We start from the raw sequence: 55,031 nt of genomic DNA, 5'->3' as shown, positions 1-55,031 counted from the left end.
ATTGGCTGGGTCATTCTTCGGTTTGCAGACAACTACCTCAGCCAGGACCCTGGCCGTGACCGTTTTCTTCCCTGGTTTCTGGTGACGGTTGCCTCTGTTCTGGTACTGGTGTTTACCAACCATCTGCTGATTCTGGCAGGCGCCTGGATTGGTGTCAGTCTGGCCCTGCATCATTTGCTCACCCTCTATCAGGACCGGCCCCAGGCGCGAATGGCGGCGGTGCAGAAGTTCATCGTCAGCCGGGTTGGAGATGCGCTGGTGGTCTCGGGTGTGGTGGCGCTCTACCTGCACTACGGCACCTTTTACCTGCCAGACATGATCCAGAATGAGGGCGCCCAAGCCGGTGGCTCAACAGCGCTGACAGTTGCCTCGGTGGTTCTGGCTCTGGCGGCGGTTCTCAAGTGCGCCCAGATTCCCTTTCACGGCTGGCTCATCCGCGTTATGGAGGCTCCCACGCCCGTGTCTGCGCTGCTCCATGCCGGGGTTATCAATCTTGGCGGTTTCCTCTGGCTTCGTTTATTCCCGGTGTTCGACGGCTTTACGGCCGGCCACATGATTCTGCTCGTGATCGGCGGCATGACGGCGGTCGTTGCGGTTCTCACCATGATGACCCAGTACTCGGTCAAACATGCCCTTGCCTGGTCAACCTGTGCTCAGATGGGCTTTATGCTGTTCGAAATCGGCATGGGGGCCTACACACTGGCACTGCTGCATCTACTGGCCCATTCGCTGTACAAGGCGCATTCGTTCCTGGCTTCCGGTCGCACGGTGGCCGTGTCGGCAGCAACGCGTTTTCCCGAATCTCCCTCTGCCAACCGGCTCTCCTGGGCCGGGCTTACCGGCCTGTTGGCGGCGGCGATCCTGGTTCAGTTCCCGTGGATCGTGGAAAACAATCCGGTTTTCGGAGCATTGCTGGTGCTGGCGGTATCAGCAGCCTCCATGGGCATCCCGGCCGGAGCAACCAAAGCGGTGAAGCTGAAGCTTGCAGGACTGGCAGTGCTCCTGGTTCCGCTGTACTCATTGTTGCATCTTCTCATCGGCCCGGCCGTTCCCGAGCAGGAAGGGTTTGCCATCCCCGGCATTGCTCTGGGAACGGGCGCCACTCTGGTTACGCTGCTCGCCGTGTGCTCTTTGATGATTGTATTCGGTGCTCGCTTCCCGGCCACCCGTGCTCTGAGCGTTCATTTTCGTCAGGGGCTTTACCTGGAACTGCCCTTTGATCGGTTGACCCGCTTCCTGGCGGCGGAGGCTTTGAAGGTGCCGGCCATGTTCCGCAGGGTTCCGCATCATCCGTTCAGACTGGAGGAGAGATCATGAGCGATGTAAGCGCCCCGTTACCGGAACTGCAGTGGCTGAGCGATGACTGGCGTAAACCGGTTAAACAGGCCTGCGACCTGATCGCTCCTGTTTGGCCTCTCGATCAGTGGATAGCGGTGAATCCGTTCTGGGGGCTGAGACATTTTCCGGCCCCGCGGGTTGATCAGGTGCTCAACGAGCGCGCGGGTTTCAGTATGCTTATGCCGACCGAGTTTTACCGGGAAGCCTGGGAAGGTGGACGGATTCGGGAAGACGATCTGAGGGCAAGTATTGCGGAGCGCGGCGATGAGCGGAATACCGCCTGGTACCTTGATTGGCTGGGTCGAAAGGGGGCCATAACTGCGCCACTGCGCGGTTCCATTCTGGATACCTTTACGGTTGCGAATGCCCACGAGGAGGCCGGTGTTCTGACTGACATCGTTTGCGACCAGGTTTCTCGCGTTTGCGGCGCCTTTTTCGATCAGCGCCAGAGCCGATGGTCCGTTTCGGGCAACCAGGCCAATGGGGGGGTGTTCGGTTTTTGGCTTGAATCAGTCAGGCAGGATCTGGCGCTTGATTTTACGACCGGGTTGAAAGGGGGCCGTGCGTTCTTCAAGACGGTTCCGGACGGCAGGGATCAGGCAGTACAGGAGGCGCTGAGTCGGATCGGCGCTCGTGGAGATGAGTTGGAAGCGCTGTGCCATAGCCTGTTGTTGAGAGTGAACGGCTGGGCCTCCTGGTGTCGCGGAGAAGACTGGCGGGCAGGCCTTGAGGGGCGTTCATCCGATCGGTGTGAGGACATTCTGGCGATCATGCTGGTCTGGGAGTCCGCAGGGGTAGCCTTCGCCTCGACGGCACAGAAAGCAGAGTGGCAGAGGCAGAGAGCCCGCGCGAGTCGCAGGGGCGACTACGATGACCGCAGCAGGCTGTGGGTGTGGCAGCGTGCCTTCGAGATTGGTTACCAGCGCACCTTGTGGCAGGCACTTGAATCTGCGCCGCTCAAGCAGGCGTTGCCAGACTCCGGGCGTGGCATTCCCGCAGCCCAGGCGGTTTTCTGTATCGATGTTCGCTCCGAAGTGATGCGACGCCACCTTGAAGCAGTGTGCCCCGACGTGCAGACACTCGGATTCGCCGGTTTTTTCGGAATGCCAATCGATCATCAGCAACACGGACCGCTTGCCCCGGCCCGCCGACTGCCGGGCCTGTTGCCCGCGTCTTTCCGGTTGATTGATACCAAGGGCAGCCTGCGAGAGGATCTGGCAGTGAATCGCTCTCTCGATCAGAGAGAGATCGCCCGTGAATCAGTCAGAAAGGCGAAGTACACCAGCTTGTCGACGTTCACACTGGTTGAGACCACCGGTTTGGCCTGGGCCTGGAAACTGGTGAAAGATACTTTGAAAAAGGGCCACAAAACCCGCCCTGACCAAAGTGTAGAGGGGCGCCTGGTCCACAGCCACGGAGGCGATCCGCTCTCTGATGCAGAGAGGGTTGCGCTGGCGGCCAATATGCTCCGGGGGATGTCTCTGACCAGTGGTTTCGCCCCTTTGCTGGTACTGGTTGGCCATGGCAGTCATACCGATAACAACCCGAACCAGGCTGGTCTCGACTGTGGTGCATGTGGCGGCCAGAGCGGCGGCGTGAACGCCCGGCTTGCAGCAAGCCTGGTCAATGATCCACAGGTCAGGGCGGGGCTTGCCGACGAAGGTATCAGAATTCCGGACTTCACCTGGGCGGTCGCTGCCGAGCACTGCACAGCGACGGACACGGTAACGATTGCTGATCGCCATCTTATCCCGGATTCGCACATGCAGCACCTGGCAGATTTGGAAGCCGGATTCGAAACAGCCGGCATCCGGGCTCGAAAAGAGCGGGCAACGCCGCTGAAATTGAACGGGTTGGACGACGATAACCTCAAGCAGGCCATGGAAACCCGGACCCGGGACTGGTCAGAGGTTCGTCCGGAGTGGGGGCTGGCCAATAACGCGGCAATCATCTTCGCGAAGCGCAGCAAGACCCGGGGCTGCAACCTGTCCGGCCGCGTATTCCTGCACGATTACGATCCGACTCTGGACGAAGATGGCGATCTTCTGGAGGCTTTGCTGGCGGCACCGATGATCGTCGCCAACTGGATCAACCTTCAGTACTTTGCTTCGGTAACGGTTCCCGAAGTGTATGGCTCGGGTAACAAGCTCCTGCACTCCGTGGTTGGCGGCAACGTCGGCGTTGTCGAAGGTAATAACCCACGTTTGAGAATTGGCCTGCCGCTGCAGTCCGTTCACGATGGCACGCATTGGCGCCACGAACCGGTTCGTCTTACTGTTCTGATTGATGCGCCGGAAGATCGGATTGAATCCGTGTTACGTCGCCAGCCAGATGTGGCGGCTCTGGTGGAGAACCAGTGGGTCAGTTTGCATCGGATGTCTGGTCAGGGCGTAGCGCGTTACGACAATGGCAGCTGGGTAGCCGTGGCATGAGAGGAGGGCGGCCGCGCCGCCCCTGTCCTGCTATTCCTGTTCTGCGTTCAGCAGCTCGGGCTTCTTGAGAGCTTTCTGGAACAGGTCTTTGTCCTCCGCTATCGCCATGGCACAGCGTTCGGCCAGGTCGTCGCCCAGGCCTTCAACCTTGCGGCCAAGGAATACCTGAATTTCCTCCGCCAGTTCGAGCACTTTGTCCCGGGCGTCGGCTTCGGCTTTTGAAGTGAACAGCATCGTCTCAGGATTTTTCAGTGCCATATCCAGGCCGTCCCTATCAGAAAAGTAGACTGCTTGTACTGCCATGGTTATTCCTCGCAGTGAGCGTTATTGGTACTGTATAAAAATACAGTCTATCTGACAGGGTGCGGTAAACACAATGAAAAAACGGGCTTCAACAAAAGCTGAGGCCCGTCTCTGGTTCAATGCGAGTGGCGATCGGAAAGCTGGCCGATCAGTAACGGAGCAGTGCAGAGCCCCAGGTGAATCCGCCACCAAATGCCTCAAGGAGAAGCACCTCGTTGCGTTTGATCCGCCCATCTCGCACAGCTACATCAAGGGCGAGGGGGATAGATGCAGCGGACGTGTTGCCGTGCTCATTAACCGTTACGACAACCTGATCCATGGACATGTTCAGTTTCTTTGCCGTGGCCGAGATGATTCTAAGGTTGGCCTGGTGCGGAACCAGCCAGTCGATCTCGGATTTCTGCATCTGGTTGGCTGCCAGGGTTTCATCAACGATCTTGCCCAAGGTGTTGACCGCTACCTTGAACACTTCGTTGCCTTTCATTTCCACAAATGCTCGCCCGGCCTTGACCTGGTCGTAGCCATCGGCAATACCGCAGGGAACGTGCAGCAAATCGGCATACTGGCCATCGGCATGGATATGGGTGGAAAGGATGCCGGTTTCTTCGTCGGCCTCCAGGATCACCGCGCCGGCACCATCGCCGAACAAGACACACGTACCACGGTCTTCCCAGTTAATGATGCGGGAGAACACCTCGGCGCCGATAACCAGGGCCTTCTTGCTGCTTCCGGTCTTGATGAACTTTTCGGCTGTTGCGAGGGCGTATACAAATCCGCTGCATACCGCCTGTATGTCGAACGCGGGGCAGCCATGGATGCCAAGACGCGCCTGCAGGATGCATGCGGAACTCGGAAAAATCTTGTCCGGGGTGGAGGTGGCAAACACGATCAGATCGATGTCCTGTGCATTGATGCCCGCGGCATCAATGGCATTCCTTGCAGCCTGCTCAGCAAGATCCACTGTGGTCTGGCCTTCGACGGCAATGTGACGTCTTTCGATTCCCGTGCGCTCGCGAATCCACTGGTCGGTGGTGTCGACCATTTTCTCGAGGTCTTTGTTGGTAACGATGTTTTCAGGCAGGTAGGAACCGGTGCCGGTAATTCGTGCAAAGGTCATTCGCAAGTGTCCCGAGGCGTAACTGGATAACGTACTACCATGCTATACCCATGCAACGTCGTGCGTAATTAGCGATTTGTCAAAGACGCCCAGAAACTGGCACGCTCGTCTATGCTGAAGGTGATCAGCCTTGATCAACACTCTGCAAAGAAGAGGAGAGGAATACGATGGGCATTTCCAGCCATGAGCTTCACGTAGAATTCCCGCAGTACCGAGAACTGATTCAGGAACTCAAGAACAATGATCTCAAGTTCAACGAAAAGCTTCAGGAGTACACGCATCTCGACCACGAAATTGAAGGGCTGGAAAAGAGGGATTCTCCCATCGGTGATGACAAACTCCACCGCATGAAGCAGAAACGCGCACAGCTGAAAGATGACCTTTACCAAGTGTTACTTTCAAACGCCAAGGCGTCATAAGACTGCCATCAAAAGTACACAATTCTGACACCCAATAATGCTTGGAGCCCCTGTTTATAGGGGTTTCCAAGTATTCAGAAAGCTCCTCGTCAAGCTTAGAATAGGACCCTAATTAAACAAGGTCCCGGTTTTCGGAGACCAATATTCTGGGTTGACCAAGGAGTAATGAAATGAAAAGAGCTGCTTCGCTTTACAAAGGCTGGCGGATGAAGCGCAACTTTATCCATCTTGTGATGACTATGGATCGTCGGTTGCTGAACGATGTGGGATTTTCCCCTGAACTGGTTGAACAGAAACTGAGCACTCCGTTCTGGAAATTCTGATCCTCGTGACTGATCGACTCTGCTTTCGGTAACCTTCTGAACTGGTTGAAAAATAATCAGCCCAGAAGGTTACAGACTGTCACAAGAATGAAATATCCCATTGTTCTTAAAGCCCTTTTATCTCGAAAAAATCTAAGAAAATTGATCTGAATCTGTATTCTCTTCTAGCGGATCGTCCTATAGTTACGCTACCTCCAGAACCACACCGGTTCACCCTGAAAGGAGAGCTTGACGATGATCCAGGAATTCCTTCAAAGCAATTTGCCCTTAGACTCCTCAGTAAGCCTCAAGCGTTCAGATACCGAGCCTGATAAAGACATTGCCAATGCCCGCAGCGAAGCCTTTGAGATCGTCTCAGACTCCGGTGAAACCGTAGGCTTTGTGAAGGCCTGGGAAGATGACCCGAGCTTCCGCGGATACGTCCACTTCGATTCCGACGGCAACGTGATTGACTGGAAAGTCTTTAAAGACCGGTTGCAGAGCTGACGTTCACACCAGCCAGCCAAAAAAGAAATCGAATAAGACGCTGAAAAACCCGCCGCCGGTGCTATGGGAATTATCGGCAACCGCGGAATTTGTCGATGCAGTGGTTTCTCCCTCGATTGGCTGGGCTTTCTTCGTATCCGCTGCTTTCGGCTCGGCAGGTCCCGCACTGGTGGGCTCTGCAGGGAGCTGGGCCAGCACCGGGTCTGGTTCTTTGGTGGCTTCTGGTGTTGTTTCCTCGGCGACCGCAGGTTCCGGTGCGGGAGCTGGAGCTGAAGTTGGAGCTGAAGTTGGAGCAGGGGGCTCTGAAGCCACCGGTTCGGGTGTTTTCGGGGCTGCTTCCGCCACTTTTTCTTGTGGCTTAACTTCATTACCTTTCGAAGTTCCCTCAGTAACTATCTGGTTTTTAACAGGTTCGGCATCGAGCGAAGTTGTTGGCTCGCCCTGTTCGGAAGATTTTTGAATGGGGTCCGGGGTAGGTTCTGGCGCAGGCTTTGGTTCAGCCCTGGCAATGGTCGGGGTATTGGGAGCTGGCTCGGGGAGGGACAAACCGAGCTGTGCCACTGACGCCTTTCGACTGCCGACTGAATTTGCAGTGATGGTTGCGCTGGATGTTTTGGTCACGCCGAGCGCTTTCAGTGTTGCCGTATCCAGGTTGCCGTTGGTTTGCAGCCCATTTTGAGCTTGATAGGCGCGTATGGCAGCTCGGAGTTGCTCATCAATCCAGCCATCCGCGCGTCCGATATCATGACCGGCACCGTAAAGTGCATTTTCGGCGGCGAAAATGACTTTTTCGGGTTCGGCGGCTTGAGCAGTGCCGAGGCAGGCAGCCGCTGTCAGCATGGCAATGACAGGGCCGCGAACGCCTTGCCTCCTGGGTGATTGAGAGCGCGTCATGGCGGGATACCTCCGGGCAGTCCGTTTCCGGTTACATTGTGTAACTTGAAACCCAAAGGTATCAGGTAATCATCTGCGCTCTCGTGAATTGGTTAACATCTGCAACCATTGTGTGTTCAGGATTCACTGGCCCTGAAGCGTCGCACGAGCGTATTCAATTCATCAGCCATGTTCGCCAGAGAGCGGCTTGACTGATTCACCTGGGAAATGTCTCCGGCCAGTTCCTCAATTGCGCCACTGCTTATTTCCACATTCTGGGTCATCTCCGCGGCGGTCGCTCGCTGTTGCTCGGTCGCGCTTGCAATCTGGGTGGTCATTTCAACGATGCTGTTAACCGCCGCGAGAATATCCGTCAAGGCTTCGCCCGACTTGCTTGCCTCCTCGCTGGCCTCTTCGGCCATCTGCTTGGCCTTGCTCATGTCCACTACTGCGCCGGCCGCGCCACTCTGGAGCTGGGACACAATCCGCTCGATATCGACGGTTGATTCCTGAACGCGCTTGGCCAGTCCTCGAACTTCATCGGCAACCACGGCAAATCCCCGCCCGGCGTCACCGGCTCGAGCCGCCTCAATGGCGGCATTGAGCGCAAGGAGATTCGTTTGCTCAGCAATGCTCTGGATAACAGCCAGCACATTGCCGATTTCGGCCGATTCGTTCTCCAGTTGTTGGATCCGGGTAGACCCCTTCTCAACCTGATTGGCGAGGTTGGTAACCGCCCGAATGGCAGAGCCAACGGTTTCTTGTCCGGAATCCGCAAGCGATGAGGCCTTACGGGCCGATTCGTCAGTTTCGCTGGTGTTTGAGGCGATCTCTTCGGAGGTGGACACCATTTCCTGCATGGCGGCAGACACCTGCGTGATCTGGTCGCGCTGTTGCTCCGAATTGGCGGTTGTACGCTCTGTGATACCGGAAAGTGATTCGGACTCGCCGGTCAGTTGGCGAGACGCCGTCACAATTCGGGAAATCGTTTCCTCGAGCGTTTGCAGGAAGGTGTTGACTGCGTCGATGAAGTCACCGATCTCATCGGGACGGCCCGGAGTGAGTCGGGTGGAGAGGTTGCCGTTGTTATTGGCGATGTCATCGAGGTAACCGAGAATTTCAGTCTTGGCGCGTTTCACGCTGTTGCCCATCAAACGGCTCATCACAATGGCAACAATCAATCCGAGTACCGCAGAGATCAGGAAAGCTGCCAGGGTAAATGTCAAAGCAAGCTCCGTTTCGGCGGTTGCCTCATCGGCCTCTTTGTCCAGGGAGGCAAATATACTTGCTTCAAGCTCTCTGGACATGCTCGCGATTTTCGGTCCAAGAACGTCCAATTTTTTGGATTTCACGTCCACAAGAATACTCTGTTGCTGGAGCATCTCCTGAACAGCGGACCGATAGGCTTCGAGTTCCTCAACGACGGTATTCAGGTACACCTGAACAAATTCGGGACCATTCTCGGCATCAATCAGTTCGAGGGCGTCAGACAGATCTTCAATGGCCCAACCGAGGGCTTTTTGCGAATCCTCGTCGCCAGTTGCCAGGTACCGCTCGGCAGTCATCCGCATGATCAACGCATCGTTAAGGAGTTGCTCCAGACCGGCTCTCAGTTCGCTGTCTGGCTCACGGTTGGCAACACCATTTAATGCAAGCCTGAGGGCTTTTGTTGCGTTAGGTCCGTGCACATCCAGCTGTTCAGAGATAATGCTGAGTACCTGACGTTTTGCCGGAACCAATTCGCTCCTGAAAGCATCAATGTACTGATTGGTTGTATCTTCAATCCGATCAACAAGGCTCGCTCGCTCGGGCTCCTGAATGTCCTCCTGAGCTTTGGCCATGACGGCTCTGAAATCCGTTTCCATCTCATCAAACCGTTCCAGCGTTTCCTCGTTGCCCGTGGAAAAGTAATCGAATACCCGAAGGCGCATTCGATAAACGCTGATGACCGACTCAGTTCCAATGGCCGTTTCTGGCGCAAGTTCTCGGGCAACAGTGTTCATCCGCTGATCCAACTGCTTAAATTCGTAGACACTGAAAAAGGTAACAGAGGCGAAGAGGAGAAGAACAAAAACGGGTGCTATCAATAGCTTGCCCGGGACACCTAATTTTCGTTCTACGGATTCGAGAAAAGAGGAAGCCAAAGCGTAGTCCTTCTATTAATTTGTTTTAACAGGTAACGGCACGGTTTCTCAAAACTGAAGCTGTGTTTTGCCTCAGGTAGAGGCATGCTCAGTCCTTGGATTACGCGGGTAGTAGCGTTCGGGAAGTCGCTCGATGTGAGGGAAGAACCGGGTGTCCTTGTAAGGCATCTTCATAAAGCCTGATACGCCGAGGCCGGTTATCTGTTCGACTGCCGAGAGAATTTCATCCAGCAACCGGCTGAACTCCGATTCTTGCTCAGGATCCAGTAGCCGATAGTGGCTATGGATTTTGAGATGGCGGGGCAGGGCTTCGAAGATGATCATGCCCGTGTGGTGAATACTGTTCAGTGCCTCCAGCGAACGGATGATGGTCTCAGGAAGAACGAGAAATTCCTCCGGATCCGGCCCGTCTTCGAAGTAGGAGTGAACGCGACTTTCGTCCTCCACCTCTGGTGCGGCACTGACCTCGTAATGCAGTTTCATGTCCGGCGACACCAGAAACGGCTGGTCGGGTTCTTCGCGATCAATGTGCAGAGTGTTCCGGGCGTTAAACAGACAGCTTTTGAAAATCCCCTTGCGATAAATCGCCTGGGCCAGGTAGACCATATTGTTGACGGCCTGCACAAACGCCGACTTCAATGCCGGATCGTGCAGATTCAGGGAAGTGTCGATGTAGATGCCATCGGTTTCCCAGCGCACCGCCAGTCCACCTTCTACCGGGTAGCGCCCGAGCCGGCTAACGGCGGCCAGAAACGCCTTTTCGGTTTCGCCCATGCCCTGCATGAAATTCTTGTAGTAGCGGTCTAGCTGCACATCGTTGACGTCGTTGAGGGTTTCCGGTGCGCCTTCCTCCCTGAGAAAGGATTTACGCGAGCTGTAAACCACGGTGTCAATTTCCTGGTCAGAGGCACGCACCCACACGGGTACCTGGGCCGCGACCGGTTTTTCCGGCAGATCGATCATCACCGTGCGGGCCATACGCGGCATCTCTGTCAGATAGTAATCGCCGGCCTTGCGGCGAGTGTCCGGATCCGGTGACAGCATGCCATCCAGCATGCGCGCGAATTCCATGGGCAGGCCCAGTGAGGTGGCCGGGATGGCCCGATGGCCAAAACGGCAGGATTGGGCTGACGCCAGGGCATAGAGCGTGCCGGCTGCTCCCTGTTCATCGAAACGGGGAGACGACAGCCCGCCGTTGAGCTGTTCCTCGCCGATAAAATACACATCCCCGAGCCGTGCGTTTGTTTGCTGGAGGTTGTCGGACATCAGCTCCATCACGTTGGCGGTGATGAATTGCTGGTTGGCGTCCAACTGAGCAAACACGGAGGAGCCCCAGTCAATCAGGGCAATGTTTTCAGTGCTGGCGTCGAAGACCAGATTGGAAGGTTTGATATCGCCATGAACGATTGGCCTGCCGGCCGGTCCATTTTCGCGCCGCAGATTACGCAGGATGTCGGCCAGCTGGTCCGCGATGCGCATGATGAGCCCTGGTTTCAGACGACCATCACGCAGGGAAACCTCTTCCAGATTTAATCCGGCAGCACGCTCCATCACCAGAATCGGCTGGTTATTGGCTCTTTGGTAGGAAATCAGCCGTGGCACCCTGGGGTGGCGGACCTGCTCCAGAATGTAGGCTTCATCTTCAAGCCGGTCCTGAAGATGCCGGGGCAGGTTGATACGGGTGAATTTGAAGACGTGTTCCGGGCCCCCGACTGCGGTGCCTGGCAGGCGGCCTGAGAATACAAAGCCGTACGCACCCTTGCCAATCAGCTCTATGTCCTGATAGCCGAGTTGGCGGAGCTGGGCGGCGCAGAGCGCCACCCAGTCTTTGAGCTTTTTGGCATCATCATGGCTGAGCAGGTAGATCGACTGCTCTTCGGGTATGTAGAACTGCTGCAGTTGCGTCTTCTGCGCCATGATGAAACGTCAGCCCATATGCAGGAGCATGGTTTGGGGCGATTCGAGGTAGCCCTTCCAGCGGTTGCAGAACCGGGCGATGGTACCGCCGTCGATAATGCGATGGTCGCCGGCCCAGCTCACGGTCATGATGGCGCGCTCCACCACCTGGCCGTTGGCGTCAAACCGGGGCAGTTTCTGGGTGCGCCCAAGGGCAACGATGGCCACTTCCGGCGCGTTGATAATGGGAGCGGTGTAAGTTCCGCCCAATGCGCCAATGTTGGAGATCGTAATGGTGCCGCCCTTTAGGTCTTCCTGGCTGACGCGGCCAGATCGGGCTGCTTCGGTCAGGCGCGCAACCTCGTCGGCAATGCCCAACAACGAGAGGCTTTCAACGCCTTTGATGTTCGGCACCGTCAGGCCGGCTTTGCCATCCACCGCCATACCGATATTGCACTGGGGCAGGTAGTGAATCTCCGTGACGTCATCGTTGAGCTGGCTGTTCAGAACCGGGAATTCCTGAACCGCCAAAGCCATGGCCTTCATGAAGAAGGGCATGAGCGTCAGTCTTGAGCCCCGCGCTTCTGCCTCCGGTTTCAGTTGTTCCCGCAGCTTGAGCAAATCGGTGACATCAATATCCTCGCTGTAGATAAAGTGAGGAATGGTGGTGGCCGATTTGACCATGCTTTTCGCCATCGCGGCTTTTATTCCGCGGATGGGTTCGACTCGTGCTTCCTGTTCGGCGGCAGGCGCCCTGCGGGCACTGCTGGTGGTGGCCGTTTGCGCATCGTCGGCGGGAGCCTGGTTCTGGGCCTGGACATGGGCCTGTTTCGGGCCTTCCTCGATATGAGCCAATACATCGGCTTTCAGCACACGGCCATCTTTGCCGGATCCCTGGATATCCACGAGGTTAAGTTCATGCTCCCGAACCAGGCGGCGAACGGCAGGGCTGGCCGGAATACGCTGTCGGCTGGCCGTAGCGACAGGCGAGGCTGTCGCGGTTGAGAGTTGAGCCGCGGGCTCCGGTTTGGTTCTAGCTTCCTCCGGCTCTTCACGATCCCGGGGAATGAACGCAAACAGCGGGGCATGAACCTTGGCCATGGCCTGCTGCTGGTGGTAAAGCTTGGTCACGCGCCCGGCTTTAGGGGCGGTAATCTCGACCATGGCCTTGTCGGTCATTACGTCCACAACAGGCTGGTCTTCTTCGATCTCATCACCTTCAGCAACGCGCCATTCCACCACTTCGCACTCGACGATGCCTTCGCCGATATCCGGCAGGATAAAGTCTTCGGTGGCGTTATCGTCCGACTCGGCGCCGGAGGCGGGCTGTTTTTCCGGCTCGGGGGCCGGCTTTGCTTCGGCAGGTTCCGGAGAACCGGCCGCCGGCGCCTGGCCACTGCTTTCGCTTTCATCCACCAGCTCGAAAAGCGGGGCATGGACTTTGGCGATGTCGCCTTCCTTGTAGTAGAGGCGTGTCACGCGGCCCTTGTAGGGTGCAGGAATCTCCACCAGGGCCTTGTCGGTCATTACCTCGGCGACCGGTTGATCTTCTTCAATCACATCGCCTTCGCTGACCAGCCATTTGACCAGTTCACATTCCACGATACCTTCGCCGATATCGGGCAGTATAAAATCACTCATAGTCGCTCTCCTGTCCTGATATCAGCCTAGAATTCAACGCTCGCCCTGATGGCCTCATAGACCTTCAGGTGGTTGGGCAGGTGCTCTTTTTCCAGCACCAGCGGGAAGGGGGTGTCCATCCCGGTTACCCGAGCGATCGGAGACTCCAGATACAGGAAGCAGCGCTCCTGGATCGTGGCGGCGATTTCACCGGCGAATCCGCCGGTCAGGGGAGCTTCGTGGGTGACAACCAGCCGTCCGGTCTTGAACACGGAATTGGCCACGGTTTCCACATCCCAGGGCAGAATCGTCCTGAGGTCGATGACTTCGCACGAAATGCCATCTTTCTCGGCCCGTTCCACGGCCTGATCAATCACTTCCATCTGGGCGCCCCAGCCCAGAACCGTCACGTCCGTGCCTTCCTTGGTGACTTCGGCTTCGCCCAGAGGCAGTCGATAGTCTTCATCCGGCACTTCACCCACCGAGGCGCGGTACAGGCGCTTGGGCTCGAAGAACAGGGTCGGGTTGGGATCGTGGATAGCGGCAAGCAGCAGCCCCTTGGCCTGATGCGGGTTGCGCGGTACCACGATCTTCAGGCCCGGGGTATGGGCAAAGTAGGCCTCCGGTGACTGGGAGTGGTAAAGGCCGCCGGCAATGCCGCCGCCGTAGGGCGCGCGAATGGTCAGGCCGCCCACGTTGAACAGGTTCCCTGAGCGATAGCGGAACTTGGCGGATTCGTTCACGATCTGATCGAAGGCCGGAAAAATGTAGTCGGCAAACTGGATCTCGGCCACCGGCACCGAACCCTGTGCGGCCAGGCCGTTGGCAAACCCGATGATGCCTTGCTCTACCAGAGGCGTGTTAAAGCAGCGGGCTTTGCCGTATTTCTGTTGCAGGTTACTGGTGGCACGGAATACGCCGCCAAAAACGCCCACATCCTCACCGAAACACAGAACCCGCTCGTCCTCCGCCATGGCGGTGTCGAGGGCATTGTTGATGGCCTGGAGCATATTCATCTTCGACATCTCAGGCTCCTCCCTTGGCGTGTTCGGCACTCTTCGGGTATTCGTCCGGGTGACGGCCGATGTGCGCTTTCAATTTTTCGAACTGCTCAGCCAGGGCAGGTGGCACTTCGTCGTAGACGTCGCTTACCAGGGATTCGAGCGGCGGTGGTGGACGCTTCTGGGCACGTTTCATTGTTTCCAGTACTTCGCGGCGCATGTTTTCCTGCAGCTGCTTTTCATCGTCCTCACTCCACCATTTCTTGCTTTCCAGCCAGAGGCGCATACGCAGGATAGGATCCTTCTCGCGCCAGACTGCTTCTTCATCCTTGCTGCGATAGCCGGAGGGGTCGTCCGAGGAGGAGTGGGCGGCCAGGCGATAGCTCATGGCTTCGATCAATACCGGACGGTTGTGTTCCACGGCCAGTTTGCGGGCTTCCTGAGTGGCCTGGTACATGGCAAGAATGTCGTTTCCATCCACGCGGATCACGTCCATCTTGTAGCCATAGGCCCGCGGTGCAACACCGTCGGCAGCAAACTGCTCGGCGGCCGGCGTAGAAATGGCGTACCCGTTGTTGCGGCACAGGAAAATCACCGGAACCCGATGAACTGCAGCCATGTTCAGGGCAGCGTGAAAGTCGCCTTCCGAGGCAGCGCCTTCACCAAAATAGGTAATGGTGCAGAGACCTTCGCCCCTGAGTTTCTGACCATAGGCATAGCCTGCGGCCTGGGGAATCTGGGTGGCCAGCGGCGAGGAAATGGTCATGTAGTTCAGCTTCTTCGAGCCATAGTGGACCGGCATCTGGCGGCCTTTGCCATAATCCATCTCGTTGCCGAACAACTGGTTCATGAATTCATCAATGGTAAAGCCGCGATAGGCCAGGGCACCTTGCTCCCGGTACTGCGCCATGATCATGTCGCCATCGTCCAGTGCTGCCGCACTGCCGATCACGGCAGCTTCTTCGCCGGTGCACTGCATGTAAAAGCTCAAGCGGCCCTGCCGTTGGGCAGCAAGCATTCGCTCGTCAAGAATTCGGGTAGTGACCATGGCCCGGTATATACGGAGGGCCTTGTCTTTGTCGAGATCAGGAGCTTTGGCGCTCTTGTAGAGCTTGCCGGTCTGTTTCAGGAGCTTGAAGGTGGGAATCCGGAATTCCGCACCGTCGGTAAACACTGGGGAATACACAACTTTGGACTTTGTTGTTGTCATAATCCTCTTCCTGGGGTAGTGGCCTGAGGAACAAACACTCCTTGTGGGAGTGTAGTTAATGTCATTGTAGACAGCCTGGCGAAATCTGGTGTGATTCCCGCCAGTTCATATTTACCTTAACGTAAACTGCGGAACAGGGGTAGACCCTTCTGTTCAGAATTTTCCTTTGTTAAAGAACGCTCGGCACGCGTTTTCCGTGTCTGCCGAAGCGTGCTACCGTCAATACACACACTTTTCCAACCTTGTTCAGACATTCGACTCACGCGGGTAGGTTTTAATGAACGTAATTATCATTGGCGCAGGGATCATGGGCACAACTTTCGCGACTCTAGCGAAAGAACTGGCACCGGAACTGGATATCACCATTCTCGAGAGACTGGATGGCCCCGGGGCAGGCAATTCCTGGGTGTTCAATAACGCCGGAACCGGGCATGAGGCGAATTGTGAGCTGAACTATACACCGGTGGACGAAGAGGTTATTTCAGTCGAAAAGGCGGTGAAGATTCACGCTCAGTTCAATGTGGCCAAGCAGTTCTGGGCGTACCTGATCCAGAAAGGGGCCATCAAAGACCCCAAATCGTTTATCAACCAGACCAAGCACTGCACCATCGTCTCCGAGCCGTCTATTCAGGAACTGAAGCTCCGGTTCAATGAGATGTCGTCCCACCATTTCTTCGAACAGATGCGTTACTCCGAGGATTTCGACGAGATCAAGAGCTGGATTCCATACACCATGGAGGAGCGGCCCAGACACGAGAAAATGGCGGCGACCGTTATCGAGACGGGCACGGACGTCAACTTTGGCGCCCTCACAGAGCAAATGGCCAAGCATGCTGTTGACGATCTTGGGGTGAAAATTGAATACGGGACGCACGTCAAGCGAGTGCATCGCAGCCCCGCCGGAAGTTGGCTTGTGGAAACCCAGAGCAGGGGCGTTGATCGCCGCTACAAGGCCGACGTTCTTTTCGTCGGTGCCGGCGGTGGTGCCTTCCCGATACTGAAAAAGAGCCACTTGCCTTTCGCGCGTCGCTTCACCGGTTTTCCCGTCGGCGGACGGTTCCTGCAGGCCGAGATAACCGCCGAGCAGGCCGAGCAGTACAGAGCGAAAACTTACGGAAAGGCGAAAGTGGGTGCACCTCCGATGTCCGTTCCCCATCTGGACCTCCGGGTTTCGGATGGAAGGTATTATCTTCTGTTTGGTCCTTTTGCCTCCTTTAAGCCGGTGCTGGAGCGGGGCCGGGGGTTCCTGGACTACCTCCGCTCCATGCGCCTCCACGATATCCCGAGCTTGCTGAATGTCGCCATTGAGCATTTCCCGTTGGTCAAATACCTGGTTTCAGAGACCTTCAAGGGTGAAAAGAGCATGTTCGAGGAGCTGGACAGTTTCGCACCGGGCATGAGCAAGAAGTTCAACTGGAAAGCGGTTGAGGCCGGGCAGCGGGTTCAGATCATCCGCGACGGAGATCTGCAAATGGGTACAGAGATCCTCGTCTCGAAAGACAAGACCTACGGCACGCTCCTGGGGGCATCGCCTGGTGCGTCGGTATCGCCGGAAGTCATGCTACGTTGCCTTGAACAGCTTTTGCCGTCTATTTTTACCAGTGAGGAAGCCGGCAAAAAGAAAAAAGAGATATTCCCCGAGGACAATCTGGATTTCCTGGCGAAAAATCCCGAGCGTTACCGGGAGATCCGGGATGCCGTCAATGAACGGCTAGGGATCAAGCAGTCGGCATCGCAGCAGGACTGACCAGGCCAACAAACAGCAGGGAGATTTTCATGGACAGTAGAATCAGTGTGACCTCGCCCCTTGTAATCCTTCACGGCGACGAGATGGCTCAGGTTGCGTTCGAACACATTCTCAAGAAGTTTGTGAACTCACGGCTTGATATTCAGCTTGAGGAAATCGATCTGTCTGCGGAAAACCGGCTGCTGACCAATGGCCAGGTGGTTATTGATGCCATCGATTCGCTCCAACGCCACGGAGTGGGTGTAAAGAACGCCGGCATGACGGTAAACCGCCAGCAGTTGGAGGACTTGCTCAGGAAACACCCGGATGTGGATGGCGAAAATCTGCACCCGCTGGCGACCAAGTCCCCCAATGGTGCGATCCGCAAGGGCATCAGTGGCAATATTACCCGCGAGGACATCCAGTTCCGCAACCTCAACATCCGCCGCCCCCAGTGGGTCGGGCGTGACATTGAGGTGGATACCATGGAATTCGGCGGCATCAAGGACAGCTTTAACCAGCTTTCCCTGGCAACCGGCGTGGTCAAGCTGATGTTTGTGGGCAGCAGCGGCGACCCGGTAGAGCTTCATCGGCGAGAGATTCGCAAAGGCGATCCGTGGCTGCTTGCGACGAATGACATCGAGGATGTGAAAGCCTGGGCGCATCGCTTTTTCCAGCGTGCAATCGCAGAAAAACGAGACGTATACCTCGGCCTCAAGGATACGGTGATCCCCGGCTACGATGGGGCCATGCGCTCGGTGATCGAGGACATCTATCACAGTGACTACAAGAAGCAGATTGAAGACCTGGGGCTGAATTACTACTACGAACTGATTGATGCCCAGGCAGCCCGCATTGTTTCCAATCCGCCGGAGCGTGCGCTCTGGGGTGTGCCGGATAACACCACCGGGCGCAAACTGCTCAAGCTGGTGAACCAACTCAAGGAATTTGGCATTCCGGGCCGAGGGGCCCATGTGTCCATCTCACGGATGAGCGCTGGTGGCGGCGACCAGTATGGTAGCTTCAACATGGCGGCCAAGGAGGATGGCATTCTCAAGGTGATCGTCGACGGTGACGAGAAGCATGCCCGCCGGGTTCGGAAAGGCGACCCAATGTTGCTTATGTCCAATGACCGTGAAGCCATCAAAGACTGGGTTCTGCAGGTCTTTCGGGATGCCTCGCGCAAGGACAAAGAGGTGTATTTCGGTCTCAAGCGCGAGTACATGGAGTACGACGAAGTCTACAGCGAGGTCATTACCGAAGTGCGCAGGGAACTGGCCAGCGAGCATACACCGCCGCCCTCGTTCATGATCATGCGGCCGTCCAGCCAGCTTAAAAAGATGATCACGGATCCACCGAGAAATGCGCTTTATCCCTCCCAGAACCTCGACGGCGATATCTTCTCGGACATTTCCGCCGCTCTCGGGGGAAGCCTGGCGACGGCCAGTTCAATCATCGAGAGCAAAGACGGAACCATGCTGTTCGAGGCACCCCATGGCACCGCCCATGATCTTTACCTGAAGTATCTCGAGAGCGACGGTAAGGTAGCTCATTTCAACCCGTCGGCCCTGATTTTTGCGCTGGGCAACGCTCTGGAAACCCTGGGTGAGCGGGAAGGCAACGAGCCTTTGAGCCAATACGCCGTTCAATTGAAAGCGGCATTAACTGACACGGTGGACAGCGGCATCGTTACTGCCGATCTGAAAGGAAAAACCGTTGATCCGGAGTCTGAACAAGTGGTGGATATGATTGGCTTTCTGGAGGCGGTGGAAAAGGCGCTCCAGTGATCCGTTAAACCAAGGGAGCGCCGGGTCGAGGCTTTTATTTAACGGTATTGCCCTGAATCAGCATGCCGTTGCCCTTGATGACGCCATCCTGGCGCAAAACCATGGACGGCCCATCGATGCTGACCGCGTAGCACGTGGGCTCCTGGCCATAGGCAAAACACATTTCGCCGTGCCTGGTTGTCCACTCGCCCTTGTAGTCCACACCATGAATGGTCCCGTCCGGTGCATAGTATTCGTTAAAGCCTGAGTTCGGCTCAAGCATGCTGCCCTGGTATGAATGATCGCTGACCGCTTGGGCAATTTCTTCTGCGCTGAGTGTTTGGGATGCGCTAACCGCTTTTACGCCTAGTAGCCCAGCTGCCGCAAATGCAATCGGTACTGCAATGGCATGTCTTGCGCTGCGATTCATAGAGATGTCCTTGTTGTCTTAGGAATAAGAAGTGCGAGTTAAAGCTTACGTGCAGTGCACTCGCAGGGATCTGTTTCCTGGGCGTGGTGCTTCTTGATCTGATCCGGCCGAGGGCGGCAACGTAAGGTTGTGGGTTGCAACAGCAATTACTTTGCTCCCCTGTGACGATGAATAGACCTTGGAGACAGGAGCCTTCCTCAATGGCCTTTTACAACCGAAAGAAACTGGAATTACAGGAAGCGCTCGCAAAGCTTGAGGCTGCAAAAAGCCGCGTTCAGGAGCTGGAATCGGATTTTCAGGCTGTCGAGAAAGCCATGGCGGTTCTCGTTATAACGCAGGATGGCATTATCGAGCGGGCGAACCACAGGTTGTTGGACTTGCTCGGCTATCAGCCAGAGGCCTTGATCGGTGAGCACCATCGGGTTCTTTGCACCAGCGACTACGCGAAAAGCGAAGACTACATCCGGTTCTGGCGTGAGTTGGTTACCGGTAATGTTAAAAAGGGACGCTTTCCAGCTGTCCACGCTGACGGACACGAAGTCTGGTTAGAGGCTAGCTATTCGCCGGTGAAGGGAGAGCAGGGCGTGGCTACGCGAGTCATTGCTCTGGTTAACTCGGCACAGACTGCCGAAAAATAATGGCGGTGCGCCGTAACATCTGGGCCGGTCGGGTTACTGATAGCGAATAGGAACGCCAACGTAGCAGAATCCGCAGGAGCCCAAGATGGCGCACAAATTTGCAGAAATAGCGTTTACCAGAACCGTAAAACAGGTTCAGGAGGAAATGGGCAGTCGCTCCGGTTATGCATCCATTGAGACCGGGCCTGACCGCAATAACCTTCTGAGGGATCGCGAACGCGGTTTTATTGAGGCCCGTGACAGTTTTTACATCGCCAGTGTTGGCGAAACCGGCTGGCCTTACATCCAGCATCGGGGCGGGCCGGCAGGGTTTCTGAAGGTGATTGATCAGTCGACAATCGGCTTTGCCGATTACTCTGGCAATCGCCAATACATCACCACGGGCAACGTACTCACCAATGATCGCGTCTCGCTTTTCCTGATGGATTATCCGAACAGGAGGAGACTCAAACTGCTCGGACGAATGACTCTGGTTGGCCCCGAACAGCCGGGGATTCTGGAGCAACTGAGCGACAGCGATTACAAAGCACTGGTTGAAAGGGGCGTGATCATCCGTGTTGAAGCGTTCGACTGGAACTGTCCGCAGCACATAACCCCGCGATACACGCAGTCAGAAGTTGAAGCGTTGATTGACTCAATGGCCAACGATGGCTGAGCGCTTCAGAGGGTTGACTGCAGTTTGACGCTATAGCGCCTTAACTTGCCGACAGTCTCTGACCAGTCATCGGCCCCTACCATCTCCGTGAATTCATTGTGCGCGTCTTCCCACCTTGCGAGGGCCTGTTGGTAGATGTCCTCGCCCTCTTGCGTCAGAGAGAGACCCAGGGAACGCTTTTGCCCCGTCGGCCGGGACTCGAGGAGCCCCTTGGCAATCAGCTTTTCGACCGTTCTCTGGAGTGAAGTTCTCTCCATCCCCAGGAGTTCCGCAAGTTCGTTTATAGAGTTGGGCGGAGAAAGCTTGATTGCGTTGAGTATGGAGAACTGCGTGATTCGAAGCCCTGTTTCCGCCAGGTGATGGTTGTAATGACGGGTTACCAGGCGTGAGAAAACGCGGGAGTAGAGGGCGGCGCAGGTTCTGGCAACATCCAGCGGCGTTGTTTCTTGCAATGCGTGGTCGACCATTATGGCAATCCGATAAATGAAGTGTATATGCATGATGGTAGGTTTCATCCCCCGAATAGTCCAGCGAGCCACCGGACAAGACAGAGTGAATTAAGACATCTGTTCCGTAACAGATTGGTGTTGCGAACGTCTGTGCAATAGGCGTCAGTTTTCTCAGTCTCCCAATGACAAGCGAGGCATTATGAAAAACCAGGAACTCAACCTACTGCACGTATTCAGCGCGATTATGACGGAAGGTTCCATCACCAGAGCGGCGGATCGTCTCGGCATGACCCAGCCCGCCGTTTCAAATGTGGTCTCAAGAATGCGAACGGCCTGGAAGGATCCGCTCTTCGTAAAACGGGGGCGGCAGGTGGAGCCAACCTCCTATGCCCAAAGTCTCTGGGACCAGATCCGCAATCCCTTGTACGAGCTCTCCAACGCGGTAAATTCCACGCGCTTTACGCCAAGTGAGTCGCGTCGGACGTTCCGGGTTGCTGTCACCGACCTTATTCTTGAGATGGTCTGGCAACCGCTGGTTTCCGAGTTACAAGAGGCGGCTCCGGGCATTGACTTGCATGCGGTTCCTTTCTCGCCGGCTACCGCAGCAAACCATCTGCGCGAGGCCAGCGTGGACTTTGTGATCGGTTTTTTCGAGCAGCATGATCACAGCCTCAGAAGCCTATGGCTCTTCGATACCGGCTACGTTCTTGCTATGAGGAGCGGGCACGAGCTGAGCGGACGGCCCGTCGATCTCGAGTCTTTTCTTTCAGCCCAGCACCTTCTTGCAACCATGTCCGGAGAGGCTCACGGTGTTGTAGACGACACTCTGCACAGGCGAGGACTGGAGCGGAGAGTGGCAGTTACCGTCAACCATTTCTCCGCAGTGCCGAATTTGCTCAGGAATTCGGATCTGGTAGCCACGATTCCGGAGGTCATCACCGGCGACTGTGAGTTTTGTGCTGGTATTTCGCTCACAAGCCTACCGATTGACGTGGAGCCAACGAGTCTGTACCTGGCGTGGCACACCCGCCATGACCGGGATCCCGGAATCATCTGGATCCGGAGTGTTATCGAGCGTGTGGCAAAGGCGTGCTGGGCAAAAGCAATGGCCGCCCGGGAGCTTGATTGTGGGCCGCTGACCGTCATTGAGCCCGGTCTGTACAATCGGCCCAGTAACTAGAACGCCTGTCCATTTGTTGGGCAGCTCCAGTGGTTAGTATTTCTCTCGTAGACATCAACCACTGGAGAAAACTCATTATGAAAAACGTCACTTCCAAAGCACTGCTACTTGTTTCTATTGCCCTGATCTCGGCGTCTGCAAGCGCCTCTCTTGCCGATCGAAAATCAGATGTTGATGATCACGGTGAGGCCGTAAGCAGCCCTTACTCAGGCCAGAAAGTCATTCGTGGTCAGGTCGTTTTGAAATAGCAAACAGTCACAAAAAAGGGGGCAAGGATTCGTAATCCCTGCCCCCTTTTTTGTTGCGCTTTCAGTATCTAGGCAACGTGCGCTTTTTCGGCAACGCTGGCGCTTACTGCCTCCGCTGCTGTCGTGTTCAATTTTTTCCATTCCCTGGGTGTCATCCCGGTGTTTTTCTTGAAGGCCCTGGAAAATCCCGATGCATCCTCGTAGCCCACTTCAAAGCAGATGATGGACATGGGTTTGTCTTTGAGAATCAGCCTCTTCGCAGCAGCTATCCGGGTGTTCTGGACGTACTCGCCGGGTGCCAATCCGAGGATGTTCTTGAAATGCTGAATGAAGGTTGATCGGGACATGGTTGCAACCTCTGCCAGCCTGTCCACGGAGAGATCGCCATTCAGGTTTGAGTCGATGCAGCTTAGCACCTTACTTAGTTGCCTATCCGCCAATGCCGACAACAAACCTTTCGGCGTTTCTCCATCCGAGACGACATGCCGAAGCACATTGACAAATATCACCTCAACCAGGCGATTCATGACGGCATCTCGCCCTTCCTGCGCCGCTTCGGCCTCCGCGAACAGCACATCCACGAAGGACCCAAGCCCCTGAACCGAAGATAGAGGCAGCACCACGGAGTCGGGCAGGGCGTCCAGGACAGGGTTCCGTGAACCTGTCTGGAACTTGATTGAAGCGCAAATCATCTCCGCGCCCTCACGATTGGCACCAAAGAGCTGATGCGGTTGGGAGCGAACCGAAAAAATCATGGTCGGTTCTGACAGCGTGAGCTTCTCCCGGTTCGCTTCAATAATGTCGAGCACTCCGGATCGAAGCACGTGGATGTAGCCGGTTCCTTCTTCTTCAAAGGACGCCAGCCCGCAGAGTTGGCCCCGGAAGAAAACGCCGGCGTTCACATTAAGTTGGTCGAGGATGTAAGAAAGCCTGTCCATAAGCACTCCAGATAATTGGCATAGAAGTTTGAACGATCGTACGCATTCAGTACCGCTCGAAGCCTTATTGTTTCAAACGTAGTCATCATTCATTCAAAGGAGATACCCAATGACTCGTTTCAACAAACTTCGTGCCTTCGTTGCTGTTGCTGCCTTGAGCGCTGCCTCTGGTGCTTTTGCTGCCGATATCGACATGAACGCCGACGCCAATGATGTTGCCATCAGCGGTTACGACCCGGTGGCCTACTTCTCTGATTCAGAGGCTACCAAAGGTTCTGCCGAATACACCGCTACCTACAAGAACGCGATCTACCATTTCTCCAGCGCAGAGAATCGTGATCTGTTTCGTGCCGACCCCAGTGCTTATGCGCCCCAGTACGGTGGCTACTGTGCGTTCGGCGTAACCATGGAGAAGAAGTTCGACGTTGATCCTGAAGCCTGGCGGATTGTCGATAACAAGCTTTACCTGAACCTGAACAAAGACGTGCAAACGCGTTGGCTCACGGATGTACCTGGCTTCATCGCCAATGCCAACGACATCTGGCCCGAGATCAAGACTGTGGAAGCAGCCGAGCTGTAATCCTCTGCCAATGATGTGAGCACGTCCCGGGGTCCTTGGCGTTTTCAGTCAAGGACCCTGAAACAAACTGTGAAGGTGATCGATATGAACCAGAAACTTCTTTTCAGCGCGGCACTGGCCGCGGCATTGGCCGGCGCCATGTCTGCTCCCCTGGCTCACGCAGGTGGCAAAGAAAAGTGTTACGGCATTTCGCCTGTAGGTGGTAACGATTGTGCGAACCTTGCCGGTACCCACTCCTGTGCAGGGCAGTCCAAAGTCGCCAACGACCCGGGTGAGTACAAGATTGTCGAGAAGGGCACCTGTGAAGATCTGGGTGGCTTTGACAAGGAAACAGCCCTGCAAATCATTGCTGAGAAAAGCAAAGGTTAAGTGGCATGGGTAATCGTCAGGACAACGTCCCAGCCAAGCCCGAACTCGCGAGCAGCACTGTTGGGGTAGGGTTACGACCAGACCATTATCAGGACGTTCTCGAGCACGCCCCTTCGGTAGATTTTCTTGAAGTGCACTCGGAGAATTTCTTCGCGGAGGCAGGAATCGCTGTCGATGTGTTGAAGGATGTTTCGGCAAGTACGCCAATCAGCCTTCATGGTACTTCGGCAGGTCTGGGCTCCGTTGAGGCGATTCCTGACGATTACCTCAAGCGACTCAAACGTCTTGTGGACCGGGTTGACCCGATATTGGTGTCAGACCACCTGTGTTTTACCTGGGCAAGAATCGGTGGACGGCTTTTTCATGGTGGTGATCTTCTGCCCATTCCCTACACCGAAGACAGTCTCAGGCACGCGGCGAACAACATTGACCGAATGCAACAGGCGCTGGGCCGCCAGATCGCGGTGGAGAACGTCTGTGCGTACATCGAGTTTGACCACAATGACTTCGACGAGGCCGCCTTTCTTAATGAAATCGTTGCCCGCACGGGCTGCGGTTTAATCCTTGATATCAATAACGTGATGGTGAACGCCCGTAATGCGCGAGTAGGCGATCCGGCGGATTTTGTTGACGATTATGTTGCCTCTCTGGATCACTCCGCCATTGCGGAAATTCATCTTGCGGGCTCAACGCCCGTGGATCGGCAAGAACTGCTGATCGATGACCATGCCTGCCCGGTACCCGAGGCTGGGTGGCACGCGTATGGGCGTGTGCTCCGAAAGATCGGCCCGCGGCCCACGTTGATTGAGTGGGACAACAACCTTCCATCATGGCGCGAGCTTCAGGGTGAAGCCATCAAGGCCAGGAAAGCACAACGCCGTGTATTGAACAGGGAGCGAAGCCATGAACCTGTCTGATTATCAGAGCCAGTTTCTGGCGTTCCTGTTCGGTGATATTAACGAGCCGGGGCTGCCCAATTCAGACGTGTATCGATTTGGAGTAGAGGCGAAAGCGGTTCGAGCCCTTGGGCACAGCTATCCGACGGTAAAGGCACTACTAGGACCGTCTGCTTTCGAGGAACTGGCCCTGGATTATTTCAGAGTGATCCGGAAACAGAGCGGCGATTGGAGTGATTTCGGCTGGGGATTTCCGAGCTGGATCATCTCGCATCGGATTTCAGACCGGGTTCCTTATCTCTCCGATGTGGCGCGACTCGACAACTACGTGGGCCGGGTCGAGCGCAGCCAGTATCAAGACGTGGACTTCCAGAGCTTTTCTGCGATTGGCGAAGATCTTTCGACCTATCGGCTCATTCTCAATAGCGGGCTTGAGTTTTTCAGGTCCGTTTATCCGATCGTCAGCATATGGGAAGCACACAAAAGCCACACCCCGCAGGACACACTCAGCTTTGCCCAGGCAAAAAGAATGATCGCCAAAGGCCGGGGCCAGAACGTCCTGGTCTATCGATCGGGTTGGCGAGGGATGGCGGAAGCCATCTCCGAAAAGGATATTGCGCTGCTGGAGCGGCTGAGAAAACAGCCAAGTATTGCCGAAGCCTTCGGTGAAGGTGTTCTGGATGAAACGAATTTTACCGGTTGGCTGCAAGACATGATCTCAAAAAGGGTCATCGTCGGCGCCAGAACCATTCATTGAGAGGAAAATGATATGAAAACGTTAGCGTACAGTTTTTACGGATTAAACGATTCGGTCCAGCGAGTTGTCGGCGGCATGCTACCTGTTGCACTTCTTCTTGGACGTCTCTACGTGGCATGGGTCTTCTTCAAAGCCGGCCTGACAAAGATTGATGACTGGGGAACAACACTGTTTCTGTTTGAAGAAGAGTACAGCGTTCCGCTTTTGAGCCCCGAGATCGCAGCTTTCCTCGCAACGTTCGGAGAACTGGTTTTTCCGGTTCTTCTGGTGATTGGCCTGTTCTCGCTTGTGTCCTCGCTGGGGCTTTTGGTCATCAACATTGTTGCAGTTATCAGCCTTGAAATGATCGCGCCCGCAGCCGAACTGTATCACGTGATCTGGGGCCTGATTCTGATGGCATTGGCCATGTGTGGCCCAGGCCTGTTATCTCTGGACAAACTGGTTGGAAACCGTTTGAGGAGAGCCTGAGCCGGTCCTGTTTACCCCTTGGCGTATTCGGTTTTCACCCTCGCATCGACATTGTTCGCCGAATACGCCCTTTTTATTCCTGAAGAACTCTCCCGGAGGAAATTCGTTGTGCCGATTGTAAATCTGAATACGTTTGACGAGCTGGGCGATCTGGCAAACCGACATGAGTGGTTGTTGCTGGATTTCTGGGCTCCCTGGTGTGCACCGTGCAAAGTGATGAACCCGGTTATGGAACAGTTCAGCGAACTGAACCAAGAAACGGCGGTGATCAAGGTTGATGTGGATCAGAAGCATGACATCGCAGCAAAGTTCGGCGTGCGAGCCATCCCAACGCTGGTTTTGCTCAGGCGTGATCAGTTCATGGGCCAGGAAACCGGGTCCAAATCTCTGAAGGATCTGGCCAACTGGATCGACGGGCTGAAGCAAAAGGTATCCCAACTGGCGTGAATTGTTGGCGTTTTTGAGAGTAAACTCAGTTTGCCGGGCCCGCGCCCGGCTTTTTTGTGAGAAGGCGGGGAGACAGATCAAACCATGGCAAAGCCATTGCCGAGATACCAGAAACTTGAGGTAACCCTGCGAGACCAGATTGAAACGGGTCGATGGCGAGCTGGCGAGCGGCTCCCCTCAATAAGATCACTCTGCCAGGACTATGATCTTTCCAAGATTACTGTGCAGCATGCGCTGCAGCGACTGGAAGCGCTCGGGCTCATAGAGGCACGGGAACGCAGCGGTTTTTTTGTTGTACCTCCCCAGAACAAATTCGAGGTTCCCGGGCAAGCACCGACGCCGGACGAGCCAAAACCAGTGTCGGTAAGCCAGGTATTCCAGGACATAATGACCCGCAGCGCGGCTTTTGATCTGCTGCCGGCTTGTAACCGGGATGAGCCGCCACCGGGGATCATTCAACTCAACCGGTCGATCGGTCGGGCTCTGAGGCGGCAGTCCACAAGATTTCAGTACTATGACGAGCCAGCAGGGGATCAGGAATTGCGTAATCAGATCGCTCTGAGAGCCGCCCGAAGAGGTTGGATTGCGCAAGCGGATGACTTCTGTATCACGTCGGGGTGCCAGCAATCGTTGTTCCTCGCGCTGATGGCTGTTTGCAAGAGTGGCGATGTGGTCGCGGTGGAAACTCCCGGGTTTTATGGTGTGCTGCAGCTACTTGAACAGCTTCAACTACGGGTGATCGAGATACCTGCATCGCCGGAAAGTGGCATGAATGTGAGCGCGCTTGAGGATGTACTGAAGGTCTGGGATGTTAAAGCTTGTGTGGTGTCGCCAGCGTTTGCTACGCCTACGGGTTCTGTAATGCCGACTGAAGCGCGGAGAGGGTTACTGGCGCTGGCAGATCGCCATGACGTCGCCATCATCGAGGATGACATTTACGCTGAATCGGGCTGGTTGAGTGTGCCCGATACACTGAAAGCCATCGACACCTCTGCCCGGGTTATCCACTGCAGTTCCTTTTCAAAAGTTCTATCCCGCGATCTCCGTCTTGGATGGGTTTCAGGTGGAAGATGGCATGACGAAATCCTCAAACTGAAACTGACCTCCCAGTTGGCGAGTAGCCGATTCCTCCAGGAAGGCGTGGCAGGTTTCATCGCTGAGGGCGGTTACGCGTCGTTTTTGCGCCGCCACCGGCAGGACTTGCGGCGGCGACGGGATCAGTTGCTGGAGCTTCTGAGTGGCTGGAACGTCTCTCTGCGGGTAACAACCCCCCATGGTGGTCTGGCTCTCTGGGTAGAGCTTCAGGAAGACGTCGACACACTGAGGCTCTACGGCAGGGCGCTGCAGGAGGGGATTGTTATTACGCCGGGAAATCTCTTCTCTGTATCCGGAAAGTTCTCCAACTGCCTTAGAATCAGCTTTGCTCACCCCTGGAACGCCGCCCGTGTTTCCGCCTTGAAGAGACTCCCTGAATTAATGATCTGAACTTCCACCAACTGTCCCTATAAAAATTTAAAAAAGTGGTCCTGCCCCCATTCATCGCGACCGATTATCCTCCTGCCTTCCGTTTCTGATCGACCATGGCATAGGTGCGAAGCAAATGAGTCGCCTAATCTCTGTTAAACAGATTGAATCTCCTGCTCCGGCTCCCGGGGCCACCCAAAAAATCCAGCCCCGAAGCTTTTCCGGCGTTTATCGCCGACTCCGGATCGCGGTAGGACTGGTACTTTTCGCACTGTACTTCGGTGTCGCGTGGCTGGATTGGGGCGGAAGGCAGGCTGTGCTCTGGGATCTCGCAGAGAAGAAATTCCATATTTTCTCTGCGACGTTTTGGCCGGAAGACCTGGTGTTGCTTGCCGCGATTCTCCTGATCTGTGCCTTCGGCCTGTTTTTTTTGACGGTTCTGGCGGGTCGAGTGTGGTGTGGATACGCCTGCCCGCAAAGTGTCTGGACATGGGTTTTCCTGTGGGCAGAGCGATTGGCAGAGGGAGATCGGAACAGGCGGCTCAAACTCGATGCCGCACCTCTCACCGCCAATAAAGTTGCTCGCCGGGGAATGAAACATGGTCTTTGGTTGCTGACTGGACTGGTTACGGCCATCACCTTCGTGGGGTATTTCACGCCTATTCGGGGCCTGGTTGCTGACCTTATTGCCATGGAAGCTTCGGGCTGGGCGGTCTTCTGGATCTTCTTTTTTACCAGCGCCACCTATCTGAATGCGGGATGGCTGAGGGAGAAAGTCTGTTTCCATATGTGCCCCTACGGCCGCTTTCAGTCATCCATGGTAGATGCCGATTCCCTGGTTATTTCCTACGATGCCGCGCGGGGGGAACCGCGAGGCTCACGTAAAAAAGACGATGTACAAGTCTCTCAAGAGCTTGGAGATTGCATCGATTGCCAGATGTGTGTGCAGGTATGCCCGACCGGTATCGATATCCGCGATGGCTTGCAAATGGAATGTATCGGATGTGCGGCGTGTATCGACGCCTGCGACTCGATCATGGACAAGATGGGATACGCCCGTGGACTGGTACGCTACGCCAGCGAGCGCGACCTGAAGGGAGGGAAAACGAACCTTCTGAGGCCACGACTGGTGGGGTATTTTGTGTTCCTCGCCTTGATGATTGGACTTTTTTCCTGGGGCGTGGCGTCCAGACCACTGGTAACCCTCGACGTCGAGAGGGATCGCGGAATGTATCGCTATACAGGCGGGGGCAACATTGAAAACAGCTATTTGCTCAAACTGACCAATAAAGACAGCAGCCCGAGGTACCTGGTGATCGAGGTTGGCGGTTTTGAAGACTTTTCAACCACAGGTCCCGGAGGTATCGTCGTTGAAGCAGGTGAGCGGGTTGAAGTCCCATTTTCTGTCGCTGTTCCAAGCTCTTCCCTTGATTCCGGGGCCAACGACGTTGTTTTTGAGGTCAGTAGCCTGAATCACGAAGGGGCAGTAATAACCGGCACCACCACCTTTCTTGGCCCCCCTAAACACTGATGGGATCGGTCTTTTGGGGTGAACAAAGAGACGGCTGGGAATCTCCTCGAGCCGTCCCGTCCCCTTGGCGGCCCAGGGATTCAGGATGCGATTCAGTTCACTCTCTGGAGGCAGGCCAAGGCTCATTTTCGCTGGAAAGATCAGAGACCAAGGTCACTGAGGCCGGGGTGATCATCCGGACGGCGACCGAGGGGCCAGCGAAAAAGCCTGTCTGACTCTTTGATGGGACTGTCGTTGATGCATGCGAAACGGCGCTGCATCAGGCCGTCGGCATCGAATTCCCAGTTTTCGTTTCCGTAGGACCGGAACCAGTTTCCGCTGTCGTCGTGCCACTCGTAGGCATATCTCACGGCAATGCGGTTGTCAGTGTAAGCCCACAGCTCCTTGATCAGGCGGTAATCCAGCTCACGATTCCATTTACGTGTGAGGAACTCCTCGACCTGTTTGCGGCCATTGGCGAACTCGGCCCGGTTGCGCCAGCGTGTGTCCTCTGTGTAGGCGAGGGCGACCTTCGCAGGGTCACGGCTGTTCCAGCCATCTTCTGCAAGGCGGACTTTTTCAATGGCACTTTCCCGTGTGAAGGGAGGTAGTGGTGGACGTTGGGTACTCATAGGGTTTCTCCAGTTGTGGCAAAACACAGTAACAAGGCCGCCTTGATTAGAGCAGGGGGGCCAACTCGTTTCGTGCACGGTGCAGAATGACCCGCAGGTTTCCGTGAGAAATCTCCAGCACTTCAGACACCTGCGAACCTGTCATGGGGCTCATGCCCTTCAGCAGAATCGCGTTAGCGTGGTCCCGATTCATCTTCTTCAATTCAACGCGAATGCGTTCCTGAACCTTTGCAGTCTGGGTAGCCAGCTCCGGTTCGCTAAGATGCCCGGCGGTGCCACTAAATTGGTTGTCCTGAGAGCTATCGGATAACAGGGCGAGGCTGGGCGTTGCGGGAAACTCTTTCCGATTTTCCCGATACGTGTTGAAGGCTTTATTGGTGACAATACGGCACAGCCAGGTCTTGAGTGACGAACGGCCCTCGAAAGACCCAATGGCTCCAATGGCCGCCATCCAGGCCTCCTGAGCGATATCTTCGGCAACGGCTGCAGAGGTATATTTGGCCGCAACTCTCAGCATTACCGGATGATATCTCCGGTAAGCTTCCGCAAAAGCTTTCGGGTCTCCGGCCTGCAAGCCATCAATCAGATCAGCTTCAAGCCCAAACACGGGCGCCTGCCGGGTAGTTTTGATTTGTATGTCCATCGTGCTCTTCTCCGTGCCGTGTTCGCTGGTGGTTCGCTAATGAAACCGACAACAACACCAGTCAAAAAACACCCTGTTCATAACGGCGCGTGGTATTTCTTGAAGTAGACAGGTCGGTCTATTTTTAATTCTAGACAGATCTGTCTAATTTGGTCAAGATATATTCAATGAAAAAACGGAGGTCCGCAGATGGGACGAAGACAGGTTTTGATTGATACGGCATTGCGACTGTTCTATGAACATGGGATCCACGCTATCGGTATCAACCAGGTGCTCCAGGAGTCGGGTGTAGCAAAGCAAACGCTCTACAATCATTTCGAGAGCAAGGACAGCCTGGTAGAGGCTGCTGTCGCGCATCGCGACAAACTGTTTTTCCAATGGTTGGAGTCGCGAATGAGCAGTCAGCCGGCGGGAAGAGAGGCTCTTATGGAGATGTTTGATGCGGTGCATGATTGGTTTAACAATCGCGTACCGACACTACATCGTTTCTATGGGTGCTTCTTTATCAATACCTGTGGTGAGTACAGCGATCCCGGGCACCCGGTACACAAACGATGTGCGGCTCACAAGACCAGGGTTTTTGAACTCCTGAAGCAGCACACCCTGGAAATCTGCAGTTCAGAAGCCGATGCAGAAGAGTTGGCTAATGCGCTGTTTTTGTTGAAAGAGGGCGCCATTGTAAAAGCGCATGTTGAAGGCGATCTGGACGCAGCACTAAAGGCTAAGGGGGTTGCCTCAAGAATGATATCGCCGCACTGAGACACAGTGCGGCAATATTCGAGTGGTTAACGATACCTTGAAACGGGCACATTCAGTCCGGAGGATCTCTGGCAATCCCGTTCGCTGGACAGTTTACCGAGCATGAAAACGCAGAATGGGACGCAGTAGGTCAAGACTGCTGGCAGCCATTGAATTTTCTGATATCCGAACAGCGCATCATATTGGTTGATCAGCAATAGAATCGAACCTACTACAAGGGCAACCTTTGCTGCCTGTTTGTGGTAACGCCGGAACAGTTCAAGCAACTGCATGGGATGCCTCCTCACGTTCTATCTTTTTCAATTGTTCTGCCGCGTCCCGGAAGGCGGTGCGAACACCTTCTTCAATAACCGGGTGATAGAAAGGCATCCCGAGTATCTCGTTTACCGTTAGAGACTGTTGCACGGCCCAGGCCAGAAGGTGACCAATATGCTCCGCAGCCGGTCCAAACATTTCTGCGCCAAGCAGAATGCCGCTGTGCTTGTCTGCGTAGACCTTGAGTATGCCCTGGTTTTTGGCCATTACGCGGCTTCTTCCCTGGTTGTGAAAGCTTACCGCCCCTGTGATGAAGGTGTGTGGCGCCAATTCGTGCGCTCGTTTGCCTATGCTGGCAACCTGGGGGTCGGAAAAGACAACGCCCAACCCGGCACGTCGATGACCGCGTTGCACAGTGGGAAAGGTTCCCGCGTTGCTGCCCGCGATACGCCCCTCATCTGAAGCCTCATGCAACAGGGGCAACTCATTGTTGGCATCACCTGCAATGAATATGTGCGGTGCACTGGTTTGCATGGTGTACCGATCAGAGTCTGGAACGCCGCGGGCGTCCAGGGCGATGCCGGTATTCTCGAGGCCGAGCTTGTCAGTGTTGGGAATGCGACCGGTTGCGGCCAGTACATAATCAACCACTACTGTGTGAACGATTCCTCCGGATGTGCGATAGGTCACCTGCACGCCGTTCAGGGTTTCCTTTGCTGCGAGGACTTCCGCGTGAAGGACGAGATCAAATTCGGACTGGAAAGTATCCGCAGCAATTTTCCGGATTTCGGAGTCGGCAATTCCACCGACCGATTCGTTGCGCGAAAGCATCGTAACGTTGACGTTGAGTCGGCTTAGGGCCTGCCCCAATTCCAGACCGATAACACCGGCCCCGACAACAAGTACGGATGTCGGAAGATGTTCCAGTTCGAATACATCGTCGTTAACGAGCAGGCGGTTACCCGCGCCCTCCAGTACTTCAGGAATAAACGGTCTGGAACCTGTTGCAATAACAATCCGGTCGGCAGTGATTTCAAGACCGTTATCAATCTGCAAACGATGGGTATCCACGAACCGTGTGTAACCACGGACCTTATGGCTATCGTCAAACTCGTCGACATCGTCAACAACAAACCCGACGAACCGGTCGCGTTCTCTTCTAACGCGTTCCATGACCGCAGCACCGTCGGTTTCAACCGTCGGGACATTAAGCCCGAAAATCCCCGCATGCCTGGCGCCATGGGAGGCTTCTGCGGCGGCAATCAGAAGCTTACTGGGCATGCAGCCGACACGCGCGCAAGTGGTGCCATAGTGACTCCCTTCAATCAGCGCGATGCTGTCGGTATGTTTGCGAGCTTCGCGATAGGCACCCATACCGGCTGTGCCTGTGCCAATAATGGCAACATCAACTTTGCGTTTGAGCATTTTTGCTCTCCTGTATGTTGTGAGGATCGTTCACAAGGTTTGATTGTGCTCAGCCGACTGGGCGGCATGGCGCTGGAGGTAATGCACGATGTCCTGGGATTCGTACAGCCAGCGAACCTCTCTGTTCGATTCAATTCTCAGGCAAGGAACCTGTGCCCGACCGCCACCTTTGATCAGTTCCTCGCGGTAGGCCGGGTTTCTGGCGATATCACGTTCTTCCACTTCGATGTCGATGTGCTTCATCGCAGAGCGGGTGTACGCGCAAAAAGGGCATGAACGGTAGTAGTACAAAGAAAACGATGTGGCTTTTGAACTGACAGACATTAACTGTCTCCCTGGTCGTGAATGTGAGTGTCATTCTCCGCAGTTTGACCAAGGGGGAGGTGGCAGGACGGTTGGAAAAATTATCCATCTGTCTGAGCTCGGCGCTTGAGGCGATTGCATGTACAAGAAATGAACAACTAACGCTTGCATCGTCTTTCAAGATGTATATACACTTTATAAAGATGAAGAACTGGTGTGCAACTAATTTAGGAAGACGGAAATGAACCTTTCTCTGAATATATTTCAGGCTGCGTTCGGTGTTTACAGCCGATTGCTGCCATCCAGCGCGGCATCAAAAGCAGTCGGATTGATGACCAGTCCCCGAATCAAGGTCGAAAGGCGCGCCTCATCCCGTGAATTGTTTGAGAGGGTGGTGCCACTCAATAACGATGGCTTGCTGTCAATTTATGGGAGTGGGCCAAAGAAAGTCCTGGTCCTTCATGGGTGGTCGGGTTGGATCGGTCAATTCAGGGATCTGATCCGTGAGATTGATCCGGATGAATGCACCGTGTATGCGGTTCATCCGGCCGGCCATGGCGATTCAACGGCCACCAAATCTCATCCGGGGCGGTTTATTGAGGCCGTTCTGGACGCCCATGAATACGTGGGGAGTTCTTTTGATGTTGCGATCGGGCATTCGCTGGGCGCCGCGGCCCTTGTCTACGCCCAATCCGCCAGGGGGTGTTTCGACCGTCTGGTACTGGTTTCAGGCCCGGCAACGATAGAGGGCGTGCTCAGTCGATTCGCCCGGTTTGTAAATCTTGGCGAGCGCAGTGAGCGTCTATTTGTTCGCGACATGGAAGAAACGGTAGGACTGAGTGTTGATCGATTGGATCTGATTGCGCTTGCGCCTGGAATCGAGGTACCTGTTTTGCTCATCCATGATGATTCTGATTCGGAAGTTCCGGTTACTGAATCCGTTGCACTGAACGAGGCGTTTCCAAGGAGCCGTTTAACCCATACAACGGGGTATGGCCATAGCCGGCTGTTGCGGAATACGGAAGTCGTTCGAGAGATCGTCGAATTTACACATTCACCGTTCCGACCATAACCCGAGACTGAAAAAAGCACCGTCCATGGTGCCAGGACGCAAATGAGACATCTGAGACTCAACCGTGGCTTTCGGGCTGCACCTGGCCACGGATAACAATCTGACCGCTGTACGGAGCAGGTTTGGCCGCATGGTTGTCGGCGTCGCGATCCTGAATCTCACCGCGGATCACGATTTGGCCGCTGTAGGGAGCGGGCTGAGCCTGCTCGGAGCGGGGTTCGTCTGATTTGCGGTCTGCGAGGGTCGCATGAGCGGGCAGGGCAGCCACGGTAATAAGGGAAGCCAGGGTAACCAGTGCAAATTTACGCATTTTCAATTCTCCACAGTTTGAGTTGATTTAGCTGACTCCGATACCGCAATCGGTCGGATATCAGATGAGCAAATTGTGGGACTGAACAATGTGGAGGAATAATTCTGAAACGGTATGGCAAACATCATTGCCAGTGATGGGGGTTGATGACGACTGCCCAAAAACCGCACGTATTACTACTTATCTATCAACCGAGGTGATGTTTTAAATATCAACGCTTGATTAGTTCTGAGGGCCAGAAGTTCGAAAAATAGCAGCCAACTTTTCTACCGAGACAATTTCGGAGTTGGCTATGATTTTTCGATTTTTGACCGTTTCTCTTTTGGGCGTTGCTTTGGCTTCGTCAGCGCTGGCAGAGTCGGCGGATTCGGTACTTGCGCTCTCCACGGACAACGACCTGTTCGCTCCAACGCAAACGGATCGGGATTACACCGCCGGTGTAGCGATTACCTATTCCTCCAATTCCGAGGATTTCATTCGGAATCCGGTGTCCAGGGTGAGCCAGGGGCTGGACAGTTTTGTGTTGCCCTATCTGGGCCAAGAGGAAGGGAGCCCGCAGAGCGCCGCGATTGAGCTGGGGGTTTATGGCTTCACCCCTGAGGAAATCAAGGAATCCGCGATTGACCTTAGCGATCGGCCCTACAGCAGTTTGGTCTACCTGTCCTCAAGCCAGAGTTACCAGGCTCTCGGCGTCGATTCGGGCTGGACGACATCCATGACCGTGGGTGTTCTGGGACTCGATGTATTCAAATCTGGCCAGAACGCGGTCCACAAGGTGGTAGGTAGCGACCGCGCGAACGGTTGGGACCATCAGATCTCGAATGGTGGTGAGCCGACTTTCCGGTACTCGGCGGCGTATCACCAGTACCTGGATGCCAGCGAATCGGATCAAAAGTTCAAAGTGACCTATTTCGGATCGGTCGGATACCTGACTGAGTTTGGAGCAGCATTGGTTTTCCGGGATGGCCTGATTTCCTCTCCGGACAACCGATTTAACCCCGAGCTGATGGCCTACGGTGAGCGTGCGCCCGGAGTTTCTGCACCAGGCGGACGTGAGAATTATTTCTGGGGCGGGGTGTCGGTGAAAGCCCGGGCTTACAACGCCTTTCTACAAGGCCAGTTTCGCGAATCGGACCATGAACTGGATGCCAATGATCTGAACATCCTGCTGGCTGAAGTATGGGCTGGTTATACCCACAGTTTCCTGGCGGGCACCGAGCTCAGTTATGTGTTGCGTGTTCAGAGTTCCGAAATCAAATCCGGGACGGGAAATCGCACGCTGGCCTGGGGCGGGCTGGTATTCAGCAAACGGCTTTGAAGTCCGGACCGACACTCATCATTAGGCGAAATAGAACTTATGCCGTCTAGTAATTGGTTTTTCCGCGCAGCTGGCTGCAGGGTGTGAACCAATCTATTTGTAAAAGGAGTTGAACTTATGAGCAACATGATCGAAGTAACCGATGTAAATTTTGAGCAGGCCGTTGTACAGAGTGATCGCCCTGTGCTGGTCGATTTCTGGGCACCCTGGTGTGGTCCCTGTAAAACAGTAGCTCCCATGTTGGAGGCAATCGCTGATGAGTTTGGCGATGAGCTGACCATCGCCAAAGTGAACGTCGACGAAAGTCCCGATGTGACTGCGAAAATGCGTATCAGGGGCATCCCAACGTTGGCACTGTTTCAGGATGGTGGCGTGATTGCCCAGAAAACCGGTGCCGGCAGTCTGAGTGAACTGAGAACGTTCGTGAAAGGAAACTTGTAAACCTCTTCAGCGGCCTCCCCATCGGGAGGCTTCTTCATACTGCAATTGCGGTTCGGGTTCTTCCGGGCCAGACTTGTCAGGGTCCATCCTTCAGGAACGTTGAATGAAAACGCAAGAACTTCAGCTGTTGTACATTTTTGATGCGATCATGACCGAACGCTCCGTGACCCGAGCAGCTGATCGACTTTCCATGACTCAGCCTGCCGTCTCCAATGCGATTTCCCGAATGCGCCAGATCTGGAACGACCCATTGTTTGTGCGAAAGGGTCGTAACATCGAGCCAACGTCTTACGCGCTCAGTCTGTGGGATCAGGTGGGGGATCACATGTACGCATTGACGAATGCGGTGAGTGCCACGCAGTTTGATCCGGCCACCTCGAAGCGGAAATTCCGCATAGCGGTCACGGATGTGACTGTTGAAATGATTTGGCGACAGCTGATTGAACTTCTTGAGGACCAGGCGCCGGGCGTTGATATCCACGCCGTCCCCTACACGCCGGAGGGCACGTACGAAGATTTGCGCGAGGCGCATGTTGATCTCGCGGTCGGCATGCTTACCCAGCACGATCACAGTTTGCGAAGTACGTGGTTGTTTGAAGGCGGGTATGTTCTGGCGATGCGAGCCGACCATCCGCTCGCCGGCAGGCAGATCACCATGGAGGAATTTCTCGAGGCCCGGCACCTGCTCGTGACAATGTCGGGTGATGCGCACGGATTCGTGGACAGCTACCTTGATCAAAAGGGCCAGAACCGACGCATTGCCGCGACGGTAAACCATTTTTCGATTGTTCCCCAGGTCCTCAGGGATTCAAACCTGATCGCCGCGGTCCCCGAGTTGATAAGCCAGGATTGTGGCTTCGTGGATGGGCTATGGATGGGGCAGTTGCCTTTCGAAGTAGATCCAACCAGCCTGTATCTCATTTGGCACACACGCCACGACCGTGATCCCGGAATCGTGTGGTTGCGGAACCACGTGGAACGGCTCCTTCGCGAGCGCTGGCACGACATTATGACCAACTCGCCCTGTGGCCGGTCTGCAGTAAAAGCCATCGCCTGAAACAATTAAACATTCACTCATCATTTTCCGTGATGACAAAGATACGGCAACGGAATTATTCAGCCTCCCGAAAACTCCCAATAATCCTCTGCAGATGTCGCGAATTGCGGCATTGGCAAGGGCTCGGTTGAACCACGATTGATCCGGCCAGCTTGCCCAATAATCTGCATTTTTTGGAGTTGGGAGGGAGAATGAACGGCCAAACGAACTGCTCGTCTATGGGCTCCAGCTGGAAGCCTGCTGCAATCACCGATACCGCTGACCAGAAATGGTACAAGCCAATCATCTCTTTAAACGCTGACCAGAGTGGCAACAGGGACGTGTACAAGGCCTTCCGATTCTCCCGGGGCCTTCTCGGGGCATACTTCCGGTTCCTTGCATCCCATGAGTACAGGATGCTGAGGAAAGTCGAGCACCTGGATTTCACCCCCGATCAGATCAGGCGCCCATCAGACGCCGCGCCCACCATCCATTATCGTCTGATCGAGGGAAGGCCGGTAAAGGACATTGCGGCAGGCAAGGGTGTACCGGACAACTTTTTCTCACAGCTTTTCACGGATGTGAAAACCCTGCACCAGCATGGCGTAGCTCATATGGACCTTGGCAATTCCGGAAACATTCTGGTTTCGGGGCGTGGCGCCCCTGCAATCATCGATTTCGGCTCAGCCATTCCCCTGAGTTGGCTCCCAACACCCCTTCAGGGCTGGGCCTGCCGCAAGGATATCCTTGGAGTTCTGAAGCTCTGGCATCGTTTCGATAGTGAATCCATGCCTTTGTTTCTTGTGCATTACTACCAGAGCAATTATCGCAAAAACATATACACGCCCAGGCGCTTTCTGAAGGCGCTGAGGCGTTGGGTAACGGGAGGCGCTGACAAAGAAGGCCTGTCCGGATTGACGACCGTGATCAGTGTGTTCTTCGGTCTCCTGGTACTGGTTTCTTTCACCTAAAGAGCGGCATTCGCCGCTCCATTTTATGCCTTCCGGCTAACGAAAACTGGTGAGCGAACCAGGCAAAAAAAAGGGCGGTCACTTTGACCGCCCTTTTTCGTTGTAGTCAACTTAGTTGCTGATACCAAGCTCGACTGTTTCGATTGCTGGATTGTTTCCACGTTCGATATCTTCCTGGCTTACACCTTCAGCCTGTGCAAAAGCAGAGAAAGCGATTACAGAGAAAACGAGAAAGAACTTGTTGATTGCGTTCATGTGATATTCCACCTTTTAAGAGAATTAAGTTAGACAGCATCGCCGTATTGGCTTGATGGTTATTCTCTTGGTTTCCCGTCCTCAGAAAAAATTGCTTTGCGGTATACAACACATCAGGTCAGGTGATGGGTTAACTTCAACTTCAATAACTTCTCTGATCGCGCCCCGACCACCCGCGTACAGGTTCTCGATTCTGTTATCGGTTCCAACAGTCAGCCGCACGTTGATGACACTGGGTGAGGGCTCGGCCATCCAGCGACCCTGTTCGATGGTGAATTCCTGCTTCTGACTAGCCAGTTGCTCGCGTAGATAGCAGGCCAGCGGGCCAGCAGCCATTCCCGTTGCAGACTCCTCCAGGATGCCGTACCGGGGGGCGAACATGCGGGCTCCTGCGTCTCTGCCTTCGCCAACGCCGTCGAACGAGAACACGTAGAACCCTATAAGATCCAGAGCTTCGCTAAGTTGCTCAATGAGACCGAAATCTGGCTCAAGACCCTTGATTGTCAAGCCGTCGCGAATGCCAATCACCACAAAGTTGTTGCCGGTATTGACCAACATTGGCTCGGCACCTTCGATCAGATCGTCGGTGGTGATTCCAAGAGAGAGCAGGGCGGCCTGTAGATCAGGCTCGTTCAGAGCTTCGAAACGAGGGGCTCTCTGTTCCATATAAGCCGCTTTACCTTCCATGATGATTGATCTCAGGCCATCAATGGTCTCCTTCGACGACCGGTCATTCGCTAGCAGGCCTTTCTGCTGCAGAAAACTGAAGGTTGCGATCGTGGCGTGGCCGCAATGAGCGATTTGCTGGGTAGGCGTAAAGAATTCCAGCTTTATATCAGCCGCGTCAGATGGAGAAACGAAAGCCGTTTCTGAGAGGCCAACTGCAGCAGCGATTCTCTGCTTTTCTGCATGGCTGAATCGCTGGGCGTGCAGCACCACACCTGCGGGGTTGCCGCCGGAATTACCGTCAACAAAGGCACTTATAACAGGGACTTCAATTTTCACGATGATTGCTCCTTCAGTTATTGAGTGACTTAATCTTTTCAGTGACTGGCTCCCGTAACAAACGGGTAAAACCCCACTACACTTAATGTGAAATTAATCGTAGGCGATCCAGAAAATGCAAAAGCTTCCGCCCCTTAGGGCTCTTCAGGCGTTTCGATACGCATCTCGGGAGTTAAGCTTCAAGTCCGCTGCTGAAGCGCTGAACATTTCCCAGGCAGCGGTTAGTACTCACATCCGCGGCCTTGAAGAGTTCCTTGGTATGAAGCTCTTTGTCAGGTTGACCCGCGAAGTGAAATTAACGCATGAAGGCAGGAAGCTCTCCGGCTATGTGGAGACGGGGTTTCAGGAGCTGGAGAAAGGCATTGCGCTGTTTGCGCCAGACTCGAACCCTGGGCGCTTAACCGTGGCCACGGTGCCATCCTTTGCCAGTCGATGGCTGGTTCCCCGCATTGATTCGTTTCAGCGGGCTCATCCAGAAATACAACTTAGCTTGCAGCCTAATCTGCAACTGGTGAATTTCCAGGGCGATGGTGTCGACCTGGCGATCCGCTTCGGCAATGGTGAGTACCCGGGGCTTGAATCCAGGCTTTTGCAAAAAGAAAAGCTTTTACCGGTGTGCCACAGCAGTGTGACTGAAGGTAAGCCCGTTACGCCGGAGAACCTAGCTCGGCTTCCATGGCTGATCGATGAATCGGTTGATCTGGAGCGCTCATGGTTGGTATTTCAGGAAAAACTCGGAATAAAAATACCGGACAACGCTATAACGCTTCGGGTTACAGAAGGGACGACTCTTGTAGAGGCCGTTCTTGCTGGCCGAGGGATTGCCTTAATGCGGTATAGCCTTGTTGCCGATCTATTGAAAGCAGGATTAATCCAGAGCCCAATCGATATTTCTGTGCCAGCGGAGTACCAATATTACCTTGTGGCACCTGAGGCTAAATTTCGTACCGACAAAGTCCGGGCCTTTGTTTCCTGGATCAGTAGGGCAGTGCGTTCAGGATGAATTCTTATGCAGGAATATTGCGGTCGCGATAAGGAGAAAACGATTATTTTGCTTTGTAAGGCCGCAGAAAATGCTAAGTTCTTGTTATGCCCACGACCTTCCAATAAAGGATAGTAGAGATGATGCGAACTGAGTTTCTTCAGGAATTGATCAAGCAGCTCTCGCCAAAACTGGATTCGACAACTTACGTCTACTGCACAGTACCCAAGGCCAGGTATGGCGAACTGGAACACCTTAACCCGATTGTCAGCATTGCCGAACTGGAAGGCCTGACGCTGGTAATTCCTCTTGAGCAGGCCAAAGCCGAGGGCCTGGACTACTACAGAATCTTCCGGCGCATTACTCTGGAAGGGCATTCAAGCCTGGAGGCCCTGGGTCTCACATCGGTGGTAACAAGCCTGTTGGCAGAGAGAGGCATCACCACCAATGTGATAGCCGGGTTCTACCATGACCACATGTTCGTGCCCAGTGACCGCACTGAGGAGGCCATGAAGGCCTTGAAGGAGCTGGCTAATAACCCGAACGGCTAATCGGACATCCGGTTGTCATTGTAACTGCCGGTTTCTCTACAGCCTGGAAATGGGTTACCAACCCGTCAATCAATTGTCGGTCGGTTTTGTCGGCACTTGAGTCCGAACGGCTGCGAATCGCAGGGCAACGGCCAAGGTAAAAAATGCCGCCAAGCCGCCGAAGAGAGTAATTACAGGAACAATGTTCATAGGATTAAAACCTCCAGTAGGACTAATTGCGGCCTGTCGTCAGTTGTCAGCGTTCCGGGCCTGAAAATCAGCGATGTCTGACCCCGACATTTGCACGACAGGTTATGTGCAAGCTCACTATTAGTCTACGAGGAAGAGGCTGTGATGGGCGTAGGCAGAAACCATTATTACGGGTATGCAAATACACTTAGACGAGCGCCAAACCGTGGAAAGATCCGTTTCTTGCCAGCCGCTCGTCCAAGTTGAACACTCAAGGATTCGTTTCTGTAAACCGACGTTGATTCAATTCAACATCAGCCAATCGCCGGAGCGCATAAGCTGATTTCTTTGCTCGGTGTTCAATACATCCCGAATGTCCTGCTGGGCTTCAACCTGCAATTCGGTGATCTCCTTGATGACGTCGAAGACCTTTTGTTGTTGATCATTTATATCGCCAGCATCGAGTTCCTCTGCGGTATAAAGCTCTTCCAGCTTGAGTGATGCCTCATACCTTTCAACTTTCAGCTCCTGAAGCTCTGATCTCAGTTCTTTCTGAATCTTCGCAATCTCTTCAATCTGATCTTCATCCAGGCCCAGGTCCACGGCAGGTCCGCCAGCCACGGCACCATAGCCGGGCATATTGTGATGCATCCCACCTTGTCCACTCATGCCATGGTGCTTCGGGTATGCCCCGTTGCCATGGTGGCCTTGATAGCCGCCTTCGTGGTGGTAATGGTGTTGCATTCCCGGGGTTTTTCCCCCATCGGTCTGGCCGGCTTCAGGGCCAGATGCTGTCGTCGCCGAAGCTTCGTGGGCATGGGCCATAAAACCGGTGGTAGAAAGGCCCAGACAGAGCGCCAAAGACAGCCAGTTACGCGAACTTTTTGCGATGTTCATTTTGTTGTCCTCGCTTTGAAGAAAGTGTGGAAGTTGTGTTCCATGTTTTGAGTCTAGTGTATACGTGCTTGTTGCAGGATTGGCTGATGAGCGGAACGCTCTGGACCACCAGGAAAATGAAGTTGCACAACTAAACGAATATGGATTATCTATGTTGCTATGTCTCAGATAACGTCATTGTATGTCTATAAAGTTGCCGGTCAGGCAAGCCCGGGCGTAGAAACGCGCGACTTGATACGGGAACTTGGCCTTCCGGTAGACGGCCCCATCGATCCAACGCAGATGGTGTCTTCAGCGGCGTATTACGGCTTTTTTGCCGAACTGGTTGATCGCGATCCCGATGGCGTTGTCCTGCCATTGAGGATCGGCGCTGCCATGCGAAGCGACGAGTACGGTGCTTTTGGTCTGGCGTGGAAATCCGCACCAACTTTGCGAGGCTCTTTCACCAGGGCAGAGCGTTACGGGCATGTACTGGGTAGCGCGGAAACCTATTCACTCGAAAAGACGGAAGAGGGCTTTCTCTTCAACCTTGAAAAAGCAGGCGATGGTTCTCGGGGCATGCTGCTCTCCAATGAAGCCAGCATGTCGGCGGTAACGACCATCAGCGAAGAAGTAAGCGCCTCACGCTTCGTACCGATGGCCATCTATTTCAAGCATGCGCCGCTAGGCAATACCAGCGTGTATGAGTCGTATTTTGGCTGTCCCGTTCATTTCGAGTCGGGTCGCGATGCGATGCTTGTGAGTAACGAAAGCATCGATACACCCAACAAGCTGGGCGACGAATCCATCGCCCGGTTTTTTGACCAGCATCTTGAGCTGCAACTGAATTCGCTCAAAGGCGATACTGAACTGCAGCAACAAGTCAGGCGTGCTGTCGCCAACGTGCTGAGTGAAGGTGTACCGAAGCTGTCACGAATCGCCTCCGAGTTGAAGATGGGCGCTCGGACATTGCAAAGAAGATTGTCTGAGCAGGGCTATTCATTTCAAACCATTGTCGACATGGCGCAGAAAGATCTCGCACAGCGACTTCTGCGCGAGACAGACTACAGTCTTGCCGAAGTTGCCTTCCTGACGGGGTTTGCGGAACAAAGTGGGTTCACTCGGGCCTTCAAGCGTTGGGCGGGACAGACGCCACGATCCTATCGACTTCGAGCTCGCTGAAGCGGGGTTCAAGGTTGTCGTCAGTTGCACAAACTCTGGCACCCTGGGGCAATAACAAACAACACTGTTCCTCGAAAATTGACTTGCACTTACGAGAAAAGGAGCAAGTCAATGAAACCATCCAATCAGTCACATCAAACAATTCTTGTCGTAGGCGGTACCGGAAAAACCGGGAAACGCGTCGTTGAACAGCTTAAAAGCATTGGTCATGAGGTTCGAGTTGGGTCCCGCTCAGCGATCCCGTCTTTTGATTGGGCCAACGAGAAAAGCTGGGACGCCTGCCTCACTGGCGTAACCTCAGCCTACATCACTTACTCACCAGACCTGGCAATGCCTGGCGCCACTGACGCTATCCAGGCGTTCGTTAGCCTGGCCAGACGCCGCGGAGTGAAGCGACTTGTGCTGTTATCAGGGCGTGGCGAAGCCGAGGCACAAGCCTGCGAAGACATTGTTCAGGAATCTGGCCTCGAATGGACGGTCGTCCGCGCAAGCTGGTTTAACCAGAACTTCTCTGAGGGCGCATTCATCGACATGGTGTTGAATGGCGCCATCACTCTGCCAGCAGGCGATCAGGTCGAGCCCTTCGTTGATGTCGATGACATCGCAGACGTGGCTGTTGCGGCCCTGACTCAGGACAACCACAGCGGGCGCATCTATGAAGTGACGGGGCCAAGACTCATGACCTTTGCAGACGTGGCCAACGATCTTTCCCGAGCGACCGGTCGCGAGATTTCATTCATCGACGTGCCTCACAAGAGCTTTATTACAGAGATGGAGAACTCCGGGGCGCCTGAGGATGTGGTCTGGATGCTGGACTATCTCTTCGCAACGGTTCTTGACGGCCGCAACGCCCATTTGACCGATGGCGTACAACAGGCACTTGGCCGGCCACCGAAAGACTTTGCAACCTTTGCAGAGGAAGTGGCAAACACGGGTATCTGGGAAGAACGATAAACGAGTCTGGCCCCCGAAATGAACCAGGTTTGGCAGGCGCTTGCAGCAGTTGTCAAACCTGACCCTTTCCCACTTTCAACTCACAGGGAACATGAAGAATGCTGGATAAGATACTGTTAACAATATCAATCGCACTTTACGCCATTGCTGTTCCGTATTTGGAGATTAACGACACCCACGTGTTCAACCCGGACTGGGTAGCCCATGCGAGATTGCACGAAGTGTGGCAACTGATTACCAACTCTTCTCTCGGTGCAATTGCCCTGTGGCTTACCTGGATGTCTGTCGATGGAAAGGGCAAAGCAAGTGTTATTGCGCTGGTGGTCACCGGCGGTTTCCTTGCAGCCTATGCCTTACAGGGTTTATACGGCGGATCAATGGTGCATCCGGATGGTACGGAAAAGACTGTATCAGGCATCAATGTCGGCGTGATTGGATTCGGTTGGGTATTTGCGAGTTCCGTTTTCACACTCGTGAGAGCAGGGCGCCTTTCTGTCATGCAGCAGGAAAGTTAAATGGCACCAACAGATAAGGAAGTGCTCCAGGGGACGTCTCTGTAACAATAAGACTGCCCTGATAGTCAAAGGGGTGACTATCGTTGATTAGGTTCGGGAGGGCGCCATGACCGCTTTAACTCAGGTATCGCAGGGAAATTATGTACCGACAGAGGGAATGAAGGAGCTTTTGCGGCGGTGGTTTTATCTGAAGTTCGTTCAGAAAAAGAGCACCGTAGAGTTGATGGCGACAGCCTCCGACCTTCGAAATAAAAGCGCGTTGAGCATCGTGGCGCTGTTGGACGTTGACGAGCAAATGATCTCGCAAGTGGTCGGCAAGAAAAGGCTCATCTTTGTTCAGAACTGCCACGCTTACCTGAAGGGCTCGGTCAATCCTGCGGACCTGGGATCCGGCGTTTCAAGCAACCAATACCTGGAACTGTCTTGAGATCTTTCAGCTTGGTAGCGATGAAATAGAGATCACGGTGGCCCCTTTTCGCCACCCTGATCTCTATTTTGTTACTCCGACAGCGGCTTAACCGACGGGAAATCGATATCAGTCGCCAAAACCCGGTTGATGTAATTGGTGAGAACGTTCAGGGCTACGTTGCCAATGATTTCGACCAGCTCGGCGTCGCTGTATCCGGCTGAGCGAACCTTCTGAACGTCATCACTTGAAACGTTTCCTCGATCCTTTGTGATCTTTGCTGCGAACTCGAGGGCAACGGCCGCTTTCTCGTCGTCCGAGTGTCCGCGTCTGGCAGCCTCGATTTCCTCAGAACTGAGTTTTGCAACGTTTCTGCCCAGGTAATCATGAGCCGCCAGGCAGTAGTCGCAGTCGTTTATCTCCGCGACCGCTAACGCAATGCGCTCTCGCGTTTGGGCTGACAAAGAACCAGCGCTGAGGGCGCCGTTCAGGCAAAGATATCCTTCAAGGGTTTTGGGGCTATTCGCAGTAATGCGGAATAAATTGGGAACAGTACCCAAAAGGCTATTTACAGCTTCGAGCAATGCCCGCGAGGCTTCGGGAGCCTCTGAAATTGAGGCTGGTGTTGGAATGCGTGACATATCGTTTCTCCTGTTGATTTCGTTAAGGAGCATCGATATTAAAATTTCAGAATCAATTAATAATTGGTGCATGGAGAAATTCACTATTGCGCATTATGGAAGTATCAATTCGGTAGGATGACCGCTGTATGGATAAGATTGCATTGATGCGAGTCTTCGTCGAGGCCGCTGAACGCGAAAGCTTCGTAGGGGCTAGCCAGAGGCTAGATATGTCAGCCCCGGCTGTTACCCGTGCAATTGCCCAGTTGGAGGGCTCGTTAGGCGTTCGCTTATTCAACCGCACCACCAGGCGTGTCCGTTTGACTGAGTCTGGTAACCGCTACTTTCAGGACGCCAAGAGAATTCTGGAGGAAATTGAGGAGGTCGAGTCGGCGCTATTGGGGGTTTACAGGGAACCAAAGGGCATTTTGTCTGTGACAGCGCCTGTGCTTTTTGGGAGAAAATACATTGTTCCCATCCTTATTGAGTTCCTCGACAGACACCCGGAACTCCGGGTGAAGGCAGTTTTCTACGATCGAGTGAGCAATATTCTCGATGAGGGCCTGGATGTGGCAATCCGTATCGGCAACCTGAAAGACTCCAGCCAGTTCGCTGTCAGGGTTGGGAATGTCCAAAAGGTAGTGTGTGGCTCTCCGGATTATTTAAGCAAACATGGCCTGCCAAACCATCCAGCTGACCTTGCTGATCACCAAATTATCCAGTCTTCTGCGGTAGAACCATCGACGACCTGGTGGTTTGAGTCATCAGAGGGCAAGACTTCTGTACGAGTCTCGCCGCGCCTCCAATTTAATCAGAATGACTCTGCAATCTCTGCAGTAAAGAGCGGCTACGGAATTACGCGGCTAATGTCATATCAAGTTGGAGAGGAATTCCAAACCGGTTCGTTAGTACGAATTCTCCAGGAACACGAACCCGAACCCATACCGATAAATATTGTTTACCTTGAGGGGTTGAGAGCTAGTGCCAAAATTCGTTCATTCGTAGATTTGGCAAAAGAACGACTTCAGAATAATCCTCTGATCAACCATCAAATGAAACCGTGAATTCAGTGTCCAAGCTGAGGCTCTTTAGGTGGTCTGGGGTTCAAAGGCTCCCAATACCTGTTCAAGCTTTTCAACCAGATCGCTATTTGTCAGCTCGGCGCGATCGACATCAAAGTTATCGAAAAAGCTTGGAATGCTGAGGCTGCCAACGACCTTGCCACTGAAAAAGGGAGCAGCGGTTTCAGCAAGCTTCAGCACGGTATTTCCGCCACCGGGCCCCGGAGACGTGGCGAGCATCACGATCGGCTTGTCACGGTAGACGTTTCGGCCAATTCGGCTCATCCAATCGAAGAGGTTTTTAAACGCTACAGTGAAATTGCCATTGTGCTCGGCAAAGGAAACCAGAATCACGTCCGCTTGTTCGATCCTGGCCTGGAAGGCATGCGCGCACTTAGGAATGCCGTATTGCTCCTCCAGGTCGATGTTGTAGATCGGCAAGTCAAAATCATTAATCTCAACATAATCGATCTCAGCATTCGCCAGCTTGGTCGCGGCGTATTTTACGAGTTGTTTGTTGATGGATTTGCGACTGTTGGTCGCGGCAAACGTTAATACTTTCATACAAGGCTCCCCAATTCTCCTGCGTTATAACGAGCAACCACCTCATCGATTTCTTGTTGAGTGCTCATTGCAAACGGTCCGTGTTGAACGAAATTTTCATTGATTTTCTCACCCGAGAGCACCGCAAAATGGCTGCTTGATGGAGACTTTCCGCGTATTGTGAGTGCCTCGCCCTCTGCACCATCAATCGCGCTGGACTCTCCCTGGTGGAACGTGAACCATTCGCCGCGCACGTGAAATTCGATGTCGCCTTCAACTGAATAGATCCAGGCATTGAAGCCCGTTTGAATGCGGTGTTCGAATAACGATGTTTTGTCAGCAAAACCATCAAGAATAGTGGCTGGCCATACCGACGCCGCGTCCGTCTCGACCCCGTTGCTTCGGCCAAGAACCAGCCGCACACGGTAGCCCTGGCCATTCAGGGTCGGCATGTCTTCTCGCTTCACATGCAGGGAGCTTGGCGCCCGGTGCTTCATGCGGCCGGGCAAGTTAACGAAAATCTGCAGTCCATGAATCGTGGCGCCTTCTCGCGGTGCCTCGTCGTGAACGGCACCGCTGCCCGCATTCAGCCAGTAGAGGTCGCCAGGGTTAATGTCGAAGTCATTCCCCAGCGAATCGCGGTTGTTGAATTTGCCGTCCGTATGTTCAAACAAAACGGTGACTGCCGAGAGGCCAGCGTGAGGGTGGGCGCCAAAGGTAGGTGCCGTCATAGTGTAGTGATCCACCATGATGAAGGGATCCATGGCCCCATAAAACTGCCCGTGGCGAAAACCCACACCCGTGAACCCTGAGCCGACACTCAGTGGGCTCCCCTTTACCGGGGCAAGAGCTGTTATCGAGTCGTGTTGTTGAGCAACCTTATAGGTCATTGTCTTTCTCCGTTCCATATCTGATCTGAAAATAATCTAGCAGCTTGGTATCTGAACAAAAATGGCTAAAATATGAACTTTTCGTTCCATATATAGGACGCTAGTGTGAGCATTGACCTGAACGACTACTTCTATTTCGTGCATGTTGTTGAAAAGAAGGGTTACACCGCAGCGGCAAAGGCATTGGACATGCCCAAGTCGCGACTGAGCCGACATGTTGCTCAGCTGGAAGAGCGCCTTGGTGTGAGGCTGCTTCAGAGAAGTTCCCGCAATGTCGCCGTTACCGAAGAAGGGAAGAGCTTCTACCAGCATGCTCGAAAGCTCGTTGACCAATTCGAAATGGCTGAAGCAGCAATGGACAATAGAGGTGGAAGCCTTTCAGGAAAGGTTGTGATCAGTTGTTCGCTGGGTGTGGCGCAATTTGTTCTGTTCGATATCGTGACTGATTTCGCCAGGCTGCATCCGAAAGTGCTTATCGAACAACGCGTCACCAACTCCATGATCGACTTGATTACTGAGGGAGTAGACATCGCTATTCGCGGGCACAGTGGCGAATTGCCTGATTCGAGCTTGATACAGCGGTTTATCGCGAATGTGGAATGGCAGTTTTATTGCTCGCCTGGTTATCTGGAGCAACTAGAGCAACTGCAAACACCCTATGATTTAGCCAGTTGTCGTTTCTTAAAGGTGGGGAGGGCCGGCGCGAAAGAGGCGATTCCCTTGCAGCACAAAGATGGTCTTCGAACCCATCAGACTACCCATATCGCTCTTTGTTCAGAGGATATGTCGACAATTAGGCAAGCCGCAATTGATGGCCTGGGCGTTACTGCATTGCCTGATTATGTCTGCAGAGCACCCGTTGAAGCCGGCCAGCTCGTTCGGATATTGCCAGGCTGGGTATCCCAGTACGCAAGCCTCAGTCTGTTGATGCCGTCACGGGTAGGTGTGCCACCGCATACAAAAGCTTTAGCCGAGTTCATTCGCGAGCGGCTGCCATTGGCTGTGAGGCCGCAATAGACGGAGCAGGGCGGATGTACACGGCTTTCAAGCGTTGAGCAGAACAGACTCAAAAGTCCTATCGACTATGGATTGGTTGAGGCTGTGTTTGAATTTGTCGCCCTCGGCAAAAACTTTGGCATGCTGCGGCAATAACATCCGACATGGTTCCACGAAAATTGGCTTGTACCTGAACCAACTAACGTTCATTGCCCGTCTGACAGGAGCCATATTATGACTTTGCTTGAACTCGCACTGATCGTGGCTACGTTGCTATCTGCCTTAACGGCTGGGTTTGTCTTTTCCTTTGCATCGGTTGTTATGCCAGGAATTGGAAACTTAACGGATAAGGAATTCATTCGCGCATTTCAGGCTATCGACGGCGTGATCCAGGCCGGTCATCCCGTCTTTGGTCTTGTATGGATTGGATCCGTCTTTGCTTTAGTGGCAGCGGCGATTCTGGCAGTCCTGCAGAACGACGGCCTTGTGCCAACCTTGGTAGTTGCCAGTGCGGTCGTCTATACCCTCGGGGTCCAACTACCAACATTCCTGATTAATGTGCCGCTCAATAACGCCCTGAAAATGTTGAATGTGGACGACATGGATGAACTCATGCTCGCATCAGAACGGCGCTCTTTCGAAAATCGCTGGGTACGATGGAACCTGATAAGGACCGCATTTGCTTCCGGGGTTAGCGTTTCATTGATGCTGGTTCTGCTGTGGCTTTGACAGAGCCTGCCGGCAGGGAGATGGCTTTGGAGCGGTAAGTGGTTGTCCAAAAAATGGTCGACCACACAAACAACTAAATTTCTGCATGGGAATATCAGTATCTTACCGACCAAAATCCACACAAAGAGCTAAACGAACTTAAAGTAGATTGGAGAATTGTGCGCTTCCTTCGGTGTCCACACAAAGTGCTAAATTTGTCGTCCATCTCGGAGTTCGAAATAGTCTAGCTGCAACCGAAAGATTGGAGGCGAGCAACAGGCTTTGTTAGCAGCGGACGCATTTTAAACAAAAGCGAGCATTCGCAGCGCCGCGAATTCCTCTCTTCATTCAGATTTGCTTGAAAAGCAAGGCTTCATGATCGCCTGTAAGCGATCAAATGGCGTCATCAACGAAGCAAGAAAAAATGCGCTCGATTACGTTCGGCGGCTCCATGACTACAGGAAACAAATTAGAGGAGCCTGAGGACTTGAAGTTGTCCACCGTATTGAGACCTTCCATGGGAACGCGGTAGAACCCGTATTAAAAATCTGTGTCGTCTAAACGTATGCTTCTCGCCGAAACCAGAGATCCTAGCCTACAATAATAAAATGAGTTTGATAGCTCGATGATCCTGACCAACAACCGCTGTACTGCCGCCCATTTAACGTATGGAGCGTAGGGAGGAATACCGTTTGTAAAGGAGGGACTCTTTATGGCGACCAGAAATAGCGGTGATTTTTCAGTCAATAACGTCTTGGCATTCGGAAACATCGTAATCACTGACAGGCAAGCCCCTGATACGATCACTCCCCGCCTTGATTGGCGGGATCGGTCAGAAGTCATGGTGGAAGGTGAACCAAACCTGTTTGCGGCATTGCAGTGGCGCTACAACATGGCGCCAACGCTGCAAGGGCGTGACACCGAGCTGAAATCAATTCTGGACTGGGCCGAGAACGGGGCGAACACGATTTCGGTTAGATTGCTGTCAGGTGGAGGTGGTAGTGGGAAGACCCGGCTGGCGGCCGAGGCGGCATCCCGGCTGCGTGAACTGGGGTGGTCCGCTGGATTCGTGCCCAGACATGCCAGTCAAGCCCAGACGATTGAAACAAGCTTGCGCAAATTTCTCTTAATCTTCGATTATCCTGAGGAGCGGATGGATGTGGTGCGTGCCCTTGTGCGCGCGATCCAGGACATTCCCGACAGACTGGTTGATTTCCCTATCCGAATCCTGCTGGTTTCCCGCCGAGAATTTGATGAATGGGGCGAAGTGTTGCGCGAGCTTGGCCCAAGAGCCGGGCGTCAGGAATTAACGGTTGTGGGGACGCTTGATGTCGATCAGGCGTTGGGGATGTTTCACGAGACTGCAACGAATTTCGCAATTCAGGCGGGCAAGGATCTGCCCGACCTATCGCAAGCCCGGGACTGGCTTGCATCCGATCCCGGACACCGTGTCCCGCTGGTCGTAATGGCCGCGTCCATCCATCAGGTTCTCACTGGGCAAGGAGGCTTTGGTTTTGGCGGCCCGGAACTGATTCGGGAGCTCGCGAATATCGAGCGGGATCGGGCAGCCCGGGTATCCCAAGACGCCGGGCTCGGGGTCGACGGGCTGTCCAGGCTCCTGTCGCTCGCTGCATTAACTGAAAGCGGGCTGAGCGATCAGCAATGTGAGGCGCTGGCAGAGCTGGGGGTATGCGAGAGTACCGGGCAGGGGCTGATTGACCGGCTTAAGCGCACACCCTGGCGCAGATGGCGCGACGATGGTCAAGGTTTTCACCTCGCCCGCCCAGAGCCTGACCGCATGGCCGCCACTTTTTTAGCGCTCAGCCTGCTGGATGATCCAACACACCGCTTGCCCGAGTGGCTTGCGGAGGTGGCTGTGCCACAGGGGGGCGGATTCAGCGATGTGATCAGCCGGGTCGGACATGATCTTCTGGGAATGCCTTTGCGCTGGTCAAGCGCTTTAGAACAAGCGCTCACCAAGATGATCTTGCAAGATCACGATCGCGCTGTTCTATTCCTCGATGTTGCCGAGAAGGAAGGCACGGTGTTTTCTGCCGGATTTGCAGTGGTTATCTCACAACAGCTTCTGGCCGTCGAGGGGCTCGATGATGATCGACGTGCGGGTCTCTTGAATAACCTGTCGGGCTTTCTCGGCGCCATGGGCAGACGCGAAGACGCGCTCAAGGCGTCGCAGGAGGCGGTGACGCTTTTCCGCCAATTGGCCGACGCCCACCCGGAGGTTTCCACGTCTGGCCTGGCAGCATCGTTGCACACTCTGGCGACCAGTCTCTTTCGTCTGGGCCGACGCGAAGATGCGTTCAGGGCGTCGCAGGAGGCGGTAACGTTAAGCCGACAATTGGTCGAGACCCGCCCTGAGGCGTTCACGCCCGGTCTGGCACTGTCGTTGACCACCCTGGCGAATAGGCTCTCCGATCTAGGCCAATGCGACAATGCGCACGAAGCCGCGCAGGAGGCGGTGACGCTAAGCCGGCAATTGGCGGAGGCCTGCCCGGAGGCCTTCACGGACGACCTGGCGAATTCGCTGAACACTCTGGCGACCAGCCTGTCCCGTCTGGGCCGGCGTGAGGACGCGCGCGAGGCCTCTCAGGAGGCGGTGACGCTCTACCGCCAATTGGCGGAGACCCGTCCGGACGCCTTCACGCCTGGCCTGGCACAGTCGCTGAACAATCTGGCGAACAGGCTCTCCGATCTGGGTCGGCATGAAGACGCGCGAGAGGCCCTGCAGGAGGCGGTGACCCTGAGGCGCCAATTGGCCTCGGTCCGTCCAGAGGCCCTCACGCCCCACCTGGCCGAGTCGCTGAATAATCTGGCGGCCGCACTCTCCCATCTGGGCCGACACGAGGATGCGCATGAAGTTGCGCGGGAGGCGGTAATGCTGCGCCGCCAATTGGCCGACACCCGCCCGGGGGCATATACGCCCGAGCTGGCTGGATCGCTAGGCAATCTGGCGAACATGCTCTCCAATCTGGACCGACACGAAGACGCGTGCGAGGCCGGGCAGGAGGCGGTGTTGCTCTACCGCCAACTGGCCGCGGCCCGCCCGGAGGCCTTCACGCCCGAACTGGCCGAGTCCTTGACCACTCTGGCGTCCATGCTCTTCGGTTTAGACCGGCTCGAAGACGCGCTCAACGCTGTGCAGGAGGCGGTGACGCTCTATCGTCAATTGTCCGAGGCTCGCCCGGAGGCCTTCACGCCCGACCTGGCAGAGTCGCTGAACAATCACGCGGCCATGTTCTCCAATCTGGGCCGACACGAAGACGCGTGCGAGGCCGGGCAGGAGGCGGTGTTGCTCTACCGTCAACTGGCCGCGGCCCGCCCGGACGCCTTCACGCCCGAACTGGCCGAGTCGTTGACCACCCTAGCGGCCATGCTCTTCGATCTGGGCCGACCCGAAGACGCGCTCAACGGTGTGCAGGAGGCGGTGACGCTCTATCGTCAATTGGCCGAGGCTCGCCCGGAGGCCTTCACTCGCGATCTAGCCGTGGCGCTGAACAATCTTGCGACCATGCTCTACGATTTGGGGCGGGGCGGAGATGCGCTCAACGCCACGCGGGAGGCGGTAGAACGGATGACCCCCTGTTTCCTAAGGAATCCATTGGGTTATGCGCAATTGATGGCTTCAGTGGTGCAACGCTATCTAGAACACTGTGAAGAAATCCGCAACGATCCGGACCTTGAAATGCTGTCACCGGCATTGAAGCTGTTTGAGCAATTAAATGAAGCGCAGCAGCGCGAATAGAGGAGATCAGTTCATGGAAGCTGTTATTTTTGTCGTCAAGGCTATGGCTGGGGCTGTTCTGTCAGAATCTGCTAAGGAAGCCTATGGCAGTGTGCGGGACTATGTGAAAGAGAAGCTTGGGTTAGGTCAGGCTGTCGAGCTGCTGGAAGATAAACCAAACGGGGACACCGAACAAAAGCTGCTGGCCGAACGCCTCGCAGCCGTTAACGCGCTGGAACACCCGGAGTTTCGCGAGAAAGTCGATATTCTGGTCGCAGCGCTGCAAGAAGTCACCGACGCACCTAAGCCGGCCAAGATTCTGATCGAGGATATAAAAGCGGGTGAAGCCACATTCCGCCGGATGACGGCTGAAGGCAGTGGGTCAGTCATCGTAAAGGGAGTCGAGTCTGACTGTTTGACGGTGGAGGATTTAATTTCTAAGTCTTGAATCAAATTTTCCAGCGTGATCATTTCGGCATCGGTGTTCTTCTTTTCCTGAGAGCGTTTAGATAGGAAATTAGGCGGGAAATCGCTAAAAATCCGGGCCTTCTTGGTAGGGTCGCAGATCTATTGCAAATCATGGTTTAGAGGTCTAAAGCGGAAATCGGGATAATGAATCCTAGCATAGGCGCCTGTTCAGTAACCGTCCGGTGATTCCACCTTGAGCCAAATCGCCTGCCGACCAAAAGGCTCGAAGCTTACCACCCGGTCGATTCCGGTCAGATCCAGAAA

The 55,031-nt window shown here is 54.5% G+C and carries 59 protein-coding genes (1 of these 59 running past the window's edge); 36 read left to right on the top strand and 23 right to left on the bottom strand.

What is annotated here, in order from left to right:
* Positions 1-1,317 carry the 3' portion of an NADH-quinone oxidoreductase subunit L gene (locus EDB94_RS12920; protein WP_108018944.1) on the top strand. Its footprint begins 303 nt before the window's first position, so the window shows 1,317 of its 1,620 coding nt (coding positions 304-1,620); its start codon lies beyond the left edge, outside the window; the stop codon is at positions 1,315-1,317.
* The gene (locus tag EDB94_RS12915; protein ID WP_108018945.1) at positions 1,314-3,770 is read left to right on the top strand and encodes a YbcC family protein; all 2,457 of its coding nucleotides are present in this window, start codon (positions 1,314-1,316) and stop codon (positions 3,768-3,770) included. The genes EDB94_RS12920 and EDB94_RS12915 overlap by 4 nt, the downstream gene beginning before the upstream one ends.
* A 30-nt stretch (positions 3,771-3,800) precedes the next feature.
* Here EDB94_RS12915 and EDB94_RS12910 read toward each other — a convergent pair whose 3' ends face one another.
* On the bottom strand, positions 3,801-4,073 hold the full coding sequence (locus tag EDB94_RS12910; RefSeq protein ID WP_008171158.1) for a YebG family protein: 273 nt from the start codon (positions 4,071-4,073) through the stop codon (positions 3,801-3,803).
* Between the two features lie 148 nt (positions 4,074-4,221).
* Positions 4,222-5,190 (bottom strand): beta-ketoacyl-ACP synthase III, encoded by a 969-nt coding sequence (locus EDB94_RS12905; RefSeq protein ID WP_092032703.1) that lies wholly within the window; start codon positions 5,188-5,190, stop codon positions 4,222-4,224.
* A gap of 167 nt (positions 5,191-5,357) precedes the next feature.
* Between EDB94_RS12905 and EDB94_RS12900 the strand changes: the two genes are divergently transcribed.
* From EDB94_RS12900 to EDB94_RS12895, 3 genes are all read left to right on the top strand, one after another.
* A complete protein-coding gene (locus EDB94_RS12900; RefSeq protein WP_008171152.1) occupies positions 5,358-5,609 on the top strand; it encodes a YdcH family protein in 252 nt (83 codons plus the stop codon).
* A 170-nt stretch (positions 5,610-5,779) separates the two neighbouring features.
* Positions 5,780-5,932 (top strand): hypothetical protein, encoded by a 153-nt coding sequence (locus EDB94_RS20720; protein WP_008171150.1) that lies wholly within the window; start codon positions 5,780-5,782, stop codon positions 5,930-5,932.
* Positions 5,933-6,166: 234 nt separating this feature from the next.
* A complete protein-coding gene (locus EDB94_RS12895; RefSeq protein ID WP_008171147.1) occupies positions 6,167-6,418 on the top strand; it encodes a hypothetical protein in 252 nt (83 codons plus the stop codon).
* Between the two features lie 3 nt (positions 6,419-6,421).
* Here the strand turns inward: EDB94_RS12895 and EDB94_RS12890 are convergent, their stop codons facing one another.
* The 6 genes from EDB94_RS12890 to EDB94_RS12865 form a co-directional block, all read right to left on the bottom strand.
* Positions 6,422-7,312: a peptidoglycan-binding domain-containing protein gene (locus EDB94_RS12890; RefSeq protein ID WP_260312589.1), complete on the bottom strand. Its 891-nt coding sequence runs from the start codon at positions 7,310-7,312 to the stop codon at positions 6,422-6,424.
* Between the two features lie 116 nt (positions 7,313-7,428).
* Positions 7,429-9,294 (bottom strand): methyl-accepting chemotaxis protein, encoded by a 1,866-nt coding sequence (locus tag EDB94_RS12885; protein WP_260312588.1) that lies wholly within the window; start codon positions 9,292-9,294, stop codon positions 7,429-7,431.
* 213 nt (positions 9,295-9,507) lie between these two features.
* Positions 9,508-11,352, bottom strand: a complete 1,845-nt coding sequence (locus tag EDB94_RS12880) for a protein kinase domain-containing protein (RefSeq protein WP_108018947.1) — start codon at positions 11,350-11,352, stop codon at positions 9,508-9,510.
* Between the two features lie 9 nt (positions 11,353-11,361).
* Positions 11,362-12,972, bottom strand: a complete 1,611-nt coding sequence (locus EDB94_RS12875; RefSeq protein WP_108018948.1) for a dihydrolipoyllysine-residue acetyltransferase — start codon at positions 12,970-12,972, stop codon at positions 11,362-11,364.
* A 26-nt stretch (positions 12,973-12,998) separates the two neighbouring features.
* Complete coding sequence (locus EDB94_RS12870) at positions 12,999-13,976, bottom strand: alpha-ketoacid dehydrogenase subunit beta (protein WP_108018949.1); 978 nt, start codon at positions 13,974-13,976, stop codon at positions 12,999-13,001.
* A 1-nt stretch (position 13,977) separates the two neighbouring features.
* The gene (locus EDB94_RS12865) at positions 13,978-15,162 is read right to left on the bottom strand and encodes a thiamine pyrophosphate-dependent dehydrogenase E1 component subunit alpha (protein WP_108018950.1); all 1,185 of its coding nucleotides are present in this window, start codon (positions 15,160-15,162) and stop codon (positions 13,978-13,980) included.
* A gap of 277 nt (positions 15,163-15,439) precedes the next feature.
* Between EDB94_RS12865 and EDB94_RS12860 the strand changes: the two genes are divergently transcribed.
* Entirely contained in the window at positions 15,440-16,909 is a 1,470-nt protein-coding gene (locus EDB94_RS12860; protein ID WP_104271007.1) for a malate:quinone oxidoreductase, read from the top strand.
* A 29-nt stretch (positions 16,910-16,938) separates the two neighbouring features.
* Positions 16,939-18,675, top strand: a complete 1,737-nt coding sequence (locus tag EDB94_RS12855; protein WP_108018951.1) for an isocitrate/isopropylmalate family dehydrogenase — start codon at positions 16,939-16,941, stop codon at positions 18,673-18,675.
* 34 nt (positions 18,676-18,709) lie between these two features.
* Here the strand turns inward: EDB94_RS12855 and EDB94_RS12850 are convergent, their stop codons facing one another.
* Positions 18,710-19,084: a hypothetical protein gene (locus EDB94_RS12850; RefSeq protein ID WP_108018952.1), complete on the bottom strand. Its 375-nt coding sequence runs from the start codon at positions 19,082-19,084 to the stop codon at positions 18,710-18,712.
* Between the two features lie 200 nt (positions 19,085-19,284).
* On the opposite strand from EDB94_RS12850, the gene EDB94_RS12845 reads away from it, so the two are divergent.
* Positions 19,285-19,722 (top strand): PAS domain-containing protein, encoded by a 438-nt coding sequence (locus tag EDB94_RS12845; RefSeq protein WP_108018953.1) that lies wholly within the window; start codon positions 19,285-19,287, stop codon positions 19,720-19,722.
* A gap of 85 nt (positions 19,723-19,807) precedes the next feature.
* A complete protein-coding gene (locus tag EDB94_RS12840) occupies positions 19,808-20,377 on the top strand; it encodes a pyridoxamine 5'-phosphate oxidase family protein (protein ID WP_108018954.1) in 570 nt (189 codons plus the stop codon).
* A 5-nt stretch (positions 20,378-20,382) separates the two neighbouring features.
* On the opposite strand, the gene EDB94_RS12835 is transcribed toward EDB94_RS12840, so the two are convergent.
* Positions 20,383-20,877, bottom strand: coding sequence for a MarR family winged helix-turn-helix transcriptional regulator (locus EDB94_RS12835; RefSeq protein WP_260312587.1), 495 nt, complete (start codon positions 20,875-20,877; stop codon positions 20,383-20,385).
* A 148-nt stretch (positions 20,878-21,025) separates the two neighbouring features.
* On the opposite strand from EDB94_RS12835, the gene EDB94_RS12830 reads away from it, so the two are divergent.
* Entirely contained in the window at positions 21,026-22,006 is a 981-nt protein-coding gene (locus tag EDB94_RS12830) for a LysR family transcriptional regulator (protein ID WP_108018955.1), read from the top strand.
* A 77-nt stretch (positions 22,007-22,083) separates the two neighbouring features.
* A complete protein-coding gene (locus EDB94_RS20715; protein WP_014577024.1) occupies positions 22,084-22,254 on the top strand; it encodes a hypothetical protein in 171 nt (56 codons plus the stop codon).
* Positions 22,255-22,322: 68 nt separating this feature from the next.
* On the opposite strand, the gene EDB94_RS12825 is transcribed toward EDB94_RS20715, so the two are convergent.
* Complete coding sequence (locus EDB94_RS12825) at positions 22,323-23,192, bottom strand: AraC family transcriptional regulator (protein WP_062784367.1); 870 nt, start codon at positions 23,190-23,192, stop codon at positions 22,323-22,325.
* Positions 23,193-23,301: 109 nt separating this feature from the next.
* Here EDB94_RS12825 and EDB94_RS12820 point away from each other — a divergent pair, with 109 nt between their 5' ends.
* The 8 genes from EDB94_RS12820 to ccoG all read left to right on the top strand — a co-directional run bounded on the left by EDB94_RS12820 (position 23,302) and on the right by ccoG (position 29,704).
* Positions 23,302-23,772 carry a YHS domain-containing (seleno)protein gene (locus tag EDB94_RS12820; protein WP_062784365.1) on the top strand — a complete coding sequence of 157 codons (471 nt, stop codon included), beginning with the start codon at positions 23,302-23,304 and terminating at the stop codon, positions 23,770-23,772.
* Between the two features lie 84 nt (positions 23,773-23,856).
* Complete coding sequence (locus tag EDB94_RS12815) at positions 23,857-24,141, top strand: DUF2282 domain-containing protein (RefSeq protein WP_108018956.1); 285 nt, start codon at positions 23,857-23,859, stop codon at positions 24,139-24,141.
* A gap of 5 nt (positions 24,142-24,146) precedes the next feature.
* On the top strand, positions 24,147-25,058 hold the full coding sequence (locus EDB94_RS12810; RefSeq protein WP_108018957.1) for a DUF692 family multinuclear iron-containing protein: 912 nt from the start codon (positions 24,147-24,149) through the stop codon (positions 25,056-25,058).
* A complete protein-coding gene (locus EDB94_RS12805) occupies positions 25,045-25,794 on the top strand; it encodes a DNA-binding domain-containing protein (RefSeq protein ID WP_108018958.1) in 750 nt (249 codons plus the stop codon). Before EDB94_RS12810 ends, EDB94_RS12805 begins: the two co-directional genes overlap by 14 nt.
* Positions 25,795-25,806: 12 nt before the next feature.
* The gene (locus EDB94_RS12800) at positions 25,807-26,262 is read left to right on the top strand and encodes a DoxX family protein (RefSeq protein ID WP_108018959.1); all 456 of its coding nucleotides are present in this window, start codon (positions 25,807-25,809) and stop codon (positions 26,260-26,262) included.
* A gap of 108 nt (positions 26,263-26,370) precedes the next feature.
* Entirely contained in the window at positions 26,371-26,709 is a 339-nt protein-coding gene (locus EDB94_RS12795; protein ID WP_260312586.1) for a co-chaperone YbbN, read from the top strand.
* Positions 26,710-26,793: 84 nt separating this feature from the next.
* Entirely contained in the window at positions 26,794-28,194 is a 1,401-nt protein-coding gene (locus EDB94_RS12790) for a PLP-dependent aminotransferase family protein (protein ID WP_108018960.1), read from the top strand.
* 115 nt (positions 28,195-28,309) lie between these two features.
* On the top strand, positions 28,310-29,704 hold the full coding sequence (ccoG, locus tag EDB94_RS12785) for a cytochrome c oxidase accessory protein CcoG (protein ID WP_108018961.1): 1,395 nt from the start codon (positions 28,310-28,312) through the stop codon (positions 29,702-29,704).
* Positions 29,705-29,844: 140 nt separating this feature from the next.
* On the opposite strand, the gene EDB94_RS12780 is transcribed toward ccoG, so the two are convergent.
* Positions 29,845-30,315, bottom strand: a complete 471-nt coding sequence (locus EDB94_RS12780) for a nuclear transport factor 2 family protein (protein WP_062784351.1) — start codon at positions 30,313-30,315, stop codon at positions 29,845-29,847.
* Positions 30,316-30,361: 46 nt separating this feature from the next.
* Complete coding sequence (locus tag EDB94_RS12775) at positions 30,362-30,958, bottom strand: RNA polymerase sigma factor (RefSeq protein ID WP_108018962.1); 597 nt, start codon at positions 30,956-30,958, stop codon at positions 30,362-30,364.
* 189 nt (positions 30,959-31,147) lie between these two features.
* Here EDB94_RS12775 and EDB94_RS12770 point away from each other — a divergent pair, with 189 nt between their 5' ends.
* The gene (locus EDB94_RS12770) at positions 31,148-31,717 is read left to right on the top strand and encodes a TetR/AcrR family transcriptional regulator (RefSeq protein WP_108018963.1); all 570 of its coding nucleotides are present in this window, start codon (positions 31,148-31,150) and stop codon (positions 31,715-31,717) included.
* Positions 31,718-31,743: 26 nt separating this feature from the next.
* Here EDB94_RS12770 and nrtS read toward each other — a convergent pair whose 3' ends face one another.
* From nrtS to EDB94_RS12755, 3 genes are read right to left on the bottom strand one after another with little or no spacing between them, the layout of a single operon-like run.
* A complete protein-coding gene (nrtS, locus tag EDB94_RS12765; protein ID WP_108018964.1) occupies positions 31,744-31,989 on the bottom strand; it encodes a nitrate/nitrite transporter NrtS in 246 nt (81 codons plus the stop codon).
* On the bottom strand, positions 31,976-33,397 hold the full coding sequence (locus EDB94_RS12760; RefSeq protein WP_108018965.1) for a dihydrolipoyl dehydrogenase: 1,422 nt from the start codon (positions 33,395-33,397) through the stop codon (positions 31,976-31,978). The genes nrtS and EDB94_RS12760 overlap by 14 nt, the downstream gene beginning before the upstream one ends.
* A gap of 30 nt (positions 33,398-33,427) precedes the next feature.
* Entirely contained in the window at positions 33,428-33,721 is a 294-nt protein-coding gene (locus EDB94_RS12755; RefSeq protein WP_108018966.1) for a glutaredoxin domain-containing protein, read from the bottom strand.
* 220 nt (positions 33,722-33,941) lie between these two features.
* On the opposite strand from EDB94_RS12755, the gene EDB94_RS12750 reads away from it, so the two are divergent.
* On the top strand, positions 33,942-34,772 hold the full coding sequence (locus EDB94_RS12750) for an alpha/beta fold hydrolase (protein ID WP_108018967.1): 831 nt from the start codon (positions 33,942-33,944) through the stop codon (positions 34,770-34,772).
* A 58-nt stretch (positions 34,773-34,830) separates the two neighbouring features.
* Here the strand turns inward: EDB94_RS12750 and EDB94_RS12745 are convergent, their stop codons facing one another.
* Positions 34,831-35,082 carry a hypothetical protein gene (locus EDB94_RS12745; RefSeq protein ID WP_088557304.1) on the bottom strand — a complete coding sequence of 84 codons (252 nt, stop codon included), beginning with the start codon at positions 35,080-35,082 and terminating at the stop codon, positions 34,831-34,833.
* A gap of 292 nt (positions 35,083-35,374) precedes the next feature.
* Between EDB94_RS12745 and EDB94_RS12740 the strand changes: the two genes are divergently transcribed.
* From EDB94_RS12740 to EDB94_RS12725, 4 genes are all read left to right on the top strand, one after another.
* Entirely contained in the window at positions 35,375-36,400 is a 1,026-nt protein-coding gene (locus EDB94_RS12740; protein WP_108018968.1) for a lipid A deacylase LpxR family protein, read from the top strand.
* A gap of 117 nt (positions 36,401-36,517) precedes the next feature.
* Complete coding sequence (gene trxA / locus EDB94_RS12735) at positions 36,518-36,841, top strand: thioredoxin (RefSeq protein ID WP_108018969.1); 324 nt, start codon at positions 36,518-36,520, stop codon at positions 36,839-36,841.
* A 103-nt stretch (positions 36,842-36,944) separates the two neighbouring features.
* A complete protein-coding gene (locus EDB94_RS12730; RefSeq protein WP_014577048.1) occupies positions 36,945-37,898 on the top strand; it encodes a LysR family transcriptional regulator in 954 nt (317 codons plus the stop codon).
* A gap of 191 nt (positions 37,899-38,089) precedes the next feature.
* Positions 38,090-38,848 (top strand): hypothetical protein, encoded by a 759-nt coding sequence (locus EDB94_RS12725; RefSeq protein ID WP_108018970.1) that lies wholly within the window; start codon positions 38,090-38,092, stop codon positions 38,846-38,848.
* 111 nt (positions 38,849-38,959) lie between these two features.
* On the opposite strand, the gene EDB94_RS20710 is transcribed toward EDB94_RS12725, so the two are convergent.
* Positions 38,960-39,103: a hypothetical protein gene (locus EDB94_RS20710; protein WP_167450406.1), complete on the bottom strand. Its 144-nt coding sequence runs from the start codon at positions 39,101-39,103 to the stop codon at positions 38,960-38,962.
* Between the two features lie 81 nt (positions 39,104-39,184).
* Positions 39,185-40,108, bottom strand: a complete 924-nt coding sequence (locus EDB94_RS12720; RefSeq protein WP_108018971.1) for a PhzF family phenazine biosynthesis protein — start codon at positions 40,106-40,108, stop codon at positions 39,185-39,187.
* Between the two features lie 115 nt (positions 40,109-40,223).
* On the opposite strand from EDB94_RS12720, the gene EDB94_RS12715 reads away from it, so the two are divergent.
* On the top strand, positions 40,224-41,111 hold the full coding sequence (locus tag EDB94_RS12715) for a LysR substrate-binding domain-containing protein (RefSeq protein ID WP_014577052.1): 888 nt from the start codon (positions 40,224-40,226) through the stop codon (positions 41,109-41,111).
* Positions 41,112-41,230: 119 nt separating this feature from the next.
* A complete protein-coding gene (locus EDB94_RS12710; protein WP_014577053.1) occupies positions 41,231-41,641 on the top strand; it encodes an ACT domain-containing protein in 411 nt (136 codons plus the stop codon).
* A gap of 471 nt (positions 41,642-42,112) precedes the next feature.
* Here the strand turns inward: EDB94_RS12710 and EDB94_RS12705 are convergent, their stop codons facing one another.
* The gene (locus EDB94_RS12705) at positions 42,113-42,706 is read right to left on the bottom strand and encodes a Spy/CpxP family protein refolding chaperone (protein WP_108018972.1); all 594 of its coding nucleotides are present in this window, start codon (positions 42,704-42,706) and stop codon (positions 42,113-42,115) included.
* A 159-nt stretch (positions 42,707-42,865) separates the two neighbouring features.
* Here EDB94_RS12705 and EDB94_RS12700 point away from each other — a divergent pair, with 159 nt between their 5' ends.
* The 4 genes from EDB94_RS12700 to EDB94_RS12685 all read left to right on the top strand — a co-directional run bounded on the left by EDB94_RS12700 (position 42,866) and on the right by EDB94_RS12685 (position 45,763).
* Positions 42,866-43,867: an AraC family transcriptional regulator gene (locus EDB94_RS12700; protein WP_108018973.1), complete on the top strand. Its 1,002-nt coding sequence runs from the start codon at positions 42,866-42,868 to the stop codon at positions 43,865-43,867.
* A gap of 111 nt (positions 43,868-43,978) precedes the next feature.
* Positions 43,979-44,821: an NAD(P)H-binding protein gene (locus tag EDB94_RS12695; RefSeq protein ID WP_062784333.1), complete on the top strand. Its 843-nt coding sequence runs from the start codon at positions 43,979-43,981 to the stop codon at positions 44,819-44,821.
* A gap of 98 nt (positions 44,822-44,919) precedes the next feature.
* Complete coding sequence (locus EDB94_RS12690) at positions 44,920-45,336, top strand: hypothetical protein (protein WP_108018974.1); 417 nt, start codon at positions 44,920-44,922, stop codon at positions 45,334-45,336.
* A 106-nt stretch (positions 45,337-45,442) separates the two neighbouring features.
* A complete protein-coding gene (locus tag EDB94_RS12685; protein ID WP_260312585.1) occupies positions 45,443-45,763 on the top strand; it encodes a hypothetical protein in 321 nt (106 codons plus the stop codon).
* 71 nt (positions 45,764-45,834) lie between these two features.
* Here EDB94_RS12685 and EDB94_RS12680 read toward each other — a convergent pair whose 3' ends face one another.
* Positions 45,835-46,455: a carboxymuconolactone decarboxylase family protein gene (locus EDB94_RS12680; RefSeq protein ID WP_260312584.1), complete on the bottom strand. Its 621-nt coding sequence runs from the start codon at positions 46,453-46,455 to the stop codon at positions 45,835-45,837.
* Between the two features lie 56 nt (positions 46,456-46,511).
* Between EDB94_RS12680 and EDB94_RS12675 the strand changes: the two genes are divergently transcribed.
* Positions 46,512-47,426 carry a LysR family transcriptional regulator gene (locus EDB94_RS12675; protein ID WP_108018976.1) on the top strand — a complete coding sequence of 305 codons (915 nt, stop codon included), beginning with the start codon at positions 46,512-46,514 and terminating at the stop codon, positions 47,424-47,426.
* A 24-nt stretch (positions 47,427-47,450) separates the two neighbouring features.
* On the opposite strand, the gene EDB94_RS12670 is transcribed toward EDB94_RS12675, so the two are convergent.
* Positions 47,451-47,987: an NADPH-dependent FMN reductase gene (locus EDB94_RS12670; RefSeq protein ID WP_108018977.1), complete on the bottom strand. Its 537-nt coding sequence runs from the start codon at positions 47,985-47,987 to the stop codon at positions 47,451-47,453.
* Positions 47,984-48,856 (bottom strand): pirin family protein, encoded by an 873-nt coding sequence (locus EDB94_RS12665; protein ID WP_108018978.1) that lies wholly within the window; start codon positions 48,854-48,856, stop codon positions 47,984-47,986. The genes EDB94_RS12670 and EDB94_RS12665 overlap by 4 nt, the downstream gene beginning before the upstream one ends.
* Positions 48,857-48,961: 105 nt before the next feature.
* On the opposite strand from EDB94_RS12665, the gene EDB94_RS12660 reads away from it, so the two are divergent.
* From EDB94_RS12660 to EDB94_RS12645, 4 genes are all read left to right on the top strand, one after another.
* Positions 48,962-49,873 carry a LysR substrate-binding domain-containing protein gene (locus EDB94_RS12660; protein ID WP_108018979.1) on the top strand — a complete coding sequence of 304 codons (912 nt, stop codon included), beginning with the start codon at positions 48,962-48,964 and terminating at the stop codon, positions 49,871-49,873.
* A 213-nt stretch (positions 49,874-50,086) separates the two neighbouring features.
* Positions 50,087-50,581 (top strand): DUF1772 domain-containing protein, encoded by a 495-nt coding sequence (locus tag EDB94_RS12655; RefSeq protein WP_181259059.1) that lies wholly within the window; start codon positions 50,087-50,089, stop codon positions 50,579-50,581.
* 691 nt (positions 50,582-51,272) lie between these two features.
* Positions 51,273-54,320 (top strand): tetratricopeptide repeat protein, encoded by a 3,048-nt coding sequence (locus EDB94_RS12650; RefSeq protein ID WP_108018981.1) that lies wholly within the window; start codon positions 51,273-51,275, stop codon positions 54,318-54,320.
* A 13-nt stretch (positions 54,321-54,333) separates the two neighbouring features.
* Positions 54,334-54,747: a hypothetical protein gene (locus tag EDB94_RS12645; RefSeq protein WP_108018982.1), complete on the top strand. Its 414-nt coding sequence runs from the start codon at positions 54,334-54,336 to the stop codon at positions 54,745-54,747.
* Positions 54,748-55,031: the final 284 nt, after the last annotated feature.

Origin of the sequence: Marinobacter sp. 3-2 (assembly GCF_003751355.1) — a bacterium.
In the GTDB taxonomy this organism is placed as follows: domain Bacteria; phylum Pseudomonadota; class Gammaproteobacteria; order Pseudomonadales; family Oleiphilaceae; genus Marinobacter; species Marinobacter adhaerens.
This window is presented reverse-complemented; position numbering and strand designations above follow the sequence as displayed.

Excerpts from the sequence above, each read along its gene's own strand:
- EDB94_RS12915 (WP_108018945.1), top strand. The coding sequence starts at position 1,314 with ATGAGCGATGTAAGCGCCCCGTTACCGGAACTGCAGTGGCTGAGCGAT.
- EDB94_RS12910 (WP_008171158.1), bottom strand. The coding sequence starts at position 4,073 with ATGGCAGTACAAGCAGTCTACTTTTCTGATAGGGACGGCCTGGATATG.
- EDB94_RS12905 (WP_092032703.1), bottom strand. The coding sequence starts at position 5,190 with ATGACCTTTGCACGAATTACCGGCACCGGTTCCTACCTGCCTGAAAAC.
- EDB94_RS12900 (WP_008171152.1), top strand. The coding sequence starts at position 5,358 with ATGGGCATTTCCAGCCATGAGCTTCACGTAGAATTCCCGCAGTACCGA.
- EDB94_RS20720 (WP_008171150.1), top strand. The coding sequence starts at position 5,780 with ATGAAAAGAGCTGCTTCGCTTTACAAAGGCTGGCGGATGAAGCGCAAC.
- EDB94_RS12895 (WP_008171147.1), top strand. The coding sequence starts at position 6,167 with ATGATCCAGGAATTCCTTCAAAGCAATTTGCCCTTAGACTCCTCAGTA.
- EDB94_RS12890 (WP_260312589.1), bottom strand. The coding sequence starts at position 7,312 with ATGACGCGCTCTCAATCACCCAGGAGGCAAGGCGTTCGCGGCCCTGTC.
- EDB94_RS12885 (WP_260312588.1), bottom strand. The coding sequence starts at position 9,294 with ATGAACACTGTTGCCCGAGAACTTGCGCCAGAAACGGCCATTGGAACT.
- EDB94_RS12880 (WP_108018947.1), bottom strand. The coding sequence starts at position 11,352 with ATGGCGCAGAAGACGCAACTGCAGCAGTTCTACATACCCGAAGAGCAG.
- EDB94_RS12875 (WP_108018948.1), bottom strand. The coding sequence starts at position 12,972 with ATGAGTGATTTTATACTGCCCGATATCGGCGAAGGTATCGTGGAATGT.
- EDB94_RS12870 (WP_108018949.1), bottom strand. The coding sequence starts at position 13,976 with ATGTCGAAGATGAATATGCTCCAGGCCATCAACAATGCCCTCGACACC.
- EDB94_RS12865 (WP_108018950.1), bottom strand. The coding sequence starts at position 15,162 with ATGACAACAACAAAGTCCAAAGTTGTGTATTCCCCAGTGTTTACCGAC.
- EDB94_RS12860 (WP_104271007.1), top strand. The coding sequence starts at position 15,440 with ATGAACGTAATTATCATTGGCGCAGGGATCATGGGCACAACTTTCGCG.
- EDB94_RS12855 (WP_108018951.1), top strand. The coding sequence starts at position 16,939 with ATGGACAGTAGAATCAGTGTGACCTCGCCCCTTGTAATCCTTCACGGC.
- EDB94_RS12850 (WP_108018952.1), bottom strand. The coding sequence starts at position 19,084 with ATGAATCGCAGCGCAAGACATGCCATTGCAGTACCGATTGCATTTGCG.
- EDB94_RS12845 (WP_108018953.1), top strand. The coding sequence starts at position 19,285 with ATGGCCTTTTACAACCGAAAGAAACTGGAATTACAGGAAGCGCTCGCA.
- EDB94_RS12840 (WP_108018954.1), top strand. The coding sequence starts at position 19,808 with ATGGCGCACAAATTTGCAGAAATAGCGTTTACCAGAACCGTAAAACAG.
- EDB94_RS12835 (WP_260312587.1), bottom strand. The coding sequence starts at position 20,877 with ATGCATATACACTTCATTTATCGGATTGCCATAATGGTCGACCACGCA.
- EDB94_RS12830 (WP_108018955.1), top strand. The coding sequence starts at position 21,026 with ATGAAAAACCAGGAACTCAACCTACTGCACGTATTCAGCGCGATTATG.
- EDB94_RS20715 (WP_014577024.1), top strand. The coding sequence starts at position 22,084 with ATGAAAAACGTCACTTCCAAAGCACTGCTACTTGTTTCTATTGCCCTG.
- EDB94_RS12825 (WP_062784367.1), bottom strand. The coding sequence starts at position 23,192 with ATGGACAGGCTTTCTTACATCCTCGACCAACTTAATGTGAACGCCGGC.
- EDB94_RS12820 (WP_062784365.1), top strand. The coding sequence starts at position 23,302 with ATGACTCGTTTCAACAAACTTCGTGCCTTCGTTGCTGTTGCTGCCTTG.
- EDB94_RS12815 (WP_108018956.1), top strand. The coding sequence starts at position 23,857 with ATGAACCAGAAACTTCTTTTCAGCGCGGCACTGGCCGCGGCATTGGCC.
- EDB94_RS12810 (WP_108018957.1), top strand. The coding sequence starts at position 24,147 with ATGGGTAATCGTCAGGACAACGTCCCAGCCAAGCCCGAACTCGCGAGC.
- EDB94_RS12805 (WP_108018958.1), top strand. The coding sequence starts at position 25,045 with ATGAACCTGTCTGATTATCAGAGCCAGTTTCTGGCGTTCCTGTTCGGT.
- EDB94_RS12800 (WP_108018959.1), top strand. The coding sequence starts at position 25,807 with ATGAAAACGTTAGCGTACAGTTTTTACGGATTAAACGATTCGGTCCAG.
- EDB94_RS12790 (WP_108018960.1), top strand. The coding sequence starts at position 26,794 with ATGGCAAAGCCATTGCCGAGATACCAGAAACTTGAGGTAACCCTGCGA.
- ccoG (WP_108018961.1), top strand. The coding sequence starts at position 28,310 with ATGAGTCGCCTAATCTCTGTTAAACAGATTGAATCTCCTGCTCCGGCT.
- EDB94_RS12780 (WP_062784351.1), bottom strand. The coding sequence starts at position 30,315 with ATGAGTACCCAACGTCCACCACTACCTCCCTTCACACGGGAAAGTGCC.
- EDB94_RS12775 (WP_108018962.1), bottom strand. The coding sequence starts at position 30,958 with ATGGACATACAAATCAAAACTACCCGGCAGGCGCCCGTGTTTGGGCTT.
- EDB94_RS12770 (WP_108018963.1), top strand. The coding sequence starts at position 31,148 with ATGGGACGAAGACAGGTTTTGATTGATACGGCATTGCGACTGTTCTAT.
- nrtS (WP_108018964.1), bottom strand. The coding sequence starts at position 31,989 with ATGCAGTTGCTTGAACTGTTCCGGCGTTACCACAAACAGGCAGCAAAG.
- EDB94_RS12760 (WP_108018965.1), bottom strand. The coding sequence starts at position 33,397 with ATGCTCAAACGCAAAGTTGATGTTGCCATTATTGGCACAGGCACAGCC.
- EDB94_RS12755 (WP_108018966.1), bottom strand. The coding sequence starts at position 33,721 with ATGTCTGTCAGTTCAAAAGCCACATCGTTTTCTTTGTACTACTACCGT.
- EDB94_RS12750 (WP_108018967.1), top strand. The coding sequence starts at position 33,942 with ATGAACCTTTCTCTGAATATATTTCAGGCTGCGTTCGGTGTTTACAGC.
- EDB94_RS12745 (WP_088557304.1), bottom strand. The coding sequence starts at position 35,082 with ATGCGTAAATTTGCACTGGTTACCCTGGCTTCCCTTATTACCGTGGCT.
- EDB94_RS12740 (WP_108018968.1), top strand. The coding sequence starts at position 35,375 with ATGATTTTTCGATTTTTGACCGTTTCTCTTTTGGGCGTTGCTTTGGCT.
- trxA (WP_108018969.1), top strand. The coding sequence starts at position 36,518 with ATGAGCAACATGATCGAAGTAACCGATGTAAATTTTGAGCAGGCCGTT.
- EDB94_RS12730 (WP_014577048.1), top strand. The coding sequence starts at position 36,945 with ATGAAAACGCAAGAACTTCAGCTGTTGTACATTTTTGATGCGATCATG.
- EDB94_RS12725 (WP_108018970.1), top strand. The coding sequence starts at position 38,090 with ATGAACGGCCAAACGAACTGCTCGTCTATGGGCTCCAGCTGGAAGCCT.
- EDB94_RS20710 (WP_167450406.1), bottom strand. The coding sequence starts at position 39,103 with ATGAACGCAATCAACAAGTTCTTTCTCGTTTTCTCTGTAATCGCTTTC.
- EDB94_RS12715 (WP_014577052.1), top strand. The coding sequence starts at position 40,224 with ATGCAAAAGCTTCCGCCCCTTAGGGCTCTTCAGGCGTTTCGATACGCA.
- EDB94_RS12710 (WP_014577053.1), top strand. The coding sequence starts at position 41,231 with ATGATGCGAACTGAGTTTCTTCAGGAATTGATCAAGCAGCTCTCGCCA.
- EDB94_RS12705 (WP_108018972.1), bottom strand. The coding sequence starts at position 42,706 with ATGAACATCGCAAAAAGTTCGCGTAACTGGCTGTCTTTGGCGCTCTGT.
- EDB94_RS12700 (WP_108018973.1), top strand. The coding sequence starts at position 42,866 with ATGTCTCAGATAACGTCATTGTATGTCTATAAAGTTGCCGGTCAGGCA.
- EDB94_RS12695 (WP_062784333.1), top strand. The coding sequence starts at position 43,979 with ATGAAACCATCCAATCAGTCACATCAAACAATTCTTGTCGTAGGCGGT.
- EDB94_RS12690 (WP_108018974.1), top strand. The coding sequence starts at position 44,920 with ATGCTGGATAAGATACTGTTAACAATATCAATCGCACTTTACGCCATT.
- EDB94_RS12685 (WP_260312585.1), top strand. The coding sequence starts at position 45,443 with ATGACCGCTTTAACTCAGGTATCGCAGGGAAATTATGTACCGACAGAG.
- EDB94_RS12680 (WP_260312584.1), bottom strand. The coding sequence starts at position 46,455 with ATGCACCAATTATTAATTGATTCTGAAATTTTAATATCGATGCTCCTT.
- EDB94_RS12675 (WP_108018976.1), top strand. The coding sequence starts at position 46,512 with ATGGATAAGATTGCATTGATGCGAGTCTTCGTCGAGGCCGCTGAACGC.
- EDB94_RS12670 (WP_108018977.1), bottom strand. The coding sequence starts at position 47,987 with ATGAAAGTATTAACGTTTGCCGCGACCAACAGTCGCAAATCCATCAAC.
- EDB94_RS12665 (WP_108018978.1), bottom strand. The coding sequence starts at position 48,856 with ATGACCTATAAGGTTGCTCAACAACACGACTCGATAACAGCTCTTGCC.
- EDB94_RS12655 (WP_181259059.1), top strand. The coding sequence starts at position 50,087 with ATGACTTTGCTTGAACTCGCACTGATCGTGGCTACGTTGCTATCTGCC.
- EDB94_RS12650 (WP_108018981.1), top strand. The coding sequence starts at position 51,273 with ATGGCGACCAGAAATAGCGGTGATTTTTCAGTCAATAACGTCTTGGCA.
- EDB94_RS12645 (WP_108018982.1), top strand. The coding sequence starts at position 54,334 with ATGGAAGCTGTTATTTTTGTCGTCAAGGCTATGGCTGGGGCTGTTCTG.